The organism is Alteromonas sp. 14N.309.X.WAT.G.H12 (assembly GCF_036697315.1).
In the GTDB taxonomy this organism is placed as follows: Bacteria; Pseudomonadota; Gammaproteobacteria; order Enterobacterales; family Alteromonadaceae; genus Alteromonas.
Genome location: NZ_JBAHZB010000008.1, coordinates 1 through 57,671, shown reverse-complemented (window position 1 = coordinate 57,671; position 57,671 = coordinate 1). Strand labels below are relative to the sequence as shown.

Sequence of the window (57,671 nt, the reverse complement as noted above, 5' to 3'; positions counted from 1 at the left end):
TAGAGCGTTGCTGTTTGGCTCATCTTTCGCCTCCCGTGTAATATTTACGCAAAAACCAGTGCATTGCATGAGATATTTTCTTACCTGGCTTGCTGAAATCGTCACGAATAGGAGAGATACAATATTCATACCTAAGGAGTTTAAAAAATGATTTTGGCGTTTTTACTTTCTATGCTGACATTGATTGGCAGGTGTGAAATCCGCCACGGGCTTTTTACTTATTAGCTACTCGGCATAAAACGCGTTTAACGCCATGAAATAAGGCCTATCGTTAATTTAAAGCGGGCGCTTAAATACAAAGTAGCAATATAAAATGAGCAATAAACTAAAATAAACCACACCCACTAGGGAGGTCAGAATCATGGACGATGACGCGGTATGAAATACCATGATGATGAGCCCACCAACAAAAAAGCTTAAAGCAATATACAACTTAGGTTTTGCTATAGAGGCGTTCATAGGATTCTCCCTAAAAGCGTCAAATGAATACTAAAGGTACATCGTACTCATATAAGAGGCGGCATAAGACCCAAGAACCGCTCCTGTCGCAACCATCGCGACGCCAATAAGCGCAGCTGATAGGCCAATACTGGCACTCCAAGCCGCATCATCACTAATACCGCCATGGACACCTCGTATTTCTGGTAAGTTTAGCTTCTTCATTGTTCGTTCTCCTGAATTGTACGTGTCACGAGACACATAACAAATACTAATAAAAATGAACGTATTAAATCACTGAACATTGAGCCTGTTTTTAACGGGGAATGGGGGATAGGGGACGGTTTAAAAAATGCAAACCTATCGCTTGGCAAGATCACTTTCAAGTTCGGACGCGTTCCATTCAATGTGCTCTTGCATGGCCTCACGGGACAGATCGTTAAGGAGTATTTTCATTTCTTCATCAGGCAAGAGGTCTTCTATTATCAAGGATTGAACATCCAGGTAAAGATTCAGCATGTTTTCAAAACCTGCAGTGGCGGCTTGATAGTTTGCCAATTCCAGCCACAAAGCAATAACACCGCCAAGCATGACCAATACCTGAACAACCAGCATGAACAGAAAATCCCACTGACACCAGAACTGCACTATTAGGTTGCTGGTTGGGGAAATAGCACTGCAGCGACTTGATACATTCACAAAAGATGGATCCGGGTAAGCAATCAGCACCGCTATCTGCATGATGAGCATGCCGAGGCCTATGGCTATGGCTACACAAAGAAGCCACCTGGAATATCCTGACAGTCGATTCATGGCCATTTTCGGGTGGGCGTGTAACCATGAAAATGACTTTTTTAACACTGAGGTGTTAGCTATCAGTTTATGTTGCAAATAGTTTATTTGATCATCAATCCAATACTTTCTTATTTCGTCTACGTTTAGGCTGATGTTTTTCTGCCACCATATCAATTCCCCTGTATGAATGGCTTGGGTCACTATGGGGAAGGTAGCGCGATAACGGCGCGGCATGATGGGTTTATGGGAAGGGCGCACGCCGCCTAAATTGAGAAAGCAACGCAGCCGTAGTGCTTCTGCTACCATGCGGTTTAATTGATAGTGCCATTTATATCTAGCCTTTTTTGACCAGTGAATTAAGACTGCCGCTAACGTGACGAGCGCGAGAATAGCAAAAGTAAGAGCGGTGCCTACAAAGGTATTTAGCAAGTTTGACACTAATTCGTAGGCCATCAAGGCGAAAAAAGCGACACCAATAAAACAGATTAATTGTCGACGATAGCGTTTTTGTGCCGTTATGGCGGCTAAATCGGCTTCGGCGAAAATCCCGGCTGCTCGTCCAAGTCCTTTAGTGATCACGTTATCGATTTTAGGGGGCGCTGGGGCTTGCCGTGAATTAAAGTGCCGTATTTGTTCAATTAATGCGGAAAATTCCTGGCGAAGGCTCTGAGATAATGGCACCGGTGCAGAAGGCTTACCACCATGACAAATATAGATTGAGGTGGCAGTCTCTGTTTTTCCACTCTGCCATTGTTGGAAGTTGGCTGTTATGAGTTCACCGTCATGCTGGCGTTGTCGATCAACGTAAATATGGTGCACTACGCCGCCATTTTGACCATCAAAGCGACGAATACTGCGCAAACTGGGATGTAGACGACTTTGTAAAGCTGGGTTTAACCCACATTTCATTTTCACTACGTCGGCGGTGCCACCTTCACTGCTTGTTTCACGGCCATCCCAGGCCGCAAGCAGTACGTTACAATAGCGGCTCAGGAACGCGCCTTGATTGAGATAAAGTGTATTGCGCAACTTGCCATATTCCATATCGTGATAGGCAAAATGGCGCTCTTCGTCAGATATTTCTGGGGTCACAACAATCAAATTATGTTGATACTTTTTTAAATAAAACTCATAACAAATTCGGCTATCTTCATCGGTCGGTGAAAAGTCCTTTGCAAAATGCTCGGCGGGCATAGGTAAAACCGGGATCACATCGGTATTTAAGCTGGACCATTCGGGTTTTTCTTCCATCAATGATTCAATGGCGTCTATGGCGAGAAGATCGGGCCCTTTGGCCATACCCGTTAGTAGCCATATGGGCGTATCTTCCCCCACATCGTTGCGCCATTTTTGTAGCGCATCTTTGATTTTGTCGATTAGCTTTTGGGGGGCGTGATTTCCTTGCTCGTCACACACCAACGCATCACGATGCCCTGTAATGCCAATTAACAGAGGAAGTTTTTTTGTCATTACTGAAACGGTACTCTGTAGATCAGTGGCTTCGATACAGTGCCATCTTTCCAAGCAATTTGAATAAACAGTGGACTGACAGGCCATGAGAAATTGAGGATGGGTGAAGTGCGGGTACTATGCCTTTTCTTCCAGGTGGAATTAATCTGCAATGTTGACGGTTCGCTGAGTCGTTGCAGAAGGGTGTATTCGGTGGAATTAACCGGGGTGCCAAATGACAGCGAACTGCCTGAGGACGCAGGGGCTTCGCTTTTTTCTTTTTCATATAAATGCTGACGATTTGTTTCCATGTGTGCAATCAGTGGCGCCATATCATCGTTAGAAATAGAGAGCATTTGGCGGGCATCAAAGCCAATGTAAATGTCGTCAATAAGATCAATATCATCTTGAGTGGCATGAAGCCACGCAAAACGGCAGCCGTATCCATTGCAGTTAATGAGCGAGGTAGGATTGGATTTTATTTTGTCCAAACGCGCTTTTGCCATCACTTCTTTATAGGCAAAACGATAGTGATAGGTGGCTTTATCTCCCTCATTATCAATATAGGTGACATCAAATTCATTGGCTTCGGCGATTTCGTTAGCATTAATGTCGTCAGAGATAAAAAAGCCACGATTAAGCCCCATGGTATTGTCGACACCAGGGTATTGACTCCAACTGATTTGGCTAAACTGTTTTGAACTCACAGGAGCGATCACTTTATTTATGATATTCATAGCATTAGATAAATAGAGTGCCGGTGCGTTTTTATCGTCACTGATTAGTTTGTGTGCAAACGTTGCGTTTCCATCGTATTGGGTTTTTTTAACGCTACTTTTATCACCGTCGGTAAAAGTGAATTGATAGAACAGATTTTTGGATAGCCGGGGTACTAAAACGATCAGTTGCCCCTTTTCATCCACGTGTACGGCCAAATCTCCTTTTGTTTCTATGGGATCCAGGTGGAGGGAGCTATCAAGCTGATCTTCACCATACCCAAAGGCGATTTCTTTTACAGTGGTTTGCAGCTTGGCGTAGGTTTCAAATTGTGGAAATTGACCAATCTGGCACAGCATTAATCCTGAAGCGTAGTTTAACGTGAAATTGCATTTTAACGGCTGTGTGCTAGTTAGTTTTTCTTTGAGTTTGCTTGTGCTTTCTCGCTCACCTTCGTTCATTAGCAACGCAATTTGTGGTGTCGAAAAGGTCAATTTGTCACTGGTAATGCCCTTTTCTAAATCATGAAGTGTGACGGAAACTTGTGTTGCAGCGGGCAAACTGTCATCAATTTTTATCTTTGCGTTTGTTAAATTTTGGATGGTTTTGCTGTGTTGGCCGTTGTCAAATTCAAAGATAATTTCAAATTGCTTTTTGTGAACGGCCGGATTCATCATTAATTTTTCGCTAAATCCATCCAACGATAACATGATTGGGCTTGTACTGTATGCGCGGGTCACCTTTATCGCGAACATATCGGCGTCTACGTCCTGTATCGATACTAAAGCCGTTGGCGGGTTGGATGAGGATGGCCACTGTATGAAAAAAGTGATAGCGAAAAAAAGGAGAATTGCCGTTGAAATAACGCCGAGCATATTTTGTTTGGTGAATCGCGATATGCGAGCAATGAAGCTTGGGCCTGGGATGCTTGCCATATCTACATTGGTGTTGTTAATTTCCGCGACGATGGCTTCTAGCTTTTGAGGGTAATCAGGGGCCCACTTATCTACCCAATGCGGAAGCCCGAGAAAAAGCTCTAAAGAACGTGGTACAGCAACTTCTTCCAAACGGATCGTGAACACTTTGCGGTTATAGCTGGTGGCCCGTTCTACTTCACGTTTAACATAAATTGAATTTTCGACATGTTCAGAGAGTAATAAAATTAGACTCTTGCTATTGACTACCCCTTCAATAATCTCTTCTGAATAGTCTCTGCTAGGGCGGACATTTCGCGAGGCTATCCAACATGAAAGCCCTTGACCCTCTAAATATCGACAAAGCTCATCTGCTTCATTTTGATTTTGTGACGCGTAACTAATGAATGCATCGTACATGGGAGGGGTGGTTTGTTCGGCTGACATACAGAGTCCATTCGCCATAAGTGCTGAGTTTTAGTCTTTCACGTAATTGATTAATAAACAACCGTTTATTATGAAGGTAGGCGAATGAGATATCACTTAGCGCCACAGGAAGGCAGAAAGGTATTCTATTGGGCGCTTTTTAGAGGAAACCATCCGAGATGGTACAAAAGATAAAATAAGAATGAAATGTCTTTCTTTCGATTGGGTCAATCGAGTTTTCTCATTACCCAACTTGGCGTCAATGAACCATTGTTACAATTTAAATAAGGTAACTTTTATATAACGGGTTTTTATCTCGGTTTGTAAAAATTAACCGCTGGACGCAATTTTTGACGGATTATTATATGTTCTCTTCCCTTCGAGTTAGTCATCGTTTATTCATTGGCTTCGGCCTGATTATCGCCATGCTTATCACTGTTACCGTATTGGGAATTGGTGAAGTGGGCACGGTTGACCACAAAATGACCATCATTAATGATGTAAATAGTGTTAAACAGCGCTATGCCATCAATTTTAGGGGCTCGGTACACGACAGAGCCATTGCGATACGTGATGTAGTACTACAAGACTCTATGACGGATGTAAATGAAACCGTTGCTGACATTGAGCGGCTTGCACAGTTTTATCGCAAAAACGCGGGCCCTATGGATGCGATGATGAAACAGGCGAGTAACTCTACCGAAAAGGACATGTTGCAACGCATTAAAGCCATCGAAAAACGTACCTTGCCCTTGGTGACACAAATCATTCAATTACGGATGCAAGATAATCTTGCCGAGGCGCAGCGGGTGTTACTGAATGATGCTAAACCTGCCTTTGTTGATTGGCTGGCCGCCATTAACGCCTTTATTGATTATCAGGAAGAACAAAATCAGGGCGAAACTGAGCTAGTGCGTGAGGCAACAGGAGCCTTTACCGGGATCATGATTACGGCTACCGCAGTGGCCACATTGATTGCGCTGGTTGTGATTTGGTTGCTTATCGCGTATTTCAAACGCCAGCTAGGGGGCGAGCCGCATTACATTGCCGGTATTTTACAAAAGATGGCCAACGGCCAGCTTGGGATCTCGGTAGAAAGCTCATACTCAGGCAGTGTTTTACACTCGGTAAGACGATTGCAGCAGCAACTGGTGACTACCATTGAGGCCATTAATACCGCCGCAGAAAATATCCGCCAACAGTCGATGTCTGGCAATGAAAACGATAATGCCGCCGATACCAACCTAGATACCCTTGCTGCTCAGCAATCATCTCAAAGCCAGCAAGTGATACATTATATGACAGAGGTGAAAGACAAGGCCGATTTAGTGGGTTCGCTGCTAACCCAAACCGAAGAAATTTCTAATGTGGCGTCGACTACCGCAGGTGATGGTCAAGGGGCGGTAACTGAAGCTTCAAGTGAAATTAGAAATCTTGCCCAGACGGTGAATTTAGCGGTAGATAACATTCGTAAGTTAGAAAAACGCACCCAGGAAATCAGCGGTATAACCAATACCATTAGTGCGATATCTGAACAGACAAATTTACTGGCGCTAAACGCGGCAATTGAGGCGGCAAGAGCTGGGGAATCGGGCAGGGGGTTTGCCGTTGTTGCTGATGAGGTGAGAAACCTAGCCTCTCGCACCGGCGAGGCTACCGCGGAGATTTCGTCCATGTTAAACGAAGTGCAAGCCGAAACATCAACCACCATGGAAATCATGTCTTCAAGTTTGCCGCAGGTAGAGCGAGGTATCGAGCTTTCAGACAAATCGCGAGATCTGCTACAACTTATCGCTGAACAAGCCGAACGGTCTTTAAGTAATGTGAGTCAGGTGGTCAATGCGTCATCAGAACAAATAAGCACACTTGGCGATCTCAATGAAGAATTGAACGAGGTGATCACCACCGCCACCACAATGAGCGACGCATCACTGAGTTTATTTGCCCATAACAAAGAGGTGGCGCAGAAATTAAGCCAGCTGGCCTCAGAACTTAAACATCATGCGGATTACTTTTCGACAAAGTAAAAGCGAATGATATTTTCGTGGGCGTACTTACCCTCTGATGCCATTTTTGATTAAGTACGCCTTTGCGCTTTAGCCTATATCTCCGTGGAGATAACCTACCTTTATTCAATTTATTTAGTCGTTTTAAATCTTTCTTGTTATCTTTTGTTTTACGTTGCTTAGTCTGATTTTTTCCATTGGGTTAGTCTTGGTGAAAAATAAATAAATAGTCCAATGCCAAATATAATGAGTATCTCAAGCCAAATAGGTAGAGCAAAGAGTCTACTCATCAACAACCCGCAAAGAAAACCTGACACTATGAGTAGAATGTTTTTCATTGCGATCCTTTTAAAAATTATGTCTATCTTATATCCCTGTATAGATTATTTGAACACAAGATAATTTTATTTTATTTAACACGCCAACATCGTACTATCTTCGTAAGTGATGTTCTTACCACACCATAGAGTGCTCAATAGTATTGCCAGCACCAACGTAATTTTCGTAGGAGCTAGATACCCAGCTAATTCCAGCATCTAGTGCTTTACCAGCGACATAACCACCCATAAATTTAAAGATTCCACGGTTTACTTCCTGTATTTCCTTTGTATTCAACTGTTTCATAACGTCATTCCTAGAGATTTTTTTAAATTAAAAGGTACACAGCATTTTTTACACCGAAAGAATTTATTCAGCAGCGGCTACCGAAAAAATTACCATGGCATTATTAAAAGAGTGTTTTTTCGAGAGCTGCATTTAAACTCTTTCAAGATAAAGCAATACGAATCTAATTTAAGGGAGTTTGAATATTTGTAAACTGGCCAACAGAACTGATGTTATTCATCCCCATCAAGAGAAGCTGCATTAAGTAGGCTTTCTTTTCTCGTAAACGCTCCGAATCAAAACTTAACGGCGGCAGATCCCATCCTATGTACAGTTTTGCTAGGTTCTATTCTGATGCATTTTAAAGAAGAAGCATGGGTTGTTATGAATCTTTTAAATCACAGGAGTATAAAGATACAAACTTTAACAACAGTTGAAATGCAAAGGGTAAGTGGTGGCAGTGATACTATCGCTTGGGGAATCACTGGTGCAAGTGTCGGCACTAGTGTTGGAAGCGGAGCAGGCACTATGGCAGCGGTAATGAACGGTGCTCTCACCGGCGCGAGTTGGGGGCGATGGGGTGGTCTTGCTGGGTTAGCGGTTGGTGCATTAGCCGGCGCAGCTTATGGCTATTTAAGATAATGAGGAAATACAAATGAATAATCTAACGAAGGAGCAAATTAAGCTTGTTAATGGAGGTAAAGATAGTTTACCAACAATCGCTGCGGTAGGTGGATTAGGTGGTTTTGGAACAGGTGTTACGGTTGGCGCGTCTGTTGGAGCTGTAGGCGGACCTGCAGGCATACTAATAGGTGGTTTAATAGGTGGAATGTTAGGTACTTTAGGAGGTACTTATTCCGCTTTAGCTATGTATACCTAATTTGGCAGGATAATGTTCAAGCCTCTTTTCAAAGTCTGTGCAATTGGCGCGATTGCGGGTTTTAGCAGCTTTCTGCCTATACCTACCATAGTCAAAGCCGCTATTGTTATTTTTGCATTTATTGCGTTATTTTTTCTTAAGATAGAAAAAGATGATGAATAAAAAGGCAGCGCTAAAAATAAAGTGTAACTCACTATTGGAGTGACAAAGTCAATTTGGCCGCCTAACAAGAAATGCTAGATGTTTTGCATAGCAATGTCTTTGCTCTTACGGCAAAGCAAACAAATAGGTTGGTTTAATCCAAATAAGGCAGAGAACCTTTCTCTGCCTTATGTGCGCTTAACCTACTGCCACATGGCTTTCTCACGTAAACGCTCAGAACCAAAATTCAATGGCGGCTGATCCCATACATGTTTACCGTCGTGTTCGGGGGTGGAGTAGGTGGCAAAATGGGTTTCTAAGGCCGAAATCAGCAACGTTTGTACAGCTTCTCGAGGTGGTGTTGAGATATAACGCTCCCCCATGGGGTGGCTTAAGTCGTACCAGTGATCAATGGGGGTTTGGTCTTTTTTGTAGTAACGCACCAATTTCCAGCGGCCATTGGTCACCATGCGCCCGTTGCCCCGCTCTGAAAATTGTAAGTTACGCCAGTTTACTTCCCGTTTACCCAGCAACAATGGGCGCAGTGATGCGCCGGGGCCGCCGGTTTCCTGGGGCGTTTCATCTTTTTTGGCAGCAAAATCTAAAATGGTTTTATCTAAATCCAGTAAGTCTACAAACTCGCCCCGTACCTGCCGGGGTTGAACAAGGTCCGCTGGGCCTTTCACAATAAAGGGCACACGGATGGTTTCTTCATAAAAATTATAGGGGAAGGTTGCATTCACTTTACCGTAAACACCGTATTGGCCCATTAACAGCCCGTGATCGGATAAAAAGATGATCACCGTGTTGTCAGCAAGGCCTCGGCTATCGATGGCATCCAGTAGGCGGCCTATGTTGTCATCAATTAATGATACACCGGCTAAATACTGGGCTAACCGTTCTTCATGATCTTCTGGTACTAGGTTGTAGTCTGTGTTTTTTAGTAAATCTGAACTGCCGCCTTTGGCGATCATTTCCTGCGCAATAGGCCGGTAGCGGGCAACCAAGCGCTCGGGGAAGTCGTCAAAGGGAAAGTGGGGCTCGGTGTAGTTTAAATTAATGAAAAAGGGCTGGTCGCCGCTGCTATCCATAAACTTCACCGCTTCTTCGGTTAAATAACGAGACTGGGTGCCGGGCAAGGTGACCTTTTTGCCATCAATATTCCAATGCACCTCCCCCATGTGAATGTAAGAATTGATCCACGATTGCTCGGTATAGGAATTATGGGAAAACCAGCGGTCGTAACCCCTCACTGGCGGGTTTTCAAATTCTTCTGTGGCATGCCATTTCCCTAACATGGCGGTTTTATAGCCTTCCTGTTGTAAACGTTGCCCTAGGGTGGTTTCGCCTTTTAACCATTCAGGGCTGTCTTTTTCTGAACTGAGAAAATCGTGTACGCCATGTTGTGACGGCGTTTTACCGGTTTGAAAGCTGGCCCGCGCCGCAGAGCATACCGGTGCTGGGGTCATAGCATTTTCAAACATTACCCCGGTTTTGGCCATGTAATCTAAATTAGGCGTTTGCACCGCCTCATTACCGTATGCGCCCACCGTCCACTGACCTTGGTCGTCAGTCATAATAACGATGATATTTGGCTGCACTTGGGATGCCATATTTTGTTCGATTTTTGCGGTATCCGAACCATCCATTTTCGCAGGATCAATCGCCCCATAACTGTGTGCAGACAGGGTTAATCCCAATGCACTAGACAATACTGCATAGCCTATTTTTACCCGTGTTAGTGTATTCATAATCACCATGTTGTGTATATTTTAGATATAATTTTAGGCCCCAATATGGGCATTAAAAAGTGCGGAAGGGTAGAACGATTTAGGCAAGTTACCGATAAACAGGCTTTTTTAAGCTCTTTTTCTTTCTTTTAACAGATTAGCCGGCCAACTTATACAGAAATTTTAATCCCGTGGGTGTAATCGCAGAGTTTTCGCTAACATTGGCAACCTGAGCTTTAGTCATTATCAAGCACCTATAACGTCAGTTTAAGTGGGCTTGTTAATTGTTTTCATTCTGAGGGAGTTGGCATTATCCGTGGTAACAAACGCAACATACCAACTTCCGCCTGATAACCCTCATTCAAAAAACTTAACGTAAAAACCGCCGTGCCTGTGCATACAGGCGCGTCAATTTGTCGCATTGAACCGTCGCGACATTTTCTAAATACTGCCTTCCCTTTTTTGTCTAACTCCACTTTATCAATGAAAAAATTTAACGTTGCTGCATCATGGATGGCTTTGTTGCCGTTTAGTTTTCAGGTATTTGCTTCTACAGATGACATGCCCGCCGACGAAGACATAGAAAATGTCGTTATTTGGAGTTCCGGAAGTCTTTCCCAAGAGCAAGGTGTTTCCCCTAGTTCTCATCTTACTCCTTCTGATTTAGAAGCCGCGAATCTGGTAACCACCGAAGATCTCGTGAAATATCAGCCAAGTCTTACTATTCGTCGCCGGTATATTGGTGACGCTAACGGTACCTTGGGTATTCGTAGTGCAAACATGTTTCAAACCAGTCGTTCGATGGTGTTTGCCGATGGGGTGCCCTTACACTATCTTTTGCAGTCTCGTTGGAGCGGTGCGCCGCGCTGGACAATGGTGTCAGCCAGCGAAATTGCCGATGTAGAAGTGATTTACGGGCCTTTTGATGCCCAATACAGTGGTAATGCCATGGGCGGTGTGGTGCGCATAGAAACGGCTATTCCCCAACATGCAGAGTTGCATGTGGATGCCACAGTATTTCAGCAACAGTTTGATGCGTATGGCTACGACGATTCGCTAACAGGTAACAAAAGCTTTATTTCTGCCGGCAATAAATACGGTAACACCAGCGTTTATGTGTCTTATAACCACCTAAATAACGTTTCTCAACCACAAAGTTATTACTATGGTGCGGTATCCGAGGTAACTGCCGACAGCCAAGAGGTAAGCGGTGCGTTAGAGGGGAAAAACCAGTATGGTGAATCCCAATTATTCTTTGGTGATACCGGCCCGGTAGAAGAAACCACCGATAACGTTAAGTTGAAGTTAGGTCACGAATGGAACCAATGGTTTGCCTTATTAAATGTGGCCTATGAAGATCGTAATAGTGATAAAAAAAGCCCCAATAGTTATGTTAAAAATGCCGATGGCCAGTTGGTATACAGCGGCGATGTGGTGCAAGATGGTACCGCTTTTACCATTGCCGGTTCGCGCCTTGCTGTAAGCGAACTGGAACGAAAAAGCTTGTCTGTGGGGTTGCGCGTGCGAGGTGATATTAATGACAGAACCGCGCTAGAAGCCAATATCAATCAATTTAGCATCTTAAAAGATCAGCAAGGAACCTCACAATATAATCCCAATTCCTCCTTGTACGATGGCTCAGGTCAAATTGCCGATTATGATGATTCAGGCTGGTTTACTGGCGGAATAAAGTTAACCATGATGCCAGATGTTGGCGCCGATATTAGCGTGATTTCAGGGGTGGATTTTGCATCCTACGAGTTAAATTATAATTTGTACGACAGCGATCATTACGCTTATAAAGATAACGCAGAACTAACCAGTACCAGTGGGGGAAAAACCGAAATCAAAGCGTTGTACAGTCAGCTAGATTGGTATGCCACCCCACAGTGGACGGTGAATGCCGGTCTTCGTTATGAGATGTTCGACAGCTTTGGCGGTTATTACTCCACTATTGAAAGTGGCGTAGTGGAAGAAACGGATGTGCCCACCACCACTCAGCGCAAGTTTTCGCCTAAACTTAGCGTCAGCTATTTACCCGATGAAAATTGGCAAATACGCTACTCGTGGGCCAAGGCCTATCGCTTTCCCATTGTGGAAGAGCTATTTAGTCAGTACAAAGCCTACAACAGCGTGAGTGTGTCTAATGCATCACTCCTTCCTGAAGATGGCTTACATCATAATTTAATGGTGCAGCGAAACCTCACCGATGGCTTACTACGGGTTAATTTATTTGTAGATAACATCCGTAATGTTATTGAATCTCAGTCTACGACATTAGCTGGTGGCCAAAGCTTATCCACATTCATTCCCATCGATAAAGTGTTAACCAAAGGGGCGGAGTTTATTGCCAATCAGGACAATTGGTTGCTAGACGGCATGAATGTGAAGCTTAACGTTACCTACACCCACTCAGAAATAGAAGAAAATGCGGCCAATGAGTTACTCGTGGGCAATGACTACCCCCGTATTCCCCATTGGCGAGGTAATTTGTTACTCGATTACAACGCTACTGAAAACCTCACCCTTGGGGTAAGTGTACAGTATGCCAGTAACAGTTATGGCACCTTAACCAACACCGATCACGCCAGTAACGTGTATGGCGCAATTGATAGTTATACCTGGCTTGGAGTTAGCTCTCGCTACAAGTGGAATGAACATCTACAGTTTCGCTTTGGCATTGACAACCTAGCTAACGACATTGCTTACGTGGCCCACCCGTATCCCGGTAGAACCGCGTACCTTTCCTTCGAGTACGACATGTAATTATGACTACAAGCAGGCATTTTCATCAGGCGGTATGGCGCTGGCACTTTTACGCGGGGATATTTTGTATTCCCTTTATTCTAGTGCTGGCGGTATCTGGCGCGGTGTACCTATTTAAACCGCAACTGGATAATTGGCAAGAGCGGCACTATATCGTAGAGCCACAGGGGCAACCCCGGGCCGATGGGTCGCAACAACTACAGGCGGCGCTAACGGCGTTACCCGGTAGTCGTTTTGTGACCTATCGCCTGCCTCAGTCTCCTCGTGAAGCGGTTCAGATTGCCGTGCAGTATCAAGGGGCCAAATGGCTGGTCTATGTGGATCCTTACTCGCTACATGTATTGGATACCCGTTCAGATAACTCGTTTATTAGTCAGTGGTTTAAAACCTTACATGGCGAGCTGCTGGTGGGAGACAACGGCGCGATATTAGTCGAATTAGCAGGTAATTGGGCCATTGTACTTGTGCTTACCGGCTTATTACTTTGGTGGCCAAAGAAGTGGCGTAAAGGCGTGGGTGCCCTGCGCTTTAAAATGGCGTCCACAGGACGCCGCTTTTGGCTGGATTTCCATAAAGTGGTGGGGGCTTGGCTGCTTGTGTTTATCCTGTTTTTTCTTATATCTGGGTTGCCGTGGACAACGGTATGGGGCAGTGCATTTAAACAGGTAAGAACCTGGTATGCCCAGCAACAGGTAGAACAAGACTGGACTACCGGGCCGGCCAGTAAACGGAAGGTGTGGGGAGCCATGATTAGTGATACCCAGACCCTGCCAGCCCATGTGCTGAATAACGCCACCGCACTTCAATTGCCATACCCCACTTATTTATCGGTTGCTGATCACAGCAAACAAGAATGGAAAGTGGATTCTATGGTACAAAATCGACCTAAAAGGGAAACCGTTTGGTTAGATAACGAGGGAAGGGTACTTGAACGGCGCACCTTTGAAGACAAAGCCCGTTTAGATCGCATTATTGGCTATGCTATTGCTGCTCACGAAGGCCATTTGTTTGGTTGGTTTAACCAATTGTTAGGAGTAACAACGGCATTAGGGCTTATTGTACTTAGTATCAGTGGGCTATATATGTGGTTAGTGCGCCGTCCTGAAGGTCGATTGGGCGCGCCGCCGCGCACGCAAGTCCATGACGGGGTGATCACCGGGCTAATTATTCTAGCTATGCTGCTGCCGTTATTTGCCTTGTCGTTAATTGCAATTTGGTTTTTGGAACGGTGGGTATTTAAAGCTAAGGCGAGTGCTTAAGTATTTAGGGAAATAAGGTAAAACCTATGGGTAGGTCAACGAACCGCTGATTTTAACTTTCTGCCTGATCTTTTGGTCTTGTGGTGAAGCCATGGTGTAAAAAGGGTTTTATATTTTATTTAAAATACTTTTTGGGAGATTCCATGAAACGTATTATGTGTTTTCTTAGCGTGTTTTTAATGCAGTGCATTGGCGTTGCCCACGCCGCTGAGGTGCCTGCTTATGATAAACGTCTGACGTCCTTGTCTTACCCTTTTGAGGTCAACACCTTTCGTCTGTCCTCACAAGGGGAGGATTTATCTATGGCCTATATGTATTTAAAACCCGACGAAGGTAAACCCGTAGTAACGCTGTTACATGGCAAAAATTTCAATGGAGCATATTGGCAACAAACCGCTGAATTACTTCATAGCCAGGGATACGGTGTACTTATCCCCGATCAAATCGGTTTTGGTAAATCCTCTAAACCCACCCACTATCAATACAGTTTTGCCGTGTTAGCGAACAACACTCGCCAATTAATGGCATCTTTGAACATTCAGCACAGCATCATCGTCGGACATTCTATGGGGGGAATGCTCGCCACACGTTTTACCCTGTTGTTCCCACAAATGAGTGAAAAGCTGGTGCTGATTAATCCCATCGGTTTAGAAAACTACCTGCTTTATGAAACCTACACCGATATCGAAACCGTGTATCAGAATGAACTGAAAAAGCAGCCAGAAATGATTGTGAATTATCAGAAAAAGAACTATTACGATGGCAAGTGGAATGAAGATTTTGCCCGCCATGCGGCGTTTTTGCAAGGTTGGATAAAAGGGCCTGATTGGCAGCAACTTGCCCGGGTTAATGCGTTGACTTACGACATGATTTTCACCCAACCGGTGATCGAAGAATTTGGCAATATCCAGGTGCCTACCACGTTGATTTTAGGTACTCGAGATCGTACGGCGCCAGGGCGGGCAAACAAACGGGCCGATGTTCAGCGTGAACTTGGTCGCTATGACAAACTGGGCGATGAAGTTAAACAGCGCAACAAAAACATTAAAGTGGTTGAGCTAAGTGGTTTGGGTCATCTGCCTCAAATCGAAGATTTTAACCGGTTTAAAACGCCGTTCTTAGCGGCCATTCAGTAAACCGCTTACACTGGTTGGCGCTTAACCCAAGCGGCGATTTACGCCGCTTGGGTAATTGCGCTGCCAATGCCGCTGAACATGGCTTTTAATGCGGCGGTCATAATATTGCTGTCTTTAGCCACCCCAAAGCGGGTGCCTTGCGTGGCGGTTTTCATTTCTAAATAACAGACCGCCGAAACCCCAGCGCCTTCGCCTAGGCTGTGTTCGTGGTAATTAATGATCTCTACCGTTTCTCCGACCAGCTTGCTAATGGCATTGGCTGCAGCATCGATCGGGCCGTTGCCCACGCCACTGAGTGTCACCGGCTCGCCATCGATGATAACGTCAATGGCAATGTGTTGCTGTTTGTCGTCTGACGTCTGCAGCTGACTTACTCCATATTCTATGCCTTGGGGCGCGGTAAGGTAGGTTTGTTCAAACAACGCGACAATATCAGACGCATTCATTTCTTTGCCCGTGGTATCGTTGTGCTGCTGAACAATACGACTAAATTCAATTTGTAATTTACGGGGCAGTTGTAAGCCGGTTTCACGGTTTAACAGGAAGCTGACACCCCCTTTCCCCGACTGGCTGTTCACGCGCACAACGGCATCGTAATTGCGCCCCACATCGGCAGGATCCACCGGTAAATAGGGCACTTGCCAAATGGCGTCGGGTTTTTGTACCGCCAGCCCTTTTTTAATGGCATCTTGGTGGGAGCCTGAAAAGGCGGTGTAAACCAGTTCGCCAGCGTAAGGATGACGGGGATGAACGGGCAACTGATTGCATTCTTCCACCAATTTTCGCACCTGATCGATCTGGGAAAAATCCAGATTCGGTTGAACTCCTTGGCTATACAAGTTCATCGCCAAGGTGACCAAATCCACATTACCGGTGCGTTCACCGTTTCCGAACAAACAGCCTTCCACCCGGTCAGCACCAGCCATAATGGCTAGTTCTGCCGCCGCCACTGCGGTGCCTCGGTCGTTGTGAGGATGAACACTTAGCACAATGTGTTCCCGCTGGGCTAAATGTCGATGCATCCATTCAATTTGGTCGGCATAGGTATTGGGGGTGTTCATTTCCACCGTTGCGGGCAAGTTGATGATGATTTTGTTTTCAACAGTAGGTTGCCAAACGGCCACCACGGCATCACACACTTCTTTGGCAAACTCGATTTCTGTGCTGGAAAACACTTCCGGCGAATATTGATACGTCCAATTCACCTCTGGCGCTTCGCTGGTTAAGGTTTTTACCCAAGACGTGCCTTGAGTGGCGATATTTTTTACGCCGTCCTTGTCGGTTTTATACACGATCTCACGAAACGCCGGGGCAATGGGATTATACATATGCAAGATGGCTTGCTTGGCACCACGTAAACTTTCCACTGTGCGCTCAATCAGATCGTATCGAGCCTGAACTAACACTTCTATGGTGACATCATCGGGAATATGGTTCTCTTCAATGAGCAAGCGCACAAATGAAAAATCAATGTCAGAGGCGGAAGGAAACCCCACTTCAATTTGTTTAAAGCCTATTTCTACCAGCTTTTTAAAGAAGCGCAATTTGGTTTCAATGGACATGGGATCAATTAGCGCTTGATTGCCGTCTCGTAAATCCGTACTCATCCAGATAGGCGCACAATCGATGTGCTTATTCGGCCATTGTCTGTCGGGTAATTTCACGCCTTCAAAGCGCTGATATTTGGTATGAGGTTGAGCAATCATGTTAGGTTCCGCTGCTGTATTAACGATATGTACAAAGCATACCCTGTTTGTATGCATAGATGATTGCGAAGGTATGATAATTTTCTTGGTGCTTAAGCATATTATTGCGCTATAGTTTGTTTTGTTGAAATATACTATTTGTGCAAGGGGATTTTATGGATTTGGATGGTTACGATAAGAAAATTCTTGAAATAATTCAAAAGCAGGGGCGAATCTCTAACCAAGAGTTAGCCGATGCCATTAATTTGTCTCCTTCACCCTGTTTACGGCGGGTACGTCAATTAGAAGAAAGCGGATTAATTGATGGTTACGTGGGTATGGTGAATGCTCGAAAACTGGGTCTTACGCTGCTATCTATTATTCAAATTGTGATGGACAAACACACCCCAGAGCGCTTTGCCACATTCGAACAAAGTATCGCCCAATGCAAAGAAGTGCTTGAATGCCATCTTATTACCGGCCAAAGCGCCGATTACGTGCTCAAAGTCATTGTTAAAGACATGGACGACTTTCAACAGTTTTTATTGCATAAACTGACTCGAATTGAAGGGGTAAGCGGGGTGCATTCTTCCTTTGTGCTCAAATCACCGGTGAATACCACTGCGTTACCTCTCTAAAACCACTGCCTTTTCAATGGCTTTAGGAGACTGTCGGCCGCTCTGTTGACCTGCCTGCCCGTGGCATACGTAAAGGTAACAAAGGGCCGGCAACGTTGCGCCGCACATCAAGTGTGTCACCGCAGGCTCTCCGTTAACTCAATGATTGAAAAAGAGGCAGGCGATGAAACAACATCCGGGCAGTATCGAAAACTACATGGGCTTAAAAACCGCCATCGTAAATGGTGAAATCGAAACTTTAAAAGAAATGCTGGCAGATCAAACCATGACAGAGATGGAAAAAGGCTACCTGATTGACTTGGCAAAGCTTGCAAATAATCAGGACATCATTGCTGTTTTAAAGGACATTCCTCAAACCACAAAGTAACGTAATTGGTATGCCGGATAAAATTGGTAAGTGAGGTTGGTTTGCCGATTTGCGCCGTTATCATGAATTAATTGTAGTCACCGCCTTGTTATATTTTACATATTTGGTCATAATCGCGATTGTTAATTTAGTGTGATTTGTCTGTTAAATAGTTTCTTATTGGTCATATCAATTTGTCGAATTCACGCTGAATTTTGTATTTTTTTCGAAACGATTAAGAATTAAATGAGGCGGAAATGGACAGATTATCGCGGCAAACGCTGGCGACACTACCTTCTGAAGTAAAAACGCCCGGCTGTGCCAAAGGGGATGTTTCTGCGGGTATCGTGCATTTTGGCGTAGGAAACTTTCATCGTGCTCATCAAGCGGCCTATTTTGATGCTTTGCTTAATGAGGGCGAAAAAGCGTGGGGAATTATCGGAGTTTCCATGCGCTCTTCGGGTATGCGTGACAACCTGGAACCCCAAGATTACCTGTACACCTTAGCGGAAGTGGGCGAGCAAACCCAGCTACGTGTTATCGGCGCTATTTTAAAAATACTGGTGGCACCACAGACGCCCCAGGACGTCATCGATGCGGTGGCCAATTCAGCGACGGAACTGGTTACCACCACCATTACGGAAAAAGGCTACTGTCTTGGTAATGGCAAGGTGGATGGAACACACCCCGATATTATCCACGATCTTGCTAACCTTGAGGCACCGAAAACCACTTACGGTTTTTTGGCCGCAGCGCTCATTAAGCGATATCAAAGTCACCAGCAACCCCTAACCATTTTGTGCTGCGATAACCTTAACCGTGGTGGTGAGCGATTGCGTGAAGGGGTGGCATTAATGCTTACAACGCATAGCCCTGACACCTTAAATTGGGTGAACGAACAGATTGCCTTTAGTTCTTCCATGGTGGATCGGGTCACCCCTGCCACCGATGACGCCTTAGTTCGCCAATTATCTGAAAAACTCACAGTGCACGATGCCGCGCCTGTGTCAGCTGAGCCTTTCACTCAATGGGTAATCGAAGATCATTTTGCAGGTAAAAAGCCCCCCCTAGAACAAGCCGGCGCGCTCTTGGTGGCGGATATCAGTGCCTTTGAAAAGGTGAAATTGCGCTTTTTAAACGCCAGCCATTCCATGTTAGCTGTCATGGGGTATTTGATGGGGGATGACTTTATCCATCAAGCCATGGCGCGCCCGCTGCTGGCCCGCTTTGCTGATGAAGCCTTACGCTTAAATGTATTACCGGTGACCCATGTTCCTTCCAATATGAGTGGCGATACTTACATACAGGATGTATTTACTCGTTTTCGCAATCATCACTTACCGTATCGTGTGCTCCAGGTAGGCAGCGACAGCTCTCAAAAAATTCAGCAGCGCTGGTTTCCCTCTATTGATGATGCCTTAAGTCAGCATGCCGATGTGTCCTATCTGGCCTTTGCCGTCGCGGCATGGGCGTGTTTTGTGGATAAAGCGGTGGCCAATAAGGCGCTAAACGATCCCCAAAAAGCCCGTCTTAGTGCCTGCGTACAACAACAAGAGGTGGTTGATGTTGCCGATTTGCTTCGCGTTGCTGAAGCCGACAAATTCGCCTTTTATCAACACAAAGGGTTTATGGAGCAAGCCCGAGAATATCAACGCAGCATTGCTGCCTCGGGCATAGAAGCTGCGTTGAAAACCTTTTTTAACTCTTTGAAATAGCGAGTGTATTATGCGTGAGTCGTGGAGATGGTTTGGACCGAATGATCCTGTCACTATTGATGAAATAAGACAGACCGGTGCCACCGATATTGTGAGTGCCTTGCACCATGTACCAGCAGGTGAAGTATGGACAAAAGAAGATATTCAGTCTTATAAAAAGGTTATCGAAGCCTGTGAACCAGGCATGACTCCACTGCGCTGGACGGTGGTAGAAAGCATTCCGGTGCACGAAGATATTAAGTTGGCCCGTCCCGGGCATGAAAAATACGTGGACAACTGGATCGCCAGCATGGAAAACCTGGCGGCCTGTGGGGTCAAAACCATCTGCTATAACTTTATGCCGGTGATTGACTGGACACGTACCGATCTGCAATACCGTTTGCCAAACGGGGCTTACGCATTGCGTTTTGATCAACCTAAATTCGCCGCCTTCGATTTATTCATTTTGCAACGTGAAAACTCACAAAAGGAATATTCCGAACAGGAAATCGCTGAGGCCAAACGGGTTTACGACAGCATGGATGAGGCCCAGCGCGAGCAGCTAACCAATAATATCATTGCTGGCTTACCCGGCAGAATGACGGATAGTTACGGGCTTGACGACTTCCGAGCCATGTTGGCCAATTACAAAGATGTCAGTGCTGACACCCTAAGAAATAACCTGTTTTCATTTTTGGCAAAAGTTTTGCCCCGGGCAGAAGCTCTGGGTGTCAAACTGGCCATCCATCCTGATGATCCGCCACGGGATATGCTGGGCCTTCCCCGCATTGTGTGTACCGCCGATGATCTGAATATTCTGTTTGATGCCTTGCCGAGCCCGTCTAATGGCATGACTCTATGTGTGGGGACTTACAGTAGCCGACCGGATAACGACTTGCCTGCAATGGCCTCCCAATTTGGCCCACGGATCCACTTTTCCCATCTACGGGGGGTGTCTCGTGATCCACAAGAGCAGCGCTCATTTTATGAAGCCAGTCATTTGGACAGTGATGTGGATATGGTGTCGGTGATTGATGCGCTACTGGCAGAAGAACGTCGCCGCGCATCGGCACCGGACAGCGAAGAGATATTTATTCGTCCTGATCATGGGCATCAGATGATGGATGACATCGGCAAATCGGTAAATCCTGGTTACTCCGGCATTGGTCGTCTTAAAGGTTTGGCCGAGATCCGTGGTGTGATCCGCGCACTGTCAAAACGCACCTAAATGCAATAAACAACCAATGCGGTACCTGCTTTATGGATAAACTAAATACGATAATAAAACGTCTATTGCCTGGCATCTACCTGTTTGGATTTACGGTTGGTACGGGTAGTGTAACCGCAATGGCGAAAGCTGGCGCAGATTATGGCATGTCACTGTTATGGACCATTCTCATCTCCTGTGCCATTACCTATTTTCTCATTCAACTGTTTGGTAAGTTTACCCTCGTCACAGGGATGACAGCCTTACAAGCATTCAAACAACACATTCATCCGGCAGTGAGTATCTTTTTCATTGTTGCACTAACCACCCAAATTTGTGGCAGCGTCATGGGGGTAATGGGCATTTTGGCCGATGTGTGTTACGAATGGTCGAAAACCTTTATTGAGGGTGGCATTGCGCCAATTTACTTCGCGATTTTCTTTATTGCCTTTGTATATGTTATTTTTCTAATTGGAAAAACCGATGTATTTCAAAAGGTATTGGCTGTATTTGTGGCCATTATGGCGGTGTGCTTTTTGATTAACTTCTTTATGCTTATGCCGCCGGCAATGACGATCCTTAAAGGCTTGGTGCCCACGGTGCCAGAAACCGGCCCGGATAAAAATGCGTTTTTAGTGATCGCCTCTATGGTGGGCACCACGGTGTTCTCGGGCTTGTTCATTTTGCGTTCAATTTTAGTGCAGGAAGCCAAATGGACCATGGCCGATTTACGTACCCAAAACACCGACGCCTTGTTTTCCGCTTTTCTGATGTTTGTGGTGAGTGCGTCTATCATGGCCGCCGGCGCCGGGGCCTTGTATGCTCAAGGGATTCAGCTTACCCAGGTTACACAAATGATTAATCTGTTAGAACCCTTAGCAGGCGCAGCCGCGGTAACCATTTTTACCCTTGGGCTTATTGCCGCTGGGGTGTCGTCCCAGTTTCCCAATGTGGCGTTATTGCCATGGCTGTTAGACGATTACCATCAACGTAAAACCGATTTAACACGGCCTATTTATCGTTTAATCGCGTTGGCAATCTCATTGTTAGGACTGGTGGTGCCTATCTTTAATGCTAAACCCATCGTGGTTATGGTGGCCTCTCAGGCGTTTGGTGCACTGCTACTCCCTGCCACGGTAGCCAGCATTATATACATAGGCAATAAGCGCAGCTTGATGAAAGAGCATGCGTTTTCCCCAGTGACCAATGGGTTGCTGGTATTAATCTTTGGCTTCGCTCTGATCATGAGTTACATGAGTATTAACGGTATTTTAAATACCTTACACCAAGCTTAACGCAGCGTATTTTTCAACGCCTGTGAGCTCAGGCTGTGTGCACGGGCACGTAAGGGGGATAAACCTACGTGCCGTATTTTCAATTCAGGCAATGGAAAAGTTACCATGAATCAAATTATTAAGTTCACCGCAAACCGTGTTTGGCGAACCTACCAAGGCGGTAAATTGCTCGATGCCATCGAAGGTAAAGAATGCCCCACTGATTCCAGTTTTCCTGAAGATTGGATTGGTTCCACGGTAGAAGCCCGAAACGTTGGGCGAGAGCACATCACCGAAGGGTTGGCCATGGTACCTGACGAGCAAGGCAACCGAGTGCCGTTTCGGGATCTGTTGGCTGCCAAGCAAGACTATTTTTTAGGTTGTGATGAAAACGGCGTGCGTTCTTTCGATGATATTCCCCTGGTTAAATATCTTGATAGCTCCACGCGCTTGCATTTTCAGGCTCATCCTACAAGGGCGTTTTCCCAGGCACGTTTAGGCATGCCCAGAGGCAAAACCGAAGCTTACGTAATTTTGCAAACCCGCGAAGAGGTAGAAACCCCGTACATTTATGCTGGGTTTCAGCGTTCGCCTAGCCGCGAGCAGTTAAAGGAATGGATTGAAACCCAAAACATCGAGGCCATCGAAAGCTGCTTTGACAAAATCCCGGTAAAACCCGGCGATGTATTTCTTATTCCCGGAGGCCGTCCCCATGCCTTAGGGGAAGGCATTTTGATGCTTGAAATCATGGAGCCATCGGATTTAGCCGTGCGTTTTGAGTTTGAGCGTTGTGGCTATGAAATTCCAGAGCAAGCGCGCTTTATGGGGAGGGACATTGAAACCGCACTGGATGTGTTTAATTTCGATCCCGTGGGGATCGAGGACGTGGATAAGGAATTTCGTTGTCACCCATTTGTCTTACATGAAGATGATAAAGGGAATCAGCTGGAACAGTTGATCGGCGCAAAGGATACACCTTGTTTTACAGTACGCCGGGCCACAGTGAACAGTGATTTTGCGCGACAAGAAGACGCCTTTTTCTACGGTATTGTGACCGAAGGTGAGGGCGAATTGCGGGTTGGCGATGAGATCACTACATTAAAACAGTGGGATCGGTTTTTCTGTCCTGCGGGTATTACCGACTTTGAATATTTGCCAAAAGCGGGTCGTACCCTGTCTATTCTGGAGTGTTACCCCGGTAACACAGAATAGCCAAGTGATTGTTTGCTCCCTGCCTGCTGTATGTCATAGGAGGCAGGGAGTAGGGCTTCAGGTAGCCAAGGATGACCAACGTCGGGCTATAAACTACGTAAGAATTTGCCGATCCGGGCAATCCCCTCATCTAACTCATGTTCCGCCGCGGCGAAAGACAAACGTACATAGTGATCTCCCGTTGCCTCACCAAAATCATTGCCGGGGGTTAGCGCCACAAATTGCTGCTGCAACAACTGTTCACAAAATGCCATTGCCGATAAGCCTGTTTGCTCCACATTAATGTAAACATAAAAGGCACCGTCGGGTTTTACATCCACATTCAGTCCAATTTTTTCTAACCCAGCCAATACCCGGTGGCGACGATGAATCAATATGTCTCTTCGGCGTTCGCATACGGTGAGGGTTTCGGGCGTAAAGCAGGCTAACGCGGCATGTTGAGCCGGTGTTGACGGGCAAATATAGAGATTTTGTGCCAGCCGCTCCATAATGGGGACCATCGCATCGGGCACCACGCACCAACCCAAACGCCATCCGGTCATGCCAAAGTACTTTGAAAAACTGTTAATGACAATAGCATCTTTGTCATACGCTAACGCCGTCTTGGGTACCTCTGCGTGGCTTAAATTTAGGTAGATTTCATCCACGATACGCCAGGCATTTTGGGTTTTTGCAAAATGGAGGATCTCTTGCATGTCCGACTCGGGCACGGAAGTGCCGGTGGGATTGGATGGCGAGGCCACCATGATCCCTTTAATATCATCTTGCCAGTGTGCTTTTACGCTGTGGGCACTAAGTTGAAAACGGCTATGGGCATCGGTGGTCACGCTACTGAGTTTGCCACCAAAGCAACGAATAAACTGGCGATTACAGGGGTAGGCCGGATCTGCCAGCATCACCTTATCTTCTTCGTTAATAAGGGCTGCGCATACCAGCAATAGTGCCGCTGATGCGCCCGCTGTGACCACCACATTGTTGGGGTTAACAGTGACCTGATGACGCAACTGGTAAAAATGGGCGATGGCTTCCCGTAAGGCGGGCAACCCCAAAGCAGAGGTGTAGGGCAAGTCGCCGTGTTTGACAATCTCTTGCATCGCTTCTGCAACGGGGGGCGGTGCACCAAAATCCGGTTCGCCAATATTAAGCTTAATAACAGGGTGCCCCTGTTTTTCCAGTGCGCTGGCCTTTTCGGAAAACGCCATGGCGTAAAAAGGCGCTATGGCCTGTGCTCTATGGGAAAATGTAATCACTACAACGGTCTCACAAAAAATGAGGCGTTATGATACCAGCGTCATTGGAGATAATCAGCCATCGAGGTCACTTAAGGGCGTTGGGGTATCGAAGGGCGGTTTATTTACCCAATAAGTATGTCGGCTAAATGTTGGATATCCTTGACGGTCATATCAGCAGCTAAGCCTAAGGGATACTCCATTTTCCCCGGCCGCGCCACAAATGCGCTCAGTAAACCTGCCGCTTTTGCGCCACTGGTATCCCAGCCGTGGGCAGCCACCATCATGGTTTCTTTTCGTTTGGCGACGATCTGGTTACAGGCCCAATGATAGACAGAGGCACTGGGTTTATATTTACGTACAGATTCAACACTCAAGATGCTATCAAACAAGGGGGCGAGCTTGGCATTGTCCAGTTGATGATCCAGTCCGGCCTTTGATGAATTGGACAGCGCGACAAGGCTAAATCCGGCTTTTTTGAGTCGCGTCAGGCCCGTTAACACATCCGGATGAGGAGGAATGCTTGTCATGGCCGGGACAATGTACGAACGGGCGGTCTCCATGTCCAAAGCGATCCCTTGGCTATGGCCTACCATCACCATGGCCGCGGCGCCTATATCACTGAAGTCATGGAAACGTTCGCAGGTGGTTTCAACCAACGAGTAATGTAGCAGGGTAGAAAACCACAAGGGAACCAGTGCATCGTTGCCCAGTGCGCTGGCCACGGCAGATTTCACCTCGTCCATGTCTAACAGGGTTTCATTAATATCAAAAATAAGGGTTTTAGGCGTCACACTTTATACCTGTCATAGTTGCTGATCTTTACATGCAGTTATTACAGCGTTTTAGGTACATTAGATCCATAAAATAAACCGGATCAGAGAAATTTGGTCATATCCGGGTGGGCGATTTCTATCCACTGCTTCAATGCGGGTTCATCAATGAAGCTAAAGTCGGCAAAATCAAAGCCTGGGGCCACACTACAACCAACCAGGCTGTATTCACCGGTGGACTCCGCCGCCTGAAAATCCCCCGCGGGAATAACCGCAGCATAATCATGTGATCCGCCACCAAGGCGTTGTTCCCGCAATTGCTGCTGATGAATATGATACAGGCGTATCGGTGCACCGGCGTAATGGCTCCAAACTTCATCATGGAGTACCCGATGGAAGCGGCTAACTTCACCGGCCAACAGCAAAAAATAAATATGTGTAATGGCGGGACGACTTATGTTGTGAACCGGTGAGTTTACCACTTGCTCAGAACAGTGAACCTGACGATAGTAACCGCCTTCTGGATGCGGCTGAAGCTGGAGTTTTTCAATAAGGGGATGGAGTACTCTGCTCATAATTTGTGTTTTATACGGGTTATTTAGACATCATCAAGGATAGCGTTAACGTTAAAAAAATACAGTATTTTTGTTAAAAAATAACCAAAATAACCTTACCTTATTAAGGTGAACTTTTTCGCTATGATTTTGCGTATGTATAGGTATTCATTCATTCCCCAGCTGGTTTGTTAGTGCGGGGAACCCTAAGGAAGTATGAGACTATGAAATATCGTCAAACTACCGAAATTAAAGTGGCTGATAAGGCTTATACCGCCGTCAGCTTTGAGAAAATCAGTGAAAAATACGATTTAGATCGCTTGCCGTTTTGTATCAAGATCCTACTTGAAAACCTTATTCGACATGAGGATGAGGATTTTGTCACCAGTGAAGATATCGAATTAGTGGCAAAATGGGATACCCAAGATGATAGTCAGCATGAAGTCGCCTTTGTGCCGGCACGGGTTATTTTACAGGATTTTACCGGTGTCCCTGCGATTGTGGATCTGGCGGCGATGCGCGATGCAGTAAGCCGCTTAGGCGGGCAAGCCGAAACCATTAACCCGTTAAACCCGGTGGAGTTGGTTATCGACCATTCTGTGATGGTGGATTATTTCGCCTCTGAGGATGCCTTTAAAAAGAACACCGATATTGAAATTGAGCGGAATCAGGAGCGCTACCAGTTTTTAAAGTGGGGGCAGTCTTCCTTTGATAACTTTAAGGTTGTGCCGCCCGGTCGGGGCATTGTGCATCAGGTGAATCTGGAATATCTGGCCCGTTGCGCCTTTACCCTTGAAAAAGACGGTAAACAATGGGTATATCCCGATACCTTGGTGGGCACCGATTCCCACACTACTATGATCAACGGTTTGGGGGTACTCGGCTGGGGGGTAGGCGGTATTGAAGCCGAAGCTGCCATGCTGGGGCAACCTGTGACCATGGTGCGTCCTTCCGTGGTGGGATTTAAATTAGATGGCAAACTGAATCCTGGGGTGACCGCCACCGATATGGTGTTAACCATTACCGAACAGCTTCGCGCTCATGGTGTCGTGGGCAAATTTGTGGAATTCTACGGGCCGGGTATTAAGCACCTGACCACCGCTGACCGCGCCACCATTGCGAATATGGCTCCGGAATACGGTGCGACCTGCGGTATCTTCCCTGTTGATAGTGTGGCACTTGATTATCTGCGTCTCACAGGGCGGGATGAATCCCATATTGCGCTGGTGGAAACGTACGCCAAGGCCGCCGGGTTGTGGCATGACGACCACAGTAAAGATGCCGTGTACCACGAAACCCTCACGCTGGATTTAAGCGAGGTGGTGCCTTCTTTGGCAGGCCCGAAACGGCCCCAAGACCGCATTGCCTTAGATGAAGCCGCACAGGCGTTTACGTCCTGGTATCAGTCACAAATTGACGTCAAAGTGTTGGAAGAAGAAGCCAAGTTTGTGGCAGAAGGCGGTGACATGGCTGAGGTGGACGAAGAGCAGGACTCTTATGTCGACTTCAATGGCGAGAAATTCAATTTGGATGATGGCGCTATTGTTATTGCTGCCATTACCAGTTGTACAAATACCTCGAACCCTTCGGTGTTGATGGGGGCCGGGCTGGTGGCGAAAAAAGCGGTGGAGCTAGGTTTAACCAGAAAGCCCTGGGTAAAAACGTCATTGGCGCCGGGCTCTCAGGTAGTGACTCAATATCTTGAAAATGCCGGTTTAATGGAACCACTGGAAAAACTGGGCTTTAACCTGGTGGGTTATGGCTGTACCACCTGTATTGGGAATTCGGGGCCATTACCTGAAACCATTAGCCGTGCCATACGAAAAGCCAAATTAACGGTGACGTCGGTGTTATCGGGTAACCGTAATTTTGAGGGCCGTATTCACCCCGATGTGGCTGCCAATTATCTGGCTTCGCCGCCTTTGGTTGTGGCCTATGCCTTAGCAGGCAATATGCGTGTTGATATTACCCGTGAACCTCTTGGCACAAGCAAAGAGGGTAAGCCTGTTTACCTGCGTGATCTCTGGCCAACGGAAGAAGAAATTCAATCCCTGATCAACAGCCATGTGTCTGCCGATTTATTTAAAGAAAAATATGCGGATGTGTTTAAAGGCAATGACATTTGGAACAACCTAAAAGTGTCAAAAACCTCTGTGTATGACTGGCCCGATTCCACCTATATTAAACAGCCGCCATTTTTTGCCAATATGGAGCAAAAACCGGCAGCACTTACCCAAATTGAAGGTGCCCGTTGCTTGGTGAAAGTCGGCGATTCTATTACCACGGATCATATTTCTCCGGCAGGTGCCATCGCGCCGGATAGTCCCGCCGGTGAATACCTCCAGGAACAAGGCGTTACGCCGAAAGACTTCAATTCCTATGGCTCACGGCGAGGCAATCACGAAGTGATGATGCGTGGCACCTTTGCCAATGTTAGATTGAAAAATCAGTTGGCACCGGGCACAACGGGCAGTGCTACAACTCACTTCCCCAGCGGTGATCAGATGTCGATTTTCCATGCCGCTATGCGCTATCAGGATGACAAGGTGCCTGCTATTGTCATTGGTGGTAAGGAATACGGCACGGGGTCAAGTCGGGACTGGGCGGCAAAAGGTCCTTCTTTGTTAGGGGTAAAAGCGGTGTTAGCGGAAAGCTATGAACGTATACACCGCTCTAACTTAATTGGCATGGGAATATTGCCGCTACAGTTTAAACCCAATGAGAGTGCCCAGAGTTTATCGCTGCGAGGTGATGAAATGTTTACCATCGAAGGGGTAACAAAAGGGCAAAAAGAAGTGACGGTAACAGTGACCAATGATGCCGGGGAAAACCGTACCTTTAAAATGGACGTGCGTATCGATACGGCCAATGAGTTTACCTATTTCGAACACGGCGGTATTTTACATTATGTGATCCGCGACTACCTAAATAAGTAGCTGTTTAAATATGTAGGTGAAAGACAACCACTGCATCAATATCTGCGATAAAAATGCCCACATTTGTGGGCGTTTTTTTAGCGTTTAAGTAGGGCCGACACGGCTTTGTAGCCTTGTTGAATGGTTTGTAGTGGGTCGTCGGTTTGGTCTCTTTCAACAAAGAAATGCTCTGCGCCAGCTTGTTTTCGAGCTTTAAAAATAGCCCCAAAGTCAATGGTGCCTGTGCCCACATCGGCAAACTGACCTTGGGCGTCCATGTCTTTAATGTGCCATAACTTAAAACGCCCTGGATAGTGTTTAAAATAACTTAGTGGATCTTTTTTGGCTTTTATTACCCAGTATAAATCCATTTCCATGGTCATGTTTTTAGCGTCTACTTCGTTAAGCAGTACGTCGTAAGGTTCAATACCGTCCACCGGCTGAAAGTCGAAATAATGATTGTGATACGCCAGTTTTAGCCCTTGGCTGTTGCAGACTTCGCCCCACCCATTGCATTCTTCGGCCAGTTTTTTGTAGGTGTCGATGGTTGAACCCCGTTGGGCTTCGGTAAGGTAGGGAATAATCAGGTATTTATGGCCCACTTCCTGTGCCGTTTCGATGAGCTGGTTAATACCGCCTTTTCTTAACAAGTCGAGGGGAACATGACTTGATGGTGCAGAAAGCCCTTCGCCATCGATAATTTTGCGTATTTCCTTGGGGGAATGACCAAAATAACCGGCGAATTCAAGCTCTTTATAGCCTAGAGTCGCAACCAGTTTCAGCACGCCTGGGACACCTTTTGCCATCATATCCCGAAGGGTATAAAGTTGCAGACCCACCCGTATTTCCGGTTTGGCTTGGGCAAAAGCGGCGCCGGGAAAGGCGGCAAGTCCCAGACCTGCGGCACCAAGTTTAAACAGTTGGCGGCGTTGAGCCGACACTGGGGCGTGGGGATTGGAAGAAGTACTAGGCCTGCTATTTTTATTTCCCATTCATTGCTCCTTCTTGGCTTTACTCGGTGGTTCTGAGGCAACACGTTCTGCGGCTCCTGCCGCCTGACTCAGGGCTGTTTGAGGTATTATATTGAATAAACCCCATAAAATACCACGGCAATGTATCACATAAACCGGCTCTGGACTCTGATCGCAATCATACAATTGCGTGCTTCTAAGGCCGTCTTTCTGGTAGCATGCCGTTTTTCGAATTGAACACCAAGACAATTATGATCGGCGAACTTGCTGCCCTTTCTACCGCACTGTGCTGGGCCATTGCGGCGCGCTTATTCCGTCAGGCTGGTGGTGGTTTTTCTGCCCTGTGTATGAACTTCTGGAAAGGCGTGGTTACCTTTGTTTTGCTGGGCCTAGTCTGTGTGTTTTTCGTACCTGCAGCCTCGTTGCCCGCAAGTGGTTATGGCTGGTTATTGCTAAGTGGCGTCATTGGTATTGGCATCGGCGATACCTGCTTCTTTTTAGCCTTAAAACGTATTGGCGACAGCCAGTCGGTGTTGGTCACAGAAACACTGGCGCCCATTTTTGCTGCCTTACTGGCTATGGTGTGGATTTCAGAATGGTTAAATGCATGGCAATGGCTGGGAGTGGCCGTGGTGATCTTGGCGGTGGATATGGTAATAAAATCTACCCGTCGTACCTCGCCTCATATTACGCCTTCGGCAGGCTATTTGTATGCAGCCGGCGCTGCGGTTTGCCAAGCGGTGGGAGCGGTAATCAGCCGAGATATCCTCACGGGCTATGACATTAATGCCACCGAAGCGGCGTGCTGGCGCTTAGCCGGTGGCATCGTGATGGTGGCGCTGATGATGCTGTGGCGACGGGAACGGTGGCTGCCTAAGTTTAACCCCGGTAAGCGCGCCTGGTGTCTGCTCGCCATTGCAACCTTGTTAGGTACGGTGTTTGCCATGTATTTGCAAATGCTGGGCTTTGCCAATGCCAAAGCGGGCATCGTGCAAACCTTGATTGCCACCAGTGCGATTTTCTCCCTCGGTGTTGCTGCATTAATGGGGGATAAAATTCACCGCAGTACCCTAATGTGGTCTCTTGTGGCATTAGTTGGCGTGGCTATCCTAGTGGTGAGTTAGCGCGGGAGGCGTTGGGCTTTCCCTTTAAAGCGAAAATGCCGTGGTATTTGCTTGTGTAGTGAGCAATTGATCTATATAATGCGCGCCCTTACAGCTATCTCACTTAAGTTCCTTGTCTCCATACAGTCTGGCTGTGCTGTCGAGGCTACAACCGTAAGGAGCGTGTAATGCGTCATTACGAAATCGTATTTATGGTTCACCCTGATCAGAGTGAACAAGTACCTGGTATGATCGAGCGTTATACCACTATTTTGAAGCAAGACGGTGGTCAAATTCACCGTTTAGAAGACTGGGGTCGTCGTCAATTGGCATACCCAATCGAAAAGCTTCATAAAGCACACTATGTTCTGATTAACGCCGAAGCCACTGCTGAAGCCGTTGACGAACTGGAAAATGCTTTCCGCTTTAACGATGTGATCCTACGTAATCTGGTTATGCGCACTAAAAACGCTGTGACTGAACCTTCTCCTATGATGAAGGAAGAACGTCGTGAGCGTCGTGACGATTCTGCACCTCGCACTGAGCGCGCAGAAAAGAAACCTGAAACCACTGAAGATAACGCGTAAGGAGATCAATCATGGCTCGTTTTTTCAGACGTCGTAAGTTCTGCCGTTTCTCTGCAGAAGGTGTTGAGCAAATCGATTATAAAGATATTGCTACACTGAAAAACTATATTACTGAGAGCGGTAAAATCGTTCCTAGCCGTATTACTGGTACAAGTGCTAAATATCAGCGTCAGCTGTCTACAGCTATTAAGCGTGCGCGCTTCCTTGCGCTGCTGCCGTACACAGATTCTCATAACAAGTAATTGGCGAAAGGGGAAATTTAGATGGATATCATCTTATTAGACAAAATCGCCAACCTTGGCGGTCTGGGTGACCAGGTAAGCGTTAAAGCTGGTTATGCACGTAACTTCTTATTCCCGCAAGGAAAAGCAGTACCTGCAACTAAGTCAAACATCGAAAAGTTTGAAGCTCGTCGTGCAGATCTGGAAGCGAAAATCGCTGAAGAGTTAAATGCCGCACAAGCTCGTGCTGATAAAATTGCTGAATTAGGTGAAGTAACTATTGCTGCACCTGCTGGTGATGAAGGCAAACTGTTCGGTTCTGTTGGTACTCGTGATATCGCGGACGCAGTTACTGCGGCTGGCGTAGAAGTTGTGAAAGCCGAAGTGAAGTTACCTACAGGTACTTTACGTGAAATCGGTGAGTACGACATTGACCTTCAGTTACACTCTGACGTAATGACATCCGTTAAACTGGTTATCGTTGCCGAAGCGTAAGATTTAACGTTTTAAACGTTAAAAAAAACCGCTACCTTACCGGGTAGCGGTTTTTTTATGTCTGTTTCCCGGCCCTTTAAGATCATGGTTTTCATCATTGATAGCGTTTGGTTTTTTCCGTTGCCAAAAATGCGTCAAAATCGCCTTTGCTAAGGGGTTTGGCAAACAAATAACCCTGACCGTAGTCACAGCCCATTTTCGTTAGAATGGTCAGTTGTTCGTTGGTTTCGATGCCCTCTGCAACCACTTCAATCCCCAGTTTTTTAGCCATCAAGATAATGGCTTCGCATAAGACTTTATCGTTACTGACTTCTGTCATCGAATTGACAAAACTTCGGTCTATTTTGACGTAATCCGTTGGGTATTTTTTTAGATAGGAAATAGAGGAGTAGCCGGTGCCAAAGTCATCCAGCGCAATGCTGACGCCTGCTTGTCTGAAATGAAACAGTTTTTGGGAGACTTTATCATCGGCATCCATTAAAAGGCTTTCGGTAATTTCCAGCGTAATTGCATTAGATGGGGTGCCAGAGGCTAACAGTGTATCCAGCCATTCCATGATATTGGGCTCGGCACTGAAGTAATGAGTCGGTGAGGTATTAATACTCAATTGCAAATCAGGGCAATAGCGGGCGCGCCATTTTTTCGCATCGTCGCATACCTGTTGGAATACCCAGTCACTGATTTCTATAATAAGGCCCGATTCTTCGGCAATTGGAATAAACTCATCGGGTCTGATTAACCCTTTAACCGGGTGCTGCCAGCGAATTAGGGCTTCTGCTTTTGTTACTTGTTTGTTCTGTAAATTGACAATGGGCTGATATTCGATAAACAGCTGATGGTTTTCAATGGCGTAGCGTAGATCATTTAGTAATGTGAGGCGTTGCAGCGCTTCGTCGTGGAGGCGTTTGGTATAAAAATAATAGCTGTTTTTACCGAGGGACTTGGCCCCATACATGGCTTGATCGGCATTTTTAAGAATGCTGGTCGCATCTTGGGCATCATCGGGATACAGGGTGACACCAATACTCACGCTGGTATGAACACGCTCTTGCTCGATGGTCTGAGGGGTGGAAATACTCGACAGTAAGTCCTGAATAATGCGATCTAAATCATTTTTACTCGAAATATTATTAAAAATCAGAACAAACTCGTCTCCCCCTAAGCGAGCCACTGTATCTTGTTGTCGGATACAATTTTCAATTCGTCGTGCACATTCAATGAGTAGTTTGTCGCCAAAATCGTGGCCAAGGGTATCGTTAATATCTTTAAAGTTATCTAAATCGAGCAGCATAACGGCTACTTTTGACTGTGCACGATCAGCCATTTTAATGGCTTGCTTAAGGTGTACTTCCATTAAGTTTCGGTTGGGTAACCCAGTTAAAACATCGTAATTGGCTTGTCGCCATATTACTTTGTTGGCCCGTTCCCGCTCAATGGCAATACTGGCTATATGGGCAAATTGCCCAATACGCACCAGTTCTCCCTCAGAAGGGGTCGCAGGCGCTTCATGATATATGGCAAAGGTACCGAGTACTTCGCCGTTCGCCGAACATATGGGTTGTGACCAGCACGCGCCTAAATTGGCCCGTGCTGCCAGTTCACGCCATTGGGTCCAGTACGGGTGGGTACTGATATCTTTAACAATTACAAGATTATTGGTAAACGCTGCGGTACCGCATGAGCCATGACCAAAACCAATTTCTAAGCCGTTTACTTGTTCATTATAAAAAGAAGGAAAAGAAGGGGCTGCACCAAGGCGTAATTTATTGCCCTCTAAAAGCAGGATGCTACAGCGTTTGTTGGGATATTCGTTTTCAATGGCCTTCACAATATACAGCAAGGCTAAAGACAGGGATTCGGCCTTTACGACTTTTTCCAGAATAATGCTGCGTACACGGGTAAGCTTTTGGGTTTCTTCTAACTGTGCTTGTTGATAGGCAAGCTTTTTTGAAAGCGTTGACAAGGCTTCCCGTTCAAATTCCGCTTCCACCAGTTTACCGAGATCGTGAAGCATGGCTTCATCGGCAGAACTAAATGGCTTCGGTGCATCATTAAATATGCACAACGCGCCCATGGCAAAGCCATCAAACATGACTTTTACGCCGGCATAAAAGCGTACGTGAGGCGGTCCGGTAACAAGGGGATTGGTGGCAAAGTCGGGATCCTCATGGGTATCTGGTACAATAAGCAGGCGAGTTTTAGTAATGGTATGGGCACAAAAAGCCATATCCCGGTGGGTTTCGCTGAGATCTAAATTTACACCAGATTTAAACCATTGGCGCTCTTCATCTATAAGGGAAATGGACGAATAAGCGCACCCGAATATCTTTGTTGCTATTCGGGTAATGCGGTCGTATCTTTCTTCCGGCTTGGTATCGAGTATCTCCAACCGCCTTAGCGTTCTAAGCCTGTCTACCTCGTTACTCGGCTTTGGTGGTTTGGTCAAGCGAACTCCCTTACACAAATGAAAAGAGACAAGTTATTGTTGTCTGCTTCTCAGTTTAGCAGTTTAAATCCAATATGGAGATAAACAGGGCATTAAATTTGTGCTTAGGAAGGGCAAAAATATTGATCTGTAACAAGAAAAATCAACGTTATTTTAGTGCCGGTGTGGGGCATTAAATCATATCAGTTTGAGTTTGCCGTTGAGCATGCTCATATGGCCTGGGAAGGAACAAAAATACAGATAGGCTTCGTCTTTTGATAATTGACTGACATCAAAGGTGACTGACGTACTTTCTTTCGCTCCTGTCACCTTGGTATTTGCAATCACCCGCTTATCGCCTGGGGTGACATAATCATTGGCCAAACCCTGTGAAGCGCCGTCTTTCACCACCCCTTTCGCGTCGGATTCTTTGCTAAGTACCCAGTTGTGCCCCATGATGTTTTTTGGCAAGGTGCCGGTGTTTTGCAAGGTAACCGTAAAGGTGGAGCAACTTGAGGGGACTTCAATGGAAGACTTGTTATAGCGCATGGTGTCGCTACTTTTTATGGTAGTTGAACAGTCCTCTGCAAAAACAAAACTACAGAAAAAAACAGTAAAAAGTGCAACGAATGATTTCATGTTTTCTGTGCTCCTTGTGGTTAGTGACTTTTGAGTAGGAAAGCACTCTACTACAGGGATGAGTGAATTTTTAATAATGAAATATTATTTTGTCGATAGTAAAAAACGATTGGGTTTGGGATGTCTTTTTTGTATTTAATCGTTTTGTCGTTATTTTCGAGGCGTTTATAGACAAACGATAAAGCGTGCAAAGGTCTTTGTTGTTGAAATACCGGTTTTATATTGGACGGTGACTGACAGGTCATTACAATAGGCAGGCTGTTACACAAGCCGTCGGCTAATAGGATGATAGGAAGTATTAATAATGACCAAAATGCGCTCGTCTACAGGGCTAACGTTTGCGCAGGAAGCCATGCGCTATGTGTATTCTTTCTTGCTGGTGTTACTTATCCCCTTTGCCTTTCTTAATTTCATTTTTCGCAAGAAAAACAAGGAAGATACCGCAGAACATGGTCGTTTTGAGCGTTTGGGTTTTGTTAAAGCGCCAGCCCAAAAAGGGGGCTATTTGTTTCATTGCGTCTCGGTAGGTGAGGTGATCGCTGCCTCAGTGCTGATTAAACAGATCCTAAAAGAAGAGCCAGAGACCGCCGTAACGGTAAGTACCACCACCGCCACAGGCTCTGCCCGGGTAAAGGCAATATTTGGCGATGGGGTACACCATTTTTATCTGCCATACGATTTGCCTTGGTCCATGAACCGTATGTTAGGCCGGGTTGAACCGAAAATGGTTCTTATCACCGAAGTGGAATTATGGCCCAATCTCATTCACCGTTGTTGGCGTGGAAAAATTCCCGTTGTGGTGATTAACGCCCGTATGACCGAGCGCTCCGCGAAGCGGTATAGTAAAATTAGTCTGCTCTTTGCCCCTATGTTAAATAAAGTTAGCCACGTATGTGCCCAAGGACAGCGGGACTACGACAATTACCTTGCTTTGGGTATAGCAAAAAGCAAGTTAACACTTACTAACAATATAAAATTTGATCAAAGCAGCGCTAAGTTAGCAAGTACTGACTCGTTTCATGGACTGAAAAAAGGCGAGCGTCCTATCCTGATTGGTGGGAGTACCCATGAAGGTGAAGAACGGGCTTTGCTTGATGCGCTCATTGCACTTAAACCGGCTTTTCCCACGCTGATGCTTATTTTGGTGCCTCGGCATCCCGAGCGCTTTAGCACCGTTAGAAAACTGATTGAAAGCGAGCCGTTACAACTAGCATCAACTTCTGATACGCCTGCCATAGCGCCAGATACCGATGTGGTGTTGGTGGATGAAATGGGCAAACTAAACCAAGCATATGCAATGGCTTCCATAGCCTTTGTGGGAGGCAGTTTGGCTGATAAAGGCGGTCACAACGCCCTTGAACCCGCAGCCCATAAACTACCTATTATCATGGGGCCGCATATTTACAATAATCCGGTGATTTGTGACAGTCTTATCCAAAATGGCGCGTTAGTCATTGTAAATGACACCCAAGCACTTACCGCACAGTGTCTGCACTACTTGCAAAACCCTGAGCACGCGTCGGAAGCCGGATTATGCGGCTATGATGTGTTGATGGCAAACAAGGGGGCGGTGTCAGCCAGTATGGCAGTCATTAATATGTACTGATCGAAAGTGATGCATGAGGAAAGAAAGTCGCACTGATTTAGTGCGTAATGCTATTTTATTACCGTTTAAAACCCCTTCTGTTTTTAGTAACTAATTGATAATGCGATTTAAATCAAAGTTGGCCTCATAGTTGCTATTTAAATGCCGACGCTGTGCTTCAAGTATAAAAAAAATAACATTGCATCCAATAATAATAATAGAGGGGAGCGCTTGATTACACGTTAATTCCAGGGAACGGCACTCTGTCCACGGGCAGAGTGCCAGTTTTACACTCATACCGGTTCGCTTGCAGGGATCACCAAACTAATCACTTTCCATCCCGCTTTAGGGTTCGTTTCCTGACCATCTAAAAAGGCATGAGATCGATTATTCTCATCCAAAGCCAATAAGGGTATTGCCCTGTCTTTATAGGTTTTTTCGTAATCCTCAAAAGTAAATTCATCGCTCAGAGCCGTTGTTTTCACCGCCGCGCCCTTGGCAATGGCTGACGCCAGATAGCCGTATGTTACCCCTTCATCAAAAAGCGTGAGCTTTTGCGCGTACTGGGTACTAACCTGATGGCTTGGCCGTGTGGTTTGCTCATTGCTGGAAAGCCCCCATACTCTGTTTTTACCCATGGTGTACTCAAAGTGATAGGCAATCATTGGATTAAGCTGCTTGTATGGCGACATGACAAGCACGGTGCCAAAGGTATCCATTGCCAAGTTACGGGTGGCATGATCAGACATAGGGTTGCCAAAATAAGCCGGTATTTCCATCATACGGGTGGCTTTAATGGCGTCCCAGTTGGTGTCGGAAATACATACGGGAATTTCATGCTTAATGAGTTCTTTAGCCAGCAAGCGGCTGAATTTGCTTCCACCGAAAATTAAAAAGCCGTTGGGGGACGGTGCGCGAACTTTAAGCAGTTGCGCCACCTGTTTTGCCGACAGGCTTTGGATCACAACCGTAGTAATAATGACGATAAACACAATGGGTACTATCACCCCCGCTCCTTCGTAGCCGATTTCTTCTAGCTTAAGGGAAAACAACGCCGACACCGCAGCGGCAACAATACCCCTAGGGGCGATCCAACTTAGCAGGGCCATTTCTCGCCAATTGAGATCCGTGCCCACTGAGGAGGCCAAAACGGATAAGGGTCTTGCGATAAATAAAATAGCCCCAAGGACAATCACTACCCCTGAGCCCACATCAAATACGGCATTTAAATTGAGTCGCGATGCGAGAATGATAAACAAACCAGAGATTAACAGTACGCTTAAGGTCTCTTTAAATTCCAGAATATCTTCAACATCAACCCCTTTCATATTGGCCAGCACCATGCCGGCAATGGTCACTGCCAACAGACCGGATTCATGGGCTACCGCGTTTGAGGCGGCAAACACCGCCAGAATAATGGTAAGTACCGCCGTATTTTGTAAGTAGTGGGGAATGAGATTTTTACGTAACGCCAAACCCAGTAGGTAGCCGACGGCTAGGCCAAGTAACGTGCCCATGCCCACGGTTTTACCAAAGGCGATAAAGGTATGTAATAAGGCGCTTTCCTGGGCGGCGACGATGTATTCAAACACCAACACCGCTAACAACGCGCCAATGGGATCGATAATGATCCCTTCCCAGCGAAGAATATTAGCAAGGTTGGTTTTTGGGCGTACCGTGCGCACCATAGGGACAATAACCGTTGGGCCTGTGACCGTAACCAGGGCGCCAAATAACGCTGCAAGCTGCCAGGTTAAATCAAGGCAATAATGGGCGGCGACGGTGGCGATTACCCAAGTCACCAGTACGCCAATACTGCATAGATTGCGCACCATATTACCGTGACCGGCAATATCACTAAATTTTAAGGTTAACGAGCCTTCAAACAGAATGATGGCCACCGATAAGGAGACAATGGGGAACAAGAGATCACCAAAGAGGGCGTCAGGATCGAGGACGTGGAACACAGGCCCCACGATAATGCCAGTTATCAGTAGGGGCAAAATCGCCGGCAGACGTATTTTATAAGCCAGAAACTGACAAAATATGGATAAGAGTCCAACACTAACTAAACTAAGCAAGGGATCTGACACGGTGCGTTCCTTTTGATTGCCGTGGCTGGCATGATTGTGTTGACCAATGGCATTTTATTGTAATGGTACTGGTATATACTATGCCTTATTACAAGCGGATTATTTATGATGTGTTCATTCTTTTTTACAATAGCTAAGAATAAGCGACATTAGAGGACTTTATATTTATATTCTGCTGTTTCGTATTATCAATAAGTTGGTTTTTTTGTACAGTAATGTGCTTGGAAGCTAGGCGTTCGTTTTGTCAAGGGAAGGGAGAATCGGTGAGTCGTCATTTCTTAAGTTTTATACCGTTATTTTTTGTTGCCAGTTGTAGCATGTCTTCACCGTCGAATTCTCAGGTGACTGTGGAACATGTTTATACCTTGGATGCCGATTTAGGTGAAACGTCCGGGTTGTTCTGTCGCGGTGATAACGCCTTTAGCATTAATGATTCTGGCAATGCGCCGGAGTTATTTGTTATTGATAAACAAGGCCAGATCACAGGTCGTACGCCGTTAAATGCAAAAAATGTCGATTGGGAAACCATTACCGGTGATGATGAAAACCTGTATATCGGTGATATTGGCAACAATGCGGGTAAACGAAAATCCCTGACTATTTATAAGGTGTCATCGGCCACAGGGGATGTTGCTTCAACCATCCACATTGCTTACAAAGGGAATAGGGTCGACGACAATGTACCTTATAGCCATGATTACGATGGTGAAGCCATGACCCTACGTGACGGTAAAATTCTGATTTTCTCAAAAAGCTGGGGGACGGAAATTTCCCATGTCTACGCAGTGGATGTGAACAAAAGTGAGCAGTTACTTACATCTATGGCCAACGTAAAAGGCTTACCCGGTGTGGTAACCGGTGTGGATTGGAGTGAAAAACTACAGCAGTTTGTATTGGTGGGTTATCGCAGTAATGCGCTGGGTATGTTCAAACCCTTTGTGGCGGAAGTCTCGGCGGATTACGAAGTGAAGTCGGTGTTTCCCCTTGGCGAATTCACTCAAGTCGAAGGGGTTTGTCATACTCCGGACAACAAGGTATGGATATCACAAGAAAGCACGCCGTATAGCTCGGCAAAGCTGGCAGAAATTAGCTTCTAACTCAAACCGGTTAGGTTCTCCAACCTAACCGTATTTTCGTGATCTCTTACGCCATAGCGGTGGTGGTTACTTAAGCAAACACCACCGTCTTGTTATGGTGAATAATCACTCTGTCTTCCAGATGATAGCGCACACCGTTTGCCAGTGCGGTGATTTCACAATCTTTTCCTTTTCTTACCATATCGGCCGCCGAATCACTGTGGCTGATCCGTTTCACGCTTTGTTCAATGATAGGCCCTTCATCGAGATCTTTGGTGACATAATGGCAGGTGGCACCAATGAGTTTCACACCACGATCATAAGCTTGTTGATAGGGGCGGGCACCGGCAAAGGAAGGCAAAAAACTATGATGAATATTAATGGCTTTGCCTTGCAGTTTTTGACACACGTGATCCGGTAAGATCTGCATAAAACGGGCAAGCACGGTTAAATCAATCTTGTATTCGTCTAACAAGGTTTCGATTTGTGCGAAGGCCTGTTCTTTGCCCAGCGCTTTAAAATCTACCCAATGAAACGGTACCTTGTACCAATCGGCAAATTGCTTCATTTGCGGATGGTTACCAATGATCACTGGAATATCGCAGTCCAGCTCTCCGGTATGCCAGCGGTGAAGCAAATTAACCAGACAGTGAGACTCCAGACTGGCAAGTAATGCTACTCGCTGTTTGACTTGGGAATCAGACAACCGCCAGTTCATTTGAAACTCATTGGCTACAGGGGTAAATGCTTGTATGAATTCGTCGTATCCCAATTGCAGGGAATCACCACTAATCTCGTGGCGCATAAAGAAACGACCGGTTTGTAAGTCGGTGTGATGATTGGCTTCGACAATGGTAGCGCCATATTCAACCAAAAATTGCGAAACACGGGCCACAAGACCGATTTGATCGGGACAATCAATGACTAAGCGATAAGTTTGCTTCATTATTTTCAATGAGGTTATTTTTAATGCCCTTGTTTTACCCATGCAAGGGCGTGCTGTAAAGCCTTAATGAAAAGAAATTAGTATAAGCCTTGTCGTAGTCGCTCACGAATAGATAAATCTGATTGAAGATCCCAGGAGTGCCTTATTAGATAACGCACCCCCGATGGGGTAGAAACAGATTCAAACAGATGAAAAGCATCAAACGACATGGTGATATCCAACGGGATTAAGGGGGGCAAAAGAGCGCTTGTGGCTTTTCTTATCACCGTTACGTGGGGTTTATAGTCGCGCTTTTCTAAGCTAATTCCTGCCGTTCGCGCCGCTTTTCGTGTCTTTTTGGCCAGCTCAGGTAAGGCTTTAGGAATGTGCAGGGGGGCGGTGAAAATGATTTTAGGGCGTTCCCAGCATCCGGCACTGTCTAACGTGGCAGAAAACGGTGGGTGGATTAAGGTGTCTAAGGTTGCGATGAGGGTTTCGTGTTGACGAGGGGTGACATTACCTAAGAAGCAAAGGGTAAGGTGGTAGTTGGCCGCCGGGACTGCATGGGGCAAAGATGGCCCTAATGACTCGCTGGTTGGCTTTTTATCTGAAACCTGAGGGAATGCCCGTTGTTGCCATTGGGATAGCGCCAGTTTCGCTTGTGGGGTTAAATCTAAACCAATAAAACAACGCATGTCTTTCTCCTTAGCCATTCAATAGGGTTATCTGTGTTTGTGCAATGGGTCGTCACACAGGTAAAATAGCCAGATTAGTATTTCCCTTTATAGGTCATTACCCCGTATATGCCAGTTAGGAACTCCGCTTTACCCGCAACCACGCTTATTCCCGAATTAGTGACGGCTCTTGGCAGTAATAATGTGATTGTGGGGGCACCTCCAGGGGCCGGTAAATCCACAGTGTTGCCGCTGGCGTTACTTGAACATACGGTGGGTAAAATCATTCTACTGCAACCCCGTCGTGTGGTGGTACGAAATCTTGCTGCCTATTTGGCCGCACAATTGGGAGAGGATGTGGGCCAAACCGTGGGGTATCGCATCCGTGGTGAGAGTAAGGTAAGTGCTCACACTCGTTTAGAGATAGTAACAGAAGGTGTTCTTACCCGTCGCATTGTACAAGATCCTGAATTGAACGGGGTTAATACCATTATTTTTGATGAGTTCCACGAGCGCAGTATTCACAGCGATTTTGGGTTGGCGTTAGCCTTAGAGGTTCAGGAAGGACTGCGGGAAGATCTGTCCCTTATTATTATGTCGGCAACCTTAGATGTGGATGAGATAACCGCACTATTACCTCAAGCCGTTCTGTTAACCACCGAGGGCCGCCAGTTTCCGGTCAGTGAGATTTATGTGGGTAATACGGCCAGTAAAGATCTGGTAGGCAAGGTGACTAGGGTTATAACAAACAGCCTACTTGAGGATGAGGGAGACATTCTGGTGTTTTTACCTGGTATGGCAATGATCCGCAAGGTGGCACAGCAACTAGCCACGAGTGGGTTTTGTCAGAATGTGGTGATCCACTCCTTACACGGAAGCATGACGAAAAGTGAGCAAGATGCGGCGATACAGCCCGATGCCGCAGGACGACGAAAGGTGATCCTTGCCACCAATATCGCAGAAACCAGTTTAACCATTGATGGCGTAACCGTGGTGGTAGACTCAGGATTGGAAAATTCGGCTAAATTTCATATGGCTACTGGGTTAGTCCAGCTCACCACGCAAATGATCTCCCAGGCCTCAGCCACCCAACGCAAAGGCCGGGCTGGGCGTTTGCAACCCGGAAAAGTCTATCGTTTATGGAGTGAGGAGCAACAAGCCCGGCTCGCCAAACAGCCTGTACCTCAAATTCAACGGGAAGATATTTCGGGTTTATTACTCGATGCCTTAGGGTGGGGCACGTCCTTGCCTGAAATGGCGTTGATGAGCCAGCCCTCTCAAACCCAAATTAACCTTGGCTTAGCTGCGCTAGAGGCCATGGGGGCGGTAAATGACAAGGGAATGATAACGGCATATGGCAAAACATTACTGGCTTTTCCTACATCACCAGCGCTGGCACATATGCTTCATCAATCCTGCCTGCATGCCCGTCACCCTGAGTTGGAAAGTTTGCCTCAAGTGGCTTGTTTCTGCGCCGCGTTGGCAGAAGAAAGTCAGTCAATAAGATCGTCTATTCGATTGTCCGATGGCATTAAAAACCTCGACGGTGGAGCAAAAGCCCGGCTCCTTCGTCAGGCAAAACGTTATGCGGCCATGATGTCCGTCAGTTTATCCTTGCCCATTACGGGGCTGCCTTCTCGTTTGGTTGCCATGTGCCTTGCTTTGGCATTTCCACAACGGATAGGATTTAAACGCCAACAACAATACAAACTGGCTTGCGGCAGAGGTGCCGTGGTGCCTCGAGGAGAGGTATTAAGTGATGATTGGATCCTAGTACTGGCCGGACAGCTGGTGGGCAGTGATGTGAAAATTGATGTGGCAGAGCCCATATCCGAATCCGATCTTCGGCTGCTCTATGCGGATGAATTTAGCTGCCGTACTCAGGTAACCTTTAATACCACGAAAAAACAAATGGAAGCGCGCAAAGTTGATTGTTTTCGTGCCATCGAGTTGTCTAGTGAACCGCTAGCCAAGGTGTCGCCAAAAGAATGGGGGCAAGCCTGGTATGGGCACATCCAATCGCTTGCTATGAATGAGTTACCGCTATCGCCCACCGATTTGCAGTGGTGGTACCGTTATTGTCTTGCTTGTAAGCTTAATCTTCATCAGCCCCAGGCTTTTGATGAGCCGCCGCCTTGGCAGCAGGTAGATTCGATAATAGCATTGATTGACGAAGGAATGCTAAAACAACGCTTAGCCCGCTGTAAGCAATTTGACGACCTGGCAAAAATCGAATGGTCGGCATTATGTCAAAATTCATTGCCTTGGAGTCAACAACAGGCCATGGATGCATTGTTACCGTCTAAAATAACTGTCCCCACGGGAGAAAAGCGCAAACTCACCTACCGTAGTGACGGAGAAGTGCTCTTGGCGGTACGTCTACAGGAGATGTTTGGGTGTACGCAGCCCATTACGGTGGTAAATGGACAAATAACCGTCACCGTGGAATTACTCTCTCCTGCCAACCGACCCATTCAAAAAACCGCCGATCTTGGTGCCTTTTGGCAAGGGAGTTATTTTGCGGTACAAAAAGAAATGAAAGGTCGGTATCCCAAACACCGCTGGCCCGATCGTCCCATGGAAGCAAGCCCAGGAAAGTCCATCAAACCCAAAAACTGATTGGCCAAGTGTTAATGTAATGCTCTGACCAGTCAGTCCTTCCCCAATAGCCTATATTTATATCTGATTGATATTTAATTCATTGTCTGAAAATAAAAATTTGAGTCTTTATAGGTTATTAACATAATTGATCTAGATCTTGTTTTTAATTGTCAAAATCTTCAGAAGCATGCTTATATTAATTTGTTGTACAAATAAACGTCAACACTAATAGGAAAGTAATATGAGCAAAGTTGCATTAGTAACAGGTGGTACCAGAGGAATTGGTGAAGCAGTTTGTATCGCATTAAAAAATGCAGGCTACAAAGTTGTTGCAAATTACGGTGGAAACGATGAAGTAGCGAAAACATTTACTGAACGAACGGGAATCCCTGCATTCAAATTTGATGTTTCGAATTTCGAAAAAACCAAAGAAGCTATCGATCAAATAGCAGACGATTACGGTCCGGTGGAAGTGCTCGTTAACAATGCGGGCATCACCCGTGATGGGACCATGCACCGCATGCGCTTTGAGCAATGGGATGCGGTTATTCAGACCAATTTGGCCTCGTGTTTTAATACATGTCGAGCCGTTATCGACTCAATGCGTGCCAATCAATTCGGGCGTATTGTTAATATTGGCTCTGTCAATGGTCAGGCCGGACAGTACGGGCAAGTGAATTATGCGGCTGCAAAATCCGGTATTCATGGCTTTACTAAAGCGTTGGCACTGGAAGGCGCCGGCAAAGGGATTACCGTGAATGCCATTGCTCCTGGTTATGTAGATACCGATATGGTGCGAGCGGTTCCTGAAGAAGTATTGAAGAAAATTATTGCTACCATTCCGGTAGGACGGCTGGGTAAGCCGGAAGATATTGCCCGCAGTGTACTCTTTTTAGTGGGAGACGAAGCGGGCTTTATTACAGGCTCTACATTATCCATTAATGGTGGCCAACATATGTATTAGCCATTCTCACGACCGAAAATCACCCTTGATTTTCGGTCGCTGGCATTACCCCAATTTTTGTCATAGTGGCTAATCCGGGGAACCCATCTGCAATCATATTATTGGCGATCTGATATTCCCGTATTCCCGCCCGGGTCGCGGGCCCGATAATACCATCCGGTGTACCTACATTGTGGCCTAATTCATTTAATGCCGATTGCAAGGCAATGATATCGCTTCGGTTATAAGCCGGTAAGTCAGGCAGTGCTTTGACTAACCCCGCCTCGCCGGCAATTTGATCTGCCAGTTTACCCACGGCGATGGCGTAAAACTCTGAGTTATTCCAACGCATGATGGTACGAAAATTCGGATAAGCTATAAAAGCCGGGCCGGTATGTCCGGCGGGAACCACGATGTATCCAAGTTCATCCGCGTTGCCTAATGGTGTGCCGTCTGCTTTTTTGATGCCGGCTTTATTCCAGTCTCGAATGGGGCGTTTATTGCTATATCCTGCCTGTCGATAATCGAAGTCTGCTGGTAAGATAATTTCCCGTCCCCAGCGATAACCTGGCTGCCAGCCCAGTTTAGACAGAAAGTTTGCAGCAGAAGCTAGGGCATCTTGTTCACTGTCCCACAAATTAATTTGCCCATCACCATCGCCATCAATGGCGTAGTGCATGTAAGCTGAAGGCATAAACTGGGTATGCCCCATGGCGCCAGCCCAAGATCCAACCATGCGTTTTTGCTCTAGGGATTCTCTTTCTAGCAGCTTTATTGCGGTAATGAGTTCAGACGTAAAAAAGCGGCTACGTCTTTGGTCACAGGCCAGGGTAGTTAACGAGTCCAATACATTCATTGTTCCCTTGTAGCCACCAAAATTGGTTTCCAGCCCCCAAAACGCCAAAAGGTAATGGGCAGGCACACCGTACTGAGAAGACAAGGCATGCAGAAAATCACGGTGTTTTTCGTACATTTCCTGGCCTTTGTTGATGCGCCAAGAGTTTACCCGTTTGCTGTAATAACCGGGAAATGTTTGCACAAACTCAGGTTGGCTACGATCCAGTTTTATGACTTTAGGTTGGTAGTGAATATCTGCAAATACTCTGTCGACAACAGCTTTTGCTACGCCTTTTTCCACGGCGGTTGTAGCAAGCTGCGCCTTACAGGTTTCGAACTCGTCTGCATGAGCCGCACCTAGCAGAGTAAAAAATGAGAGTAGCGATAATTTTAACTTATCAGATATCCAGTCAGACATAATGCTTACCTTTTGTGATGATGGGGCAATGCTACATCATCAACAGGAGTTGGTGCGAATGAAATTGAGAATTTGTGTAGGGAGTTGGATGACTCCCTAACGGAATAAATAGGTGTAAATGTGTGTAGGTAATTGAATTATTCGTACTTATGAATGAAATCTGTGATGAGAGGACGAACACTTTGTCTAAACTTTGAGCCACTAAAAATTCCGTAATGTCCGGCACCTTGTTGTACATGGTGCTTACGCATGTTTTTAGGCACACTTTTGCAAATTTGTTGTGCGGCTTCGGTTTGTCCCAGGCCACAAATATCGTCGTCGGCACCTTCTACTGTAAGGAGTGGCGTGTTGTCGATGGCGTCAAAATTAACGGGATTACCCTGGTAGGTAATCGCGCCGCGGGCAATATCATTATTTTTAAATACCCGCTCTATGGTTTCAAGATAGAACTCAGCCGGAATATCAAGCACCGCAAGGTATTCATCATAAAAAGCGCGAAAACGATCGGCATCTTCTTCTTCACCAAATACCAAATTTTGAAAGAAGTTTTGGTACTTTTTCATATGTGCTTGCTGGTTCATGCTAATAAAACCACCGAGCTGCATAAAGCCAGGATACACTTGTCTGCCTTCACCGGGATACCCGTTTGGCACGGTCATAATGGCCACATTTTTAAACCAACTCATGGGGTGTTTCTGGGAAAATTCATTGACCCGGGTCGGATTTTTCGAACAGTCTATGGGGCCAGCCATCAGTGTTAGGGTTTTGGGGACAGCCTCACTTTTGCGTTCGGCCAATACGGCGGTGGCAATAAGTGCTTGCACTGTGGGTTGGCATATTGCCATTAGGTGGGTATTGGGACCCAACTGTTCCATAAAGTCGATTAAGTAACTGACATAACAGTCAAAGGTAAAGGGGCCTTCATCTAATGGCACTTCCCGGGCATCGGTCCAATCGGTGACATAAATTTCGTGGTCCGGCAATAAGGCTTCTACCGTGCCTTTTAGCAAGGTGGCAAAATGGCCTGAAAGAGGAGCCACTAACAATACTTTATGATCGTCTTTAACGCCCATGCGATTAAAATGGATAACTTCGCAAAACGGCTTACTAATGGCTATCTCTTCTTTTACCTTAACGCGTTTATTATTGATTTTAATTTCATCAATATTAAACCCCAGCTTTTCGTAGCGTTGAGTCAGTCGCATGGCAGTTTCCAGCGTAGCGCGGGTAATGCGACCGGGGATGGTATGGGCGAAAAGATTGGAAGGATGGTTCGTAATATCATTCAGCAGACTGAAGCCCTCATGCATGATATACGTGCCGCGGGTAAAATAATCGTATGCTTGATAATTCATTACGTTAATCCTCAAAAACTGACTGGGGCTAGGGCCTAATGGGGAATAAAAGGTTCATAACAAGAGAGGAATCAAGGCGACCGGGGTCGCCTTGTAAAGCCATTAAGCCTTTGCTGCTTCTTGGAATTTAGCGGTCATTTCGTCGCTTAATCCTTTGAGCATTTCGCCGGCTTTTTGCTGCGCTTCAGTGATCACAGCATAAGAGCTCTTCGCCACGTCAGCCATCGTTTCCTGCATTGATTCAACATAGGCTTTGTTGGTTTCTGCCAAACTCATTAAATCTTTTTGCTGAGAGGCTTTTTCAAAATAAGACATGCCTTCAGACAACAGTGATTTATACAGCGCGTTTTGCTTTTCGGCCAGATCTTGCATAGTGCTCATATTTAGCGTCGCAAGGTCAGTTACAGGCTTCATTGCAGTTTTCATTTGTTCGTTCATTTGTTCAAACATTGTCTGTCTCCAGTTTCGTAGTAAAGTTAATCAGTTGATTTTGTTGTCGTCGCCGGCTTTTTCGCCGTCGTGCGGCGAGTCCGTGTTGTTGGTTTCTTAGCGGCAGTCGTCGTAGTTTTTGCTTTCGTTTCGGCACTTGCCACAGGGGCTTTTTCTTTAGCCGCTGGGGCCGCTTTTTTGGTCTCGGCTACTGCTTTTTCCGGTTCGGCTGCGGCACTCGCGGTTTGTTTCTCAGCCGCTGGCGCTGCTTTTTTAGGCGCTGCGGGGGCGGCCTTGGTGGCTTTTTTTGCCGGTGTCGCTTTGGCTACGGGTGCTTTTTTGGGGGTGGCGGCTTTTTCGGCAACCGGGGTGATGGCCTCTTGTGGCATCGACAAGGAGGCTTTCATTGCCTCGGCCATCTCTTCTCTCATGGCATTGAGTGTTGAGTATGTCTCTTTCGATGCACTGGCCATACGCTCTCTTACTGATTCAGCAAGTTCGGTATTGGCACTGAGTACGCCTTTTAATTCCGATTGCTTGGCAACGGCGTTCATATAACGCACCCCGTCACTTAGCAGCCCCGTAAATAGTGTTGTTTGATGCTGAGATAAACTTTCCAGTGTTTTCGTATTTACGGCAAACATAGTGTGTACCGGTTTACTGGTACTTTTTAGCTGCTCTGAAAACTTGCCAAACATGCCTTTCTCCCGACCATTTACGCTTAAAGATTTTGCTGCACCGCAGCAGGATTGGTTAGATATTAGTCAATGTGGGGACGAAGGTCAACTAGAATTGTTGCGCTGCAGCAAAAAAGCTTAGACTTTAAAATAATAAGCATAGTGGTTTTTATGCTGCAGTGCAGTATATCGCGGTGTAGGAGGCGTGGAGGCTACTTCTGGGACTTTTTCCAGGCTTCCATATTTTGCTCTACGATCTTGTTAAACAAACCGAAGGGCGTGTTTTCAATCATGTTTTTCATCATACCTTGTACCTGATCTTGCTGATCAATAAAGGTGACTAAGGATTGTTCAAGATATTGGCGCAGATAAGATTGCATGTCGGTGTCGTAGTATCGAATCAGTTGTTTAAGCAGGGTATTGGTGAGCAACGACTGATTTTCGTTGGCTTCCGACTCACTGATGATTTGCAGCAATAAGGATTTGGTTATGTCATTTTCTGTTTTTGAATCAATTACCTGAAAATCTTCACGTTCATTGATCAGGGTCTTAATGTAATCGATATTCACGTATTGGCTACGGGAGGTATCGTACAGTCGGCGATTCGGATATTTTTTTATGGTGATCATAATGTTACCTCCTTGGTTTGGCCATTGAGAGTAGCGCACTATCACCTTGTGTGGCAACTTGCGGGTGTGAAAATTAGCGACACTCTAAAGGGGAAAACAGGACGCGGATCCTAGTGTGAGGAGCTAATGCACTGTATTAAAACGATTTAACATCATTGGCATGGTAATCGCTGTATAGGCTGGGAGCGCCCAGAAGGGCTTTTCCGAATTAACTGGAGAATATTATGTCTACATTTCTTAAATCGTTAGTACTGAGTTTTGCTGTGGCTTCCTCAATCAGCTTTGGTGCACAGGCTGCTCAGGATACTGACACCATGGCAGAAGCAGATGAACCTATGATACAGGCACAAAGCTATGATGATGCAACGTTAGAAAAATTCACCATGGCCATGAGCGCAGTCAGTGATGTCGCAGATAAATATCAGTCTGAACTTAGCGGTGATATCAGCGCGGAGAAAATACAGAAAATTCAGCAGGCCGCCCAAGATGAAATGGTTGCAGAAATTGAAAAAACTGGCCTGGAAGTAGAAACTTACACCACCATCGCACAGCAAGTGCAAACCGATGAAAAACTGCGTCAACGGGTGCTGTCTATTGCTAAAGCAAGCAATGAAGAATCGTAATTGTTAGCCGGATTTTCCATCAAAATGGGCGTAAAAAGTTGATTTACGCCCGGTCTTAACCCTTAACCTAGTTGTTTTTTCACATAACTGCCCGGCGCCACTTCAATGGCCGGATAACCTTCGTGACTGCCGGGTTGAGGGGCATTTACCTTGGTTTTCCGGTGATTTTGTAGCCACTTATGCCAATATGGCCACCAAGAACCCTCATGCTTTGTTGCGCCATCAAACCATTCACTGGGCGTGTCTGGCAACGAGGCGTTGGTCCAGTGAGGGTATTTCCCCGTTTCTGGTGGGTTAATGACACCGGCTAAATGACCAGAACCTGCAAGTACAAACTCTACATCACCGCTCACCAGTTTGGTCCCTTTGTATGCCCCTTGCCACAACACAATATGATCAGCCAGCGTTGAAAGGAAGAAAACGGGCACATCAATGTCGGCCAGATTAATGGGAATGTCGTCGATGACAATACCACCAGGATCTTTTAGCTTGTTTTCCCAATACATGGTGCGTACGTACTGCTTAAAGCAGGAGGCAGTGATGTTAGTGGCGTCGCTGTTCCAGTAGAGGATATCGAAGGCCGCAGGATCTTTCCCTTTTAAATAGTTGTTTATGAAATATGACCAGAACAGGTTGTTTTCTCTGAGTAAACTGAAACTTAACCCTAAGATCCGTCCATCATAAACCCCTTTCATATCGGCGTTTTGTTCCATAATGGGTAACGCGTCTTCGGTTAAGTAATTGCCGATTTCTCCCGGTTCACTAAAATCTAGCAGCGTGGTTAGCAGGGTTAAGGATTCGATACGTTCATCTTTTTTCGCACGTAAATACGCACTCGCCATGCTCAATAATGTGCCGCCAACACAGAAACCGGCCAGATGTACCTTTTTTCTTCCCGTGATGTCACACACCACATCTAAGGCTTCAACAGGGCCTTTTTTCATGTAATCGACAAAATCTTCATCGGCCAATGAGGCATCAGGATTCACCCATGAAATCATAAAAACGGAAAAACCGGCATCCACTAACCCTTTGACGACAGATTTTTTCTCTTCTAAATCAAGAATGTAATATTTGTTAATAAATGGAGGAACGCAGAGCAATGGGGTTGCATAGGTCTTCCCATTCTTCGGCGTATAGTGAATCAGTTGCATCAGTTCATTTTGATAGACTATCTGACCTTCGGTGGTGGCCAGGTTTTCGCCCAAGGTAAAGGCATCCATATCGGTTTGGGTGATCTTAAAGGCTTCTAAAGGACTCTTTTCCAAGTCCCGCATGAAGTTTTCAATGCCCTTGACCATATTTTGCCCTTTGGTCTTGAGGATTTCTTCACAGACTTCAGGGTTCGATAACAGGTAGTTAGTGGGGGAGACAGAATTGATGTATTGCCGTGTGTAAAATTTTACCTGCTCTTCTGATTTGGGATCTTTAAAATGCATGGAAGAAATCATGCTTTGTAGCATTTTAGAGTTAATCAGGTAGGCTTGCTTCATGTAACTGAATACGGGGTTGTCTTGCCAGTCAGAATGGGCAAAACGGCGATCGCCTTTTTCTTCTTCCACCACTGGATGCGATTGCTCGCCTAACATGGCTTTTGTGGCTTGTTGCCAGAGTTGGTTTTGCTGACGCATAAAATCCATTTGCGTTTGAATCAGTTTGGCTGAGTCTACTTCCACGGCATCACCGGAAAGCAGGGCGCCCAGTTTTTCTGGGTCAAACATGGCGGCGGTCTCCTCGCTGCTGTGTTTTTTGGTTAAAATATCATGAACCATGGTATTAAATTGTTGTGCATATTGGTTCAGCGTGTCCAGAATATCTTCTTTGTCCTGTTCGTGCACAAGACACCTCCATCATTATTTTTTTGTTGCTGAGGCCGCCATTGATTCAAGTACAGTCTGATAAAAAGAAAAGGCTTGCTGACTTCCATCAAGGTAGGGTTTTAACAGTGACATCACGGCTTCTTTGTCACCACTTTTGATTTGTTCTTTGAGTTGTGAGAATGTTGCATCATGAATTTTACTCATATCCGGCCAGCCCATAAAATCACGGGCTTCCTGAGGTGTGAGATCAATATCGATAGATATTTTCATGTAACCTCCTAGTCGGTCAGTATGACCATCTGGATTGATATATAACCATACTTCATCAGGCGATGCGGTTATTCACATTTTGAGTGTAAACCTTGCTGGAAATTGCGCAAAGAAAACCGCAAAATCGTCTCTGACTTTACTTATACTGGCATGATAAGTGGCTAAAAAACAGACAAAACCAAAGAAAACTAAAAAAATCGGCGCTAAACCTAAACGTCGCTTCCGTGGCTTGTTAATCAAATTATTGGTGGTGGGGCTGGTGGCCTTAGTGGGCTATATGATTTATCTCGATGCGCAGATAAAACATACGTTTACTGGCAATAAGTGGGAAGTGCCGGCACAAATATATGCCCGCCCGTTAGTGCTCAAAACAGAATTGGAAATCACCCAAAAAGAAGTCATCGATGAGCTAAAACTACTGGGCTATCGCCATGTTAGTCGCCCTGATAGCAGCGGCGAGTATAACGTCAGTGGTAACACATTGGTAATTCAACGTCGGGCCTTTAGTTTTCCTGATGGCGATGAACCGCTACGCAAAGTGACGGTGACATGGCGAGGAAGCCGAATCAACCAGATTATGGATAACAGCGCCAACGAAGCCGTACCTAAAATTCGCCTAGAACCCTGGTTGGTTACCCGAATGGTCAGCAGTAGCCGAGAAGATCGCATGTTGGTGAAGCTCAAGGAGGTGCCCGCCCTGCTGCCCAAAGCCCTTATTCTGGTAGAAGACAGGGATTTCTACGAGCATCATGGTGTGGCCCCGCTGTCGATTTTGCGGGCCTTGGTCGCCAATATTCGCGCCGGACGCACAGTTCAAGGGGGAAGTACCCTTACTCAGCAATTGGTTAAGAATTTATACCTTACCCGGGAAAAGGCGATTTCACGGAAAATCAAAGAAGCGTTAATGGCTTTGATTATTGATTTTAGGTACAGCAAAGAAGACATTTTGCAGGCCTATCTGAATGAAGTCTTCCTTGGTCAAAATGGTGATATGGCGGTGCATGGTTTTGGTTTGGCCAGTTATTTCTATTTTGACCGACCCGCAAATGAATTGAGTCCGCCGGAAATCGCCACCTTGGTGGCAATGATTAAGGGGCCGTCTTATTATAATCCTCGTCGCCATGAAGAGCGGGTACTGGAACGCAGAAACCTGGTGCTGCGTATTTTATTCGATGCCAATGAAATCAACCGAACGGACTATGAAAAATACATCAATGAGCCGTTAGGTCTGGCTTCCGGTGCCAGTTTGGCCAGTGGCAAGCATCCGGCGTTTATGGATAAGGTACGCCGTGAATTGTCCGTTATATTAGCCGATCCCGCTTTGCGTGATTCTGGCGTCAAAGTGTTCACCAGCCTCGATATTTATGCCCAGCGTCGAGCGGAAAAAGCAATAAAGCAAACCTTGGACGGCTTGCAAAGTGATCGTGATGTTCAGTTACAAGGGGCCATGTTGGTGACCGATATCGCCAGCGGTGAGATCCGCGCCATTGTGGGCGACAGAGACGCCAGTTTTAAAGGGTTTAACCGGGCGTTGGATGCTCGCAGGCAAGTGGGCTCATTGATAAAGCCAGCGGTATATTTATCTGCGTTGGAAGATCCAGCGTCCTTTAATTTAGCGACGCCCATCGCTGATGAGCCCATCACGCTGGAAAATGAAAACGGCCAGTCTTGGTCTCCGCTAAATGCGGATAAAAAATTCAGAGGTCAGGTCCCCCTTATTCAGGGGCTCACTGAATCGTTAAATGTGCCCACGGTGAATTTAGGCCTGCGTGTGGGTCTTGATCTTGTGTCAGACACCATTAAACGGTTGGGCGTGGAAAGTGACTTTATGCAAGTGCCTGCCATGACGTTGGGGGCGATGTCCTTATCACCCATCGAGACAAACCAGATGTATCAAACCATCTCGAATAACGGGCGCTATATTCCTTTGCATACGGTGACGTCGGTGGTCTCAGCCAATGATCGTTTGGTTTGGCAACATGCCGAATTTTATTCTCAGCGGGTGGACGAAGCCGCCTCCTACTTGTTGAATTATGCCTTGCATAACGTGACGACCCAAGGCACGGCTAAACGTGTGGGACGTACCTTCCCCAATATTAATATGGCCGGTAAAACGGGCACCACGGATGATTATCGCGATAGTTGGTTTAGCGGTTTTGATCGCAACAATGTGGTAACGGTTTGGGTAGGAAATGACGACAACAAGCCCATTTTGCTTACCGGTGCCGGTGGTGCCTTGCCGGTGTTTATTAACTATCAGAAAATGCAGGCGCCTAAGTCATTGTCCCGCCGCTTTCCTGAAGGATTGGGGATCGCCCATTTCGACAAGCATACCGGGGCGGTGGTCACCGCAGGTTGCCCGGATTCATTAAGTGTGCCTGCCATACTTGATGTGCTACCACCGCCAAGACAAGACTGTTTCGGCCGTCCGCTGACGCCGAAAAGTGAGAAGAAGAGCTGGTGGGAACGCTTGTTTGGTAACGATTAGCTAGCCTGTAAGAGCCTGTTTAACAGGCTCTTTTTTATTACGCCCTGCACCGTTAGGGTAATGTAAATAGCGCTACTGACCGTTGCTTTTCCCCCATGACACTGGGAACATGTGAGCGGGTTAGGCTGTGGTAGGGTTGCATGAAATAGACCACCAAGCGATCTTTCCTTCAGTTAGTAATGCATTTCAAATAAATAGATAAAGGCAGGTGAAATGAACAGATATTTTCTGTTGTTATGCGTATTGGTGTTCACGGGCTGCAGTTTACAACCCTCCCAGGAAGACTCAAATGATGCCACCGAGCTTACGGTTGCCACCTTCAATGTCAGTATGGAAGCGCAAAATTACGCCACCGACAATGAGAACGGTACCTTAGGCCCTCAGGTATTGATCGCGCAACTGGCCAGTGGTGAAAACCCACAAATTAAAAACATTGCAGAAATTATTCAGCGCACCCGCCCGGATATCATATTGCTCAACGAATTTGATTTTATCGATAATCCTAAGCGTGGTGTGCAGGCCTTTATTGATCATTACCTGAAACAGCCTCAACAGGGTCGAGAGCCCATCGATTATCCCTACTATTTTTACGGCCAGGTTAATACCGGTTTACCGACGCAATTTGATCTCGATAATGACGGCCAATCCCAAGGATATGGCGCGGATGCTCAAGGGTTTGGTTTATATCCGGGGCAGTATGGTATGGTGTTGTTGTCACGCTATCCATTGCTACGCCAACAAATTCGTACTTTTCAACGGTTCTTATGGTCAGATATGCCCAATGCGCTGGCGCCGGTGGTTCCTACTACCCAAGAGCCTTTTTTTAGCGCGGAAGAATGGTCGTCGCTGCGGCTATCCTCCAAGTCCCACTGGGATGTACCGGTGAATGTGAATGGCCGTGTTATTCATGTGTTAGCAAGTCACCCTACACCGCCGGTATTTGACGGTGATGAAGATCGTAATGGTCGGCGCAATCATGATGAAATCCGCTTTTGGCAGGATTACATCACGCCGGGTAAGGGAAGCTATATTTATGACGACCGTGGTGTTTACGGTGGGGCAAAAAACAATGCGCCCTTTGTGATTTTAGGCGATCAAAATGCCTCGCCAGATAAACCCGGGGACACGCCTTCAGCAATTCAGCAATTACTGGCATCTCCTTATGTGAATAGTCGCTTTACCCCAGCAAGTGAAGGCGGGAAGCGAAGTTGGCCAGATAAGGATTACGGACTACACTACACGGCAAATTGGGGCGCTCGCGCCGACTACGTATTGCCTTCAGCCCACTTTACTATAGAAGAGGGCGCAGTTTTTTGGCCGCAGAAAGGTGATCCCCTGTATCGTTTGGTTGAAGATCGCAGCCGCTCATCAGATCACCGTTTGGTGTGGTTAAAAGTCGCCCTTAAATAACGGGGATAAAAAGCCCTTCTCGCCGTGTGGATAACATCCAGTGATACGGATTACATCGTTAGCAACACGGCTTGAAAGGAAGGCCCGACGGGAGATCGCTGGGATCAGAGCTTGCGGTTTGCCAAGAGTCGCAGGCCGCTAAATAATATTGCGCTGGCTAAAAAAGCCCCCACGGGGCTTAACGCTATAAACAATAAAGATGTGGCGGGCATCATACGTTGGCTCCTTGGGTTAGGGTGATAAAACTGACATTAAACGTTGGGGTGTTAAGTCCGCCCCGAACGGATGTTTGCAAAATGGTGTTAAACATAATTTTCCCTAAATAAATGTGTAAACACTGTCCTTTCACTACCAACTGGTCAGTGGTGCATGTCTCTTTAGTCGAAGAATCATTAGCGATAGTTGTGCCACATTCAGATTATTTTCTAACACACTGATTTAACGTTGTTTTATTTGGTTATGGCCTTCACCGAAAATTAAAGAGATAATAAAAAAACTAATTTTTGGTTGATTTACAAATACGAATGGTCAAATAGACCACATAACATTTAACGAAAACGTTGAAGCCAAAGGGTGAGGGAATAGAAGCGAATTAGTGCCTGATGAACCGAGCACGAATATGGTGCCCGGAACAAGTATGGGGAAAGGAGCGCTGTCTGGCGTTAGTCTTAATGGGCTTTTTTACTGGGTAACCAAGATAAAACGGCCACAATAATCCCGCCTGCCACTAAGCCGGTAATACCATCGGCAATCACAGGTATCAGTGCATCTAACATGGCGTTGTGAGTAACCAGTTGCTCGCTTAAATGGTGTAAAAACCCAATGTTGTGGGTAAGAATGCCGCCTCCCACAAGAAACATGGCCACGGTACCAATAATTGCGAGGCCCTTCATTAATAACGGCGCGCTAATAAGCAGTGCCCGCCCCGTTGCGCGCTGAAAGGCGTTAAAAGAGCCGGTTAAGGATTTACGCAGCATATATAAGCCTACGTCATCCATTTTTACGATCCCAGCCACGATCCCGTATACCCCGGCGGTAATTGCAACGCTTAGTGCACATAGCACACCCACCTGAGTGGCAAAGTCGGCTTCCTGCACACTACCTAGGGTAATGACCACAATTTCTGCTGACAGAATAAAGTCTGTACGAATGGCACCTTTAATTTTGTCTTTTTCCAGTGCGACAAGGTCAATTTTCTGTTGGGATAATTTTTCTAATCGTGCAGCTCTTTGGGCTTCATCAACACGATGAAAGAGTCGATGAAAAACTTTTTCTGCCCCTTCAAAGCACAAAAATAAGCCGCCTAAGATAAGGAGTACGGTAATCAGCACGGGAACGAAGGCACTTATTAGTAGCGCTGCCGGTACAATAATGACTTTGTTTAGTAATGAACCCTTGGCCACCGCCCATACTACGGGCAGTTCCCGTTCAGCACGAACACCTTGCACCTGATTGGCATTAAGTGCCAGATCATCACCTAGCACACCGGCGGTTTTTTTTGCCGCCACTTTCGACATAACAGAAATATCGTCAAGTAAAGTGGCTATATCATCAATAAGGGCTAATAAGTTTGCTGCAGCCAAAAGAAAC

The 57,671-nt window shown here is 46.2% G+C and carries 49 protein-coding genes (1 of these 49 running past the window's edge); 24 read left to right on the top strand and 25 right to left on the bottom strand.

Features of this window, described 5'->3' with window-relative positions; all coding sequences use genetic code 11:
- From V5298_RS05145 to V5298_RS05125, 5 genes are all read right to left on the bottom strand, one after another.
- Positions 1-23 carry the beginning of a glutaredoxin gene (locus V5298_RS05145; protein ID WP_332930401.1) on the bottom strand. It extends 709 nt beyond the left edge of the window, so only the first 23 of its 732 coding nucleotides appear in the window; its start codon is at positions 21-23; the stop codon falls past the left edge of the window.
- A gap of 253 nt (positions 24-276) precedes the next feature.
- Complete coding sequence (locus V5298_RS05140; protein ID WP_332930400.1) at positions 277-459, bottom strand: hypothetical protein; 183 nt, start codon at positions 457-459, stop codon at positions 277-279.
- A 30-nt stretch (positions 460-489) separates the two neighbouring features.
- Entirely contained in the window at positions 490-663 is a 174-nt protein-coding gene (locus V5298_RS05135) for a hypothetical protein (RefSeq protein WP_332930399.1), read from the bottom strand.
- Between the two features lie 135 nt (positions 664-798).
- Entirely contained in the window at positions 799-2,703 is a 1,905-nt protein-coding gene (locus tag V5298_RS05130) for a hypothetical protein (protein WP_332930398.1), read from the bottom strand.
- On the bottom strand, positions 2,703-4,760 hold the full coding sequence (locus V5298_RS05125; protein WP_332930397.1) for a toll/interleukin-1 receptor domain-containing protein: 2,058 nt from the start codon (positions 4,758-4,760) through the stop codon (positions 2,703-2,705). The genes V5298_RS05130 and V5298_RS05125 overlap by 1 nt, the downstream gene beginning before the upstream one ends.
- Before the next feature lie 344 nt (positions 4,761-5,104).
- Between V5298_RS05125 and V5298_RS05120 the strand changes: the two genes are divergently transcribed.
- The gene (locus V5298_RS05120; protein ID WP_332930396.1) at positions 5,105-6,766 is read left to right on the top strand and encodes a methyl-accepting chemotaxis protein; all 1,662 of its coding nucleotides are present in this window, start codon (positions 5,105-5,107) and stop codon (positions 6,764-6,766) included.
- Positions 6,767-7,198: 432 nt separating this feature from the next.
- Here the strand turns inward: V5298_RS05120 and V5298_RS05115 are convergent, their stop codons facing one another.
- On the bottom strand, positions 7,199-7,369 hold the full coding sequence (locus tag V5298_RS05115) for a hypothetical protein (RefSeq protein ID WP_332930395.1): 171 nt from the start codon (positions 7,367-7,369) through the stop codon (positions 7,199-7,201).
- Between the two features lie 417 nt (positions 7,370-7,786).
- On the opposite strand from V5298_RS05115, the gene V5298_RS05110 reads away from it, so the two are divergent.
- Together V5298_RS05110 and V5298_RS05105 are read left to right on the top strand one after the other, a co-directional pair.
- Positions 7,787-7,990, top strand: a complete 204-nt coding sequence (locus tag V5298_RS05110; RefSeq protein ID WP_332930394.1) for a hypothetical protein — start codon at positions 7,787-7,789, stop codon at positions 7,988-7,990.
- Between the two features lie 13 nt (positions 7,991-8,003).
- Positions 8,004-8,228, top strand: a complete 225-nt coding sequence (locus V5298_RS05105; protein WP_332930393.1) for a hypothetical protein — start codon at positions 8,004-8,006, stop codon at positions 8,226-8,228.
- A 344-nt stretch (positions 8,229-8,572) separates the two neighbouring features.
- On the opposite strand, the gene V5298_RS05100 is transcribed toward V5298_RS05105, so the two are convergent.
- The gene (locus V5298_RS05100; protein ID WP_332930392.1) at positions 8,573-10,120 is read right to left on the bottom strand and encodes a sulfatase family protein; all 1,548 of its coding nucleotides are present in this window, start codon (positions 10,118-10,120) and stop codon (positions 8,573-8,575) included.
- Between the two features lie 462 nt (positions 10,121-10,582).
- On the opposite strand from V5298_RS05100, the gene V5298_RS05095 reads away from it, so the two are divergent.
- The 3 genes from V5298_RS05095 (at position 10,583) to V5298_RS05085 (ending at position 15,260) form a co-directional block, all read left to right on the top strand.
- Positions 10,583-12,865: a TonB-dependent receptor gene (locus V5298_RS05095; protein ID WP_332930391.1), complete on the top strand. Its 2,283-nt coding sequence runs from the start codon at positions 10,583-10,585 to the stop codon at positions 12,863-12,865.
- Positions 12,866-12,867: 2 nt separating this feature from the next.
- Positions 12,868-14,124, top strand: coding sequence for a PepSY domain-containing protein (locus tag V5298_RS05090; protein WP_332930390.1), 1,257 nt, complete (start codon positions 12,868-12,870; stop codon positions 14,122-14,124).
- A gap of 179 nt (positions 14,125-14,303) precedes the next feature.
- Positions 14,304-15,260 (top strand): alpha/beta hydrolase, encoded by a 957-nt coding sequence (locus V5298_RS05085; RefSeq protein ID WP_332930415.1) that lies wholly within the window; start codon positions 14,304-14,306, stop codon positions 15,258-15,260.
- 38 nt (positions 15,261-15,298) lie between these two features.
- Here V5298_RS05085 and leuA read toward each other — a convergent pair whose 3' ends face one another.
- Complete coding sequence (gene leuA, locus V5298_RS05080) at positions 15,299-16,966, bottom strand: 2-isopropylmalate synthase (RefSeq protein ID WP_332930389.1); 1,668 nt, start codon at positions 16,964-16,966, stop codon at positions 15,299-15,301.
- 155 nt (positions 16,967-17,121) lie between these two features.
- Between leuA and V5298_RS05075 the strand changes: the two genes are divergently transcribed.
- From V5298_RS05075 to V5298_RS05050, 6 genes are all read left to right on the top strand, one after another.
- A complete protein-coding gene (locus V5298_RS05075) occupies positions 17,122-17,583 on the top strand; it encodes an Lrp/AsnC family transcriptional regulator (protein ID WP_332930388.1) in 462 nt (153 codons plus the stop codon).
- Between the two features lie 163 nt (positions 17,584-17,746).
- Positions 17,747-17,950: a hypothetical protein gene (locus V5298_RS05070; RefSeq protein ID WP_332930387.1), complete on the top strand. Its 204-nt coding sequence runs from the start codon at positions 17,747-17,749 to the stop codon at positions 17,948-17,950.
- 236 nt (positions 17,951-18,186) lie between these two features.
- Positions 18,187-19,644 carry a mannitol dehydrogenase family protein gene (locus V5298_RS05065; RefSeq protein ID WP_332930386.1) on the top strand — a complete coding sequence of 486 codons (1,458 nt, stop codon included), beginning with the start codon at positions 18,187-18,189 and terminating at the stop codon, positions 19,642-19,644.
- A gap of 10 nt (positions 19,645-19,654) precedes the next feature.
- Positions 19,655-20,851: a mannonate dehydratase gene (gene uxuA / locus V5298_RS05060; RefSeq protein ID WP_332930385.1), complete on the top strand. Its 1,197-nt coding sequence runs from the start codon at positions 19,655-19,657 to the stop codon at positions 20,849-20,851.
- A 32-nt stretch (positions 20,852-20,883) separates the two neighbouring features.
- The gene (locus V5298_RS05055; protein ID WP_332930384.1) at positions 20,884-22,125 is read left to right on the top strand and encodes an NRAMP family divalent metal transporter; all 1,242 of its coding nucleotides are present in this window, start codon (positions 20,884-20,886) and stop codon (positions 22,123-22,125) included.
- Positions 22,126-22,230: 105 nt separating this feature from the next.
- Positions 22,231-23,316, top strand: coding sequence for a class I mannose-6-phosphate isomerase (locus V5298_RS05050; RefSeq protein ID WP_332930383.1), 1,086 nt, complete (start codon positions 22,231-22,233; stop codon positions 23,314-23,316).
- 86 nt (positions 23,317-23,402) lie between these two features.
- Here V5298_RS05050 and V5298_RS05045 read toward each other — a convergent pair whose 3' ends face one another.
- From V5298_RS05045 to V5298_RS05035, 3 genes are all read right to left on the bottom strand, one after another.
- Complete coding sequence (locus V5298_RS05045; protein WP_332930414.1) at positions 23,403-24,563, bottom strand: pyridoxal phosphate-dependent aminotransferase; 1,161 nt, start codon at positions 24,561-24,563, stop codon at positions 23,403-23,405.
- A 107-nt stretch (positions 24,564-24,670) separates the two neighbouring features.
- Entirely contained in the window at positions 24,671-25,339 is a 669-nt protein-coding gene (locus V5298_RS05040) for a haloacid dehalogenase type II (RefSeq protein WP_332930382.1), read from the bottom strand.
- A gap of 83 nt (positions 25,340-25,422) precedes the next feature.
- On the bottom strand, positions 25,423-25,893 hold the full coding sequence (locus V5298_RS05035) for a cupin domain-containing protein (RefSeq protein ID WP_332930381.1): 471 nt from the start codon (positions 25,891-25,893) through the stop codon (positions 25,423-25,425).
- 203 nt (positions 25,894-26,096) lie between these two features.
- On the opposite strand from V5298_RS05035, the gene acnA reads away from it, so the two are divergent.
- The gene (acnA, locus tag V5298_RS05030) at positions 26,097-28,808 is read left to right on the top strand and encodes an aconitate hydratase AcnA (RefSeq protein WP_332930380.1); all 2,712 of its coding nucleotides are present in this window, start codon (positions 26,097-26,099) and stop codon (positions 28,806-28,808) included.
- A 77-nt stretch (positions 28,809-28,885) separates the two neighbouring features.
- Here the strand turns inward: acnA and V5298_RS05025 are convergent, their stop codons facing one another.
- Entirely contained in the window at positions 28,886-29,779 is an 894-nt protein-coding gene (locus V5298_RS05025) for a sugar phosphate isomerase/epimerase (RefSeq protein WP_332930379.1), read from the bottom strand.
- Between the two features lie 230 nt (positions 29,780-30,009).
- Between V5298_RS05025 and V5298_RS05020 the strand changes: the two genes are divergently transcribed.
- The 4 genes from V5298_RS05020 (at position 30,010) to rplI (ending at position 32,164) form a co-directional block, all read left to right on the top strand.
- Positions 30,010-30,882: a DMT family transporter gene (locus tag V5298_RS05020; RefSeq protein WP_332930378.1), complete on the top strand. Its 873-nt coding sequence runs from the start codon at positions 30,010-30,012 to the stop codon at positions 30,880-30,882.
- Between the two features lie 167 nt (positions 30,883-31,049).
- The gene (gene rpsF, locus V5298_RS05015) at positions 31,050-31,448 is read left to right on the top strand and encodes a 30S ribosomal protein S6 (protein WP_216024280.1); all 399 of its coding nucleotides are present in this window, start codon (positions 31,050-31,052) and stop codon (positions 31,446-31,448) included.
- 11 nt (positions 31,449-31,459) lie between these two features.
- Positions 31,460-31,690, top strand: coding sequence for a 30S ribosomal protein S18 (rpsR, locus tag V5298_RS05010; RefSeq protein ID WP_070126454.1), 231 nt, complete (start codon positions 31,460-31,462; stop codon positions 31,688-31,690).
- A gap of 21 nt (positions 31,691-31,711) precedes the next feature.
- Positions 31,712-32,164, top strand: coding sequence for a 50S ribosomal protein L9 (rplI, locus tag V5298_RS05005; protein ID WP_332930377.1), 453 nt, complete (start codon positions 31,712-31,714; stop codon positions 32,162-32,164).
- A 94-nt stretch (positions 32,165-32,258) separates the two neighbouring features.
- On the opposite strand, the gene V5298_RS05000 is transcribed toward rplI, so the two are convergent.
- Together V5298_RS05000 and azu are read right to left on the bottom strand one after the other, a co-directional pair.
- Positions 32,259-34,610 carry a sensor domain-containing phosphodiesterase gene (locus V5298_RS05000; RefSeq protein WP_332930376.1) on the bottom strand — a complete coding sequence of 784 codons (2,352 nt, stop codon included), beginning with the start codon at positions 34,608-34,610 and terminating at the stop codon, positions 32,259-32,261.
- 177 nt (positions 34,611-34,787) lie between these two features.
- Positions 34,788-35,228 carry an azurin gene (gene azu, locus V5298_RS04995; RefSeq protein ID WP_332930375.1) on the bottom strand — a complete coding sequence of 147 codons (441 nt, stop codon included), beginning with the start codon at positions 35,226-35,228 and terminating at the stop codon, positions 34,788-34,790.
- A gap of 304 nt (positions 35,229-35,532) precedes the next feature.
- Here azu and waaA point away from each other — a divergent pair, with 304 nt between their 5' ends.
- A complete protein-coding gene (gene waaA, locus V5298_RS04990) occupies positions 35,533-36,834 on the top strand; it encodes a lipid IV(A) 3-deoxy-D-manno-octulosonic acid transferase (RefSeq protein ID WP_332930374.1) in 1,302 nt (433 codons plus the stop codon).
- 272 nt (positions 36,835-37,106) lie between these two features.
- Here the strand turns inward: waaA and V5298_RS04985 are convergent, their stop codons facing one another.
- The gene (locus tag V5298_RS04985) at positions 37,107-38,906 is read right to left on the bottom strand and encodes a sodium:proton antiporter (RefSeq protein WP_332930373.1); all 1,800 of its coding nucleotides are present in this window, start codon (positions 38,904-38,906) and stop codon (positions 37,107-37,109) included.
- 263 nt (positions 38,907-39,169) lie between these two features.
- On the opposite strand from V5298_RS04985, the gene V5298_RS04980 reads away from it, so the two are divergent.
- The gene (locus V5298_RS04980) at positions 39,170-40,003 is read left to right on the top strand and encodes a hypothetical protein (RefSeq protein WP_332930372.1); all 834 of its coding nucleotides are present in this window, start codon (positions 39,170-39,172) and stop codon (positions 40,001-40,003) included.
- A 70-nt stretch (positions 40,004-40,073) separates the two neighbouring features.
- Here the strand turns inward: V5298_RS04980 and purU are convergent, their stop codons facing one another.
- Both purU and thpR read right to left on the bottom strand, forming a co-directional pair.
- Positions 40,074-40,928: a formyltetrahydrofolate deformylase gene (purU, locus tag V5298_RS04975; protein ID WP_332930371.1), complete on the bottom strand. Its 855-nt coding sequence runs from the start codon at positions 40,926-40,928 to the stop codon at positions 40,074-40,076.
- 77 nt (positions 40,929-41,005) lie between these two features.
- The gene (gene thpR, locus V5298_RS04970) at positions 41,006-41,602 is read right to left on the bottom strand and encodes an RNA 2',3'-cyclic phosphodiesterase (RefSeq protein ID WP_332930370.1); all 597 of its coding nucleotides are present in this window, start codon (positions 41,600-41,602) and stop codon (positions 41,006-41,008) included.
- 108 nt (positions 41,603-41,710) lie between these two features.
- Here thpR and hrpB point away from each other — a divergent pair, with 108 nt between their 5' ends.
- Both hrpB and phbB read left to right on the top strand, forming a co-directional pair.
- Positions 41,711-44,200, top strand: coding sequence for an ATP-dependent helicase HrpB (gene hrpB, locus V5298_RS04965; protein ID WP_332930369.1), 2,490 nt, complete (start codon positions 41,711-41,713; stop codon positions 44,198-44,200).
- A 223-nt stretch (positions 44,201-44,423) separates the two neighbouring features.
- Positions 44,424-45,146 carry an acetoacetyl-CoA reductase gene (gene phbB / locus V5298_RS04960; protein ID WP_332930368.1) on the top strand — a complete coding sequence of 241 codons (723 nt, stop codon included), beginning with the start codon at positions 44,424-44,426 and terminating at the stop codon, positions 45,144-45,146.
- Between the two features lie 19 nt (positions 45,147-45,165).
- Here the strand turns inward: phbB and V5298_RS04955 are convergent, their stop codons facing one another.
- The 5 genes from V5298_RS04955 to phaR form a co-directional block, all read right to left on the bottom strand.
- Positions 45,166-46,380, bottom strand: a complete 1,215-nt coding sequence (locus V5298_RS04955) for a lytic murein transglycosylase (protein WP_332930367.1) — start codon at positions 46,378-46,380, stop codon at positions 45,166-45,168.
- 137 nt (positions 46,381-46,517) lie between these two features.
- Positions 46,518-47,735, bottom strand: a complete 1,218-nt coding sequence (locus V5298_RS04950; protein WP_332930366.1) for a polyhydroxyalkanoate depolymerase — start codon at positions 47,733-47,735, stop codon at positions 46,518-46,520.
- A gap of 102 nt (positions 47,736-47,837) precedes the next feature.
- On the bottom strand, positions 47,838-48,185 hold the full coding sequence (locus V5298_RS04945; RefSeq protein ID WP_332930365.1) for a phasin family protein: 348 nt from the start codon (positions 48,183-48,185) through the stop codon (positions 47,838-47,840).
- Between the two features lie 26 nt (positions 48,186-48,211).
- On the bottom strand, positions 48,212-48,862 hold the full coding sequence (locus tag V5298_RS04940; RefSeq protein ID WP_332930364.1) for a phasin family protein: 651 nt from the start codon (positions 48,860-48,862) through the stop codon (positions 48,212-48,214).
- 191 nt (positions 48,863-49,053) lie between these two features.
- Positions 49,054-49,470, bottom strand: coding sequence for a polyhydroxyalkanoate synthesis repressor PhaR (gene phaR / locus V5298_RS04935; protein WP_332930363.1), 417 nt, complete (start codon positions 49,468-49,470; stop codon positions 49,054-49,056).
- 224 nt (positions 49,471-49,694) lie between these two features.
- Here phaR and V5298_RS04930 point away from each other — a divergent pair, with 224 nt between their 5' ends.
- The gene (locus tag V5298_RS04930) at positions 49,695-50,093 is read left to right on the top strand and encodes a DUF4168 domain-containing protein (RefSeq protein ID WP_332930362.1); all 399 of its coding nucleotides are present in this window, start codon (positions 49,695-49,697) and stop codon (positions 50,091-50,093) included.
- 62 nt (positions 50,094-50,155) lie between these two features.
- Here the strand turns inward: V5298_RS04930 and V5298_RS04925 are convergent, their stop codons facing one another.
- Positions 50,156-51,931 carry a class I poly(R)-hydroxyalkanoic acid synthase gene (locus V5298_RS04925; protein WP_332930361.1) on the bottom strand — a complete coding sequence of 592 codons (1,776 nt, stop codon included), beginning with the start codon at positions 51,929-51,931 and terminating at the stop codon, positions 50,156-50,158.
- 15 nt (positions 51,932-51,946) lie between these two features.
- A complete protein-coding gene (locus V5298_RS04920; protein ID WP_332930360.1) occupies positions 51,947-52,183 on the bottom strand; it encodes a DUF6489 family protein in 237 nt (78 codons plus the stop codon).
- A gap of 196 nt (positions 52,184-52,379) precedes the next feature.
- On the opposite strand from V5298_RS04920, the gene mrcB reads away from it, so the two are divergent.
- The gene (mrcB, locus tag V5298_RS04915; RefSeq protein ID WP_332930413.1) at positions 52,380-54,671 is read left to right on the top strand and encodes a penicillin-binding protein 1B; all 2,292 of its coding nucleotides are present in this window, start codon (positions 52,380-52,382) and stop codon (positions 54,669-54,671) included.
- A 213-nt stretch (positions 54,672-54,884) separates the two neighbouring features.
- A complete protein-coding gene (locus V5298_RS04910; RefSeq protein ID WP_332930359.1) occupies positions 54,885-56,081 on the top strand; it encodes an endonuclease/exonuclease/phosphatase family protein in 1,197 nt (398 codons plus the stop codon).
- Positions 56,082-56,749: 668 nt separating this feature from the next.
- Here V5298_RS04910 and V5298_RS04905 read toward each other — a convergent pair.
- Entirely contained in the window at positions 56,750-57,664 is a 915-nt protein-coding gene (locus V5298_RS04905; protein WP_332930412.1) for a DUF808 domain-containing protein, read from the bottom strand.
- Positions 57,665-57,671: the final 7 nt, after the last annotated feature.

Coding starts and splice junctions, on each gene's coding strand:
- V5298_RS05140 (WP_332930400.1), bottom strand. CDS start 459: ATGAACGCCTCTATAGCAAAACCTAAGTTGTATATTGCTTTAAGCTTT.
- V5298_RS05135 (WP_332930399.1), bottom strand. CDS start 663: ATGAAGAAGCTAAACTTACCAGAAATACGAGGTGTCCATGGCGGTATT.
- V5298_RS05130 (WP_332930398.1), bottom strand. CDS start 2,703: ATGACAAAAAAACTTCCTCTGTTAATTGGCATTACAGGGCATCGTGAT.
- V5298_RS05125 (WP_332930397.1), bottom strand. CDS start 4,760: ATGTCAGCCGAACAAACCACCCCTCCCATGTACGATGCATTCATTAGT.
- V5298_RS05120 (WP_332930396.1), top strand. CDS start 5,105: ATGTTCTCTTCCCTTCGAGTTAGTCATCGTTTATTCATTGGCTTCGGC.
- V5298_RS05115 (WP_332930395.1), bottom strand. CDS start 7,369: ATGAAACAGTTGAATACAAAGGAAATACAGGAAGTAAACCGTGGAATC.
- V5298_RS05110 (WP_332930394.1), top strand. CDS start 7,787: ATGCAAAGGGTAAGTGGTGGCAGTGATACTATCGCTTGGGGAATCACT.
- V5298_RS05105 (WP_332930393.1), top strand. CDS start 8,004: ATGAATAATCTAACGAAGGAGCAAATTAAGCTTGTTAATGGAGGTAAA.
- V5298_RS05100 (WP_332930392.1), bottom strand. CDS start 10,120: ATGAATACACTAACACGGGTAAAAATAGGCTATGCAGTATTGTCTAGT.
- V5298_RS05095 (WP_332930391.1), top strand. CDS start 10,583: ATGAAAAAATTTAACGTTGCTGCATCATGGATGGCTTTGTTGCCGTTT.
- V5298_RS05090 (WP_332930390.1), top strand. CDS start 12,868: ATGACTACAAGCAGGCATTTTCATCAGGCGGTATGGCGCTGGCACTTT.
- V5298_RS05085 (WP_332930415.1), top strand. CDS start 14,304: ATGCAGTGCATTGGCGTTGCCCACGCCGCTGAGGTGCCTGCTTATGAT.
- leuA (WP_332930389.1), bottom strand. CDS start 16,966: ATGATTGCTCAACCTCATACCAAATATCAGCGCTTTGAAGGCGTGAAA.
- V5298_RS05075 (WP_332930388.1), top strand. CDS start 17,122: ATGGATTTGGATGGTTACGATAAGAAAATTCTTGAAATAATTCAAAAG.
- V5298_RS05070 (WP_332930387.1), top strand. CDS start 17,747: ATGAAACAACATCCGGGCAGTATCGAAAACTACATGGGCTTAAAAACC.
- V5298_RS05065 (WP_332930386.1), top strand. CDS start 18,187: ATGGACAGATTATCGCGGCAAACGCTGGCGACACTACCTTCTGAAGTA.
- uxuA (WP_332930385.1), top strand. CDS start 19,655: ATGCGTGAGTCGTGGAGATGGTTTGGACCGAATGATCCTGTCACTATT.
- V5298_RS05055 (WP_332930384.1), top strand. CDS start 20,884: ATGGATAAACTAAATACGATAATAAAACGTCTATTGCCTGGCATCTAC.
- V5298_RS05050 (WP_332930383.1), top strand. CDS start 22,231: ATGAATCAAATTATTAAGTTCACCGCAAACCGTGTTTGGCGAACCTAC.
- V5298_RS05035 (WP_332930381.1), bottom strand. CDS start 25,893: ATGAGCAGAGTACTCCATCCCCTTATTGAAAAACTCCAGCTTCAGCCG.
- acnA (WP_332930380.1), top strand. CDS start 26,097: ATGAAATATCGTCAAACTACCGAAATTAAAGTGGCTGATAAGGCTTAT.
- V5298_RS05025 (WP_332930379.1), bottom strand. CDS start 29,779: ATGGGAAATAAAAATAGCAGGCCTAGTACTTCTTCCAATCCCCACGCC.
- V5298_RS05020 (WP_332930378.1), top strand. CDS start 30,010: ATGATCGGCGAACTTGCTGCCCTTTCTACCGCACTGTGCTGGGCCATT.
- rpsF (WP_216024280.1), top strand. CDS start 31,050: ATGCGTCATTACGAAATCGTATTTATGGTTCACCCTGATCAGAGTGAA.
- rpsR (WP_070126454.1), top strand. CDS start 31,460: ATGGCTCGTTTTTTCAGACGTCGTAAGTTCTGCCGTTTCTCTGCAGAA.
- rplI (WP_332930377.1), top strand. CDS start 31,712: ATGGATATCATCTTATTAGACAAAATCGCCAACCTTGGCGGTCTGGGT.
- azu (WP_332930375.1), bottom strand. CDS start 35,228: ATGAAATCATTCGTTGCACTTTTTACTGTTTTTTTCTGTAGTTTTGTT.
- waaA (WP_332930374.1), top strand. CDS start 35,533: ATGACCAAAATGCGCTCGTCTACAGGGCTAACGTTTGCGCAGGAAGCC.
- purU (WP_332930371.1), bottom strand. CDS start 40,928: ATGAAGCAAACTTATCGCTTAGTCATTGATTGTCCCGATCAAATCGGT.
- thpR (WP_332930370.1), bottom strand. CDS start 41,602: ATGCGTTGTTTTATTGGTTTAGATTTAACCCCACAAGCGAAACTGGCG.
- hrpB (WP_332930369.1), top strand. CDS start 41,711: ATGCCAGTTAGGAACTCCGCTTTACCCGCAACCACGCTTATTCCCGAA.
- phbB (WP_332930368.1), top strand. CDS start 44,424: ATGAGCAAAGTTGCATTAGTAACAGGTGGTACCAGAGGAATTGGTGAA.
- V5298_RS04955 (WP_332930367.1), bottom strand. CDS start 46,380: ATGTCTGACTGGATATCTGATAAGTTAAAATTATCGCTACTCTCATTT.
- V5298_RS04950 (WP_332930366.1), bottom strand. CDS start 47,735: ATGAATTATCAAGCATACGATTATTTTACCCGCGGCACGTATATCATG.
- V5298_RS04945 (WP_332930365.1), bottom strand. CDS start 48,185: ATGTTTGAACAAATGAACGAACAAATGAAAACTGCAATGAAGCCTGTA.
- V5298_RS04940 (WP_332930364.1), bottom strand. CDS start 48,862: ATGTTTGGCAAGTTTTCAGAGCAGCTAAAAAGTACCAGTAAACCGGTA.
- phaR (WP_332930363.1), bottom strand. CDS start 49,470: ATGATCACCATAAAAAAATATCCGAATCGCCGACTGTACGATACCTCC.
- V5298_RS04930 (WP_332930362.1), top strand. CDS start 49,695: ATGTCTACATTTCTTAAATCGTTAGTACTGAGTTTTGCTGTGGCTTCC.
- V5298_RS04920 (WP_332930360.1), bottom strand. CDS start 52,183: ATGAAAATATCTATCGATATTGATCTCACACCTCAGGAAGCCCGTGAT.
- V5298_RS04910 (WP_332930359.1), top strand. CDS start 54,885: ATGAACAGATATTTTCTGTTGTTATGCGTATTGGTGTTCACGGGCTGC.